The organism is Herpetosiphonaceae bacterium, from assembly GCA_036374795.1.
Taxonomy (GTDB): Bacteria; Chloroflexota; Chloroflexia; order Chloroflexales; family Kallotenuaceae; genus LB3-1.
Window position 1 is genome coordinate 1 of sequence record DASUTC010000358.1, and the last position, 45,874, is coordinate 45,874.

Sequence of the window (45,874 nt, forward strand, 5' to 3'; positions counted from 1 at the left end):
GATTCCCGAATCGTCGGCGGGTGGGCTGAGAAAGGTCTTGAGGCCAAGGTAGCAGAGGTAAAGGCCACCGATCAGACGCAGCCAGAGGTAGTGGCTGAGCAGCAGGCTGGAGATAAAGGTCAGGCCAAATCCGGCGATACAGCCATAGACCGCGTCGGCGGTGGCCGCGCCCAGGCCGGAGACAAAGGCGCTGCGGCGTCCGTCGGTCAGCGCGCGACGAATACAAAGCACCCCGATTGGTCCTACCGGGGCCGCGATCGAAAAGCCGAGGAGACATCCCCGCAAGAGTACTTCCATGTCCATCGTTTGCTCCTGGTGTATGAGTTTCAAGTTCAAAGTTTCAAGTTTCAAGTTTCAAGTTCAAAGTTTCGAGTTTTGAGTTCAAGGTTTTCCTTGTTCCTTTGTGCGCCCAGAGGGCACCCGGTTCCTTTGTTCTCTTGTTCCTTTGTTCTCGCGTGATTCCGACCATAAAAAAAACCCCGCCTGACCGATCGTGGTCTGGCGGGTGCTCGACACGAAACGCGACGGGCGCAGCTATCCAGACCTCCGATCGGAGACGAATCCGAGGTTTTGCTGCTGCTGTGGGCTGCTGATCACTATGTCGTCACGTTTATGCATCACACGTCTACGCTTCATCTTGTGCGGCAGCCTAGCAAGCCGCAGGCGTCGCTGTCAATAGACCATTGGACCAATCGGCCGGGCAGAGGTTGATCGTCAGGCATCGGGCGCAGGCTCGTCGGAGTCTACGCCAAACTCTTTGAGCCAGCGATCGACCTCGGCTTTGGAGAGCTTGGGCTCTGGACGTGGGCGCTGCGGCCTACGGCTGCGGGCGGGTGATGTCGGCTGCTCAAGCTGGGCGGCGAAACGCTCCGCGCGGATGACCTCGATCTGCCTGGCATGCGCCACGGTCGCAACCGAGCGATCGGAGGTGACGACGCGGTACTGCCGGGGCTCTGTCACCCGGTCGATCAGCCGGATCAGGCGCTCGTCGGCGTCCTGGGGCGAGCGTGCAAAGACCGCGCGGATGCCGGGCGGCTCAAGCGCCTGCGGATGTCCGTACACGCCGCCATCGAAGACGACGGTGATCCGGTGGCGGTGATGGCGCAGCACCCAGCGGTGCAAATAGTCCACCAGCCGGGCCTCGTCGTCGGGATCGGTGAGGCGGATGGTGCGGCACTGCCCGATTAAGTTGTGTCCATCGATGATGTAATGCATCGCCCGACAACCTGATACGCGGTCAAAAACGCGGCTATTGTCCCAGAGCGATCTGTCATCGATCTGTCATATGATCGCCCGTACACTACTACCATCTTCGGCCTTGATCAGACACAATAGCTAATGAACACGTTGTGCAAGAGGCCACTGTGACATCACCCAATTACATCCTGATCGCAGATGATGACCATAAAATCCGTGCACTGTTAGTACGAGTTGTGCAAAATGTCGCGCCGAACGCCGTGATTGTTCAGGCCACAAGCGGCACCGAGGCATTGTCTGCGCTCCAACAACATAGCTTTACGCTCGTGATCACAGATTACCACATGCCGGGCGCGTCTGCGCTTGATATTCTCGCCGCGACACACGCTCGGGATGCCGATGTGCCTGTGATTGTCGTCTCGGCTCGCTCCCAGGTCGAACCAAAGGTCCGCGCGGCAGGAGCAGCCGCGTTTTTCTCCAAGCCCTTCGAGATCGAGGCGCTCACCGCGATTGTCCGGCGCGCGCTGCACTCGTCGTAGTCCCACTCCACAATCCGGGTAACACTAAGCAGCGCATCTGCGGCGCTGCTTATTTTGTTGATCCGTTTACGGTCGGATCGCCCCGATGTGTCATCGCAGGAGCCTCGTGCTATACTACAAGCGTAGCTGAACGTAATAATCGGACATTGTACACACGTCCGTAGAATATGCATCTATGGCAACACTCACTATTCTAGGGCTGGGGCCGGGCAGCGCCGAGCTGCTCACGGCTGAGGCGGTCGCTCATCTTCAGCAGATCGAAGAGCTGACTCTGCGCACACAGGTTCATCCGACGGTTGGGCAGCTTCCGGCCCATCTGCGTATCCGCTCGTTCGATGCGCTGTACGAGACGGCGACGGATTTCGCCGCGATCTACCGCCGGATCGCCGAGGAGCTAGTCGCGCGGGCTGCGCGCGGCGAGGCGGTGACGTACGCCGTGCCCGGCCATCCGCTGGTCGCCGAAGCGACGACGCGCCAGATCCGCGCGCTTGCCCGTGAGCGCGGCATCGATCTGCGGATCATCGCCGGTCTTTCGTTTCTGGAGCCGGTCTGCGAGGCGCTGGATCTCGATCCCTTCGAGCGCGGCCTGCAACTGGTCGACGCGCTGGAGTTTGGCGGCGCGGCCTCGTTTCCAACGGCTACCACGCCGGAAACGCGCGCCTGGGCTGAGCTGCAAGGGCACGGGCCGTACGAGCCGCCGCTGCTGCCGTTTCCGGTGCTGACCACGCAGCCGGTGCTGATCGCGCAGCTTTACAACCGGCGCGTCGCCTCGATGGTCAAGCTCGCGCTGCTGGCGCGCTATCTCGCCGAGCATCCGGTGACGATCGTGCGGGCGGCAGGCGTCAACGGCCAGACGCAGGTCGGCACGGTGGCGCTGCATGAGCTGGATCACGATCCGGCGCTCGATCATCTGACCGTAGCCTATCTGCCGCCGCTGCCGGTGCATGAGGATGTGCGCGGGATCGATGGCATCCACTGGGTGATCGCGCGGCTGCTGGGGCCTGCGGGCTGTCCCTGGGATCGCGAGCAGACCCATCACTCGCTGCGGCCATTCCTGCTGGAAGAGGCGCACGAGGTGCTGGAAGCGCTTGACGCCAACGATCCCGAAGCGCTCAGCGAGGAGCTTGGCGATCTGCTGCTTCAGATCATGCTGCACAGCGAGATGGCGCGGCAGGCCGGAGACTTCGATTTTGGCGATGTCACGGCGCATATTGCGACGAAGCTGATCCGGCGGCATCCGCATGTGTTCGGCGATATTGCGGTCGGCGGCACCGCCGATGTGCTGCGCAACTGGGAGGCGATCAAGGCGCAGGAGCACGCCCAGAAGGGCAAGACTCGCGCCAGCCTGCTCGACGGCATTCCGGTCAGCCTGCCAGCGCTGGCGGCGGCGCAGAAGCTTGGCGAGAAAGCGGCCAACGTCGGCTTCGACTGGCCCGATGTGGCGGGTGTCTGGGCCAAGGTGCATGAGGAGATCGAGGAGATTCACTCGGCTGCGCCTGAGCAGCGCAGCGAGGAGTTTGGCGATCTGCTGTTCGTTGTATCGCGGCTGGCCTCGTGGCTGGATGTCGATGCCGAGACGGCGCTGCGCGAGGCTAACGCTAAGTTCCGCCGACGCTTCGCCGCCTGTGAGGGTCTGGCCGAAGGCCGCGATCTGAAACAGATGAGTCCGCAAGAGCTGGATGTGCTGTGGGAGCAGGCGAAACGCATGGAAGTCTGAGGCTCTCGAACGCTGTGCCTGATTGGATGAGCTATGCCAGGACCGATACCGCTCCAGGTTGGTGATACTGTACAGATGCGCAAGCAGCATCCATGTGGTGGCGATACGTGGCGGATCGTGCGGATCGGCGCGGATATTGGGATTCGCTGCCTGACCTGTGATCGCAAGGTGCTGCTGCCGCGCTCGGAGTGCGAGCGCCGCATCAAGCGCATGCTCGCGCGCGCAGCCGACACGACCACAGGCGATCCGCCGACCGATCAGGTCGTTCCATCCGAACGCGACGCGCGATAACGTGGAACTGCACGCCCGCTCGAACGTACACATAACTGCATGAATTGTTTTTCAAAATCCTGCTTCGCCGTCTGGCTGATGGTCTACTTGTTCCTGGTAGCCTTGCTGCCGTCGGGGATCGGCGCGCAGAGCCAGGGCCAGGTATACTACGTGGCGGCGGAGCAGGGCCTGACTACTCCGGCGATCAGCCTGGTGCGCCGCGCGCTGCGTGAGGCGGAGGCCGCCAACGCAAAGGCGCTGGTGATCGAAGTGCGCGGCGGCGGCTCGCTCGACGGCACCTGGCAGCTAGCGCGCGATCTGGCCGCAGCGCGCGTTCCGGTCGTGGCCTATATCGCGCCGCGCGGCGGGCGCAGCGGCCCTGTCGGTACGCTGCTGGTGACGGCGGCGCATGTCGCGGCGATGGCTCCCGGCGCGACGATTGGCTTTGCCGAGCCGCTGGTCGATATTCCCTCCAACTTTTCCCCCACGACGCAGCGGTTGGTCGTCGAGGATGCCGTCAAGCAGCTTACCGCGTGGGCACAAGCGCGGCAGCACAACGCCGACTGGATCGAGCAGGCCGTGCGCAGCGGCGCGATCGTCACTGCCGAGCAGGCGCATGCGTTAGATCCGCCGGTGATCGACGTGGTGGCGACCGAGGATGAGCTGCTGGCAAGTCTGCAAGGGCGGCGGGTGACGCTGGCTCATGGCGAGACGCGCACGCTCGAAACGCTGGGGGCGCAGGTGCAGCGCGTCGAGCCGATGGTCTGGGAGTCGCTCGGCCAACTGCTCGCGCTTCCATCGATCGCGTTCGTGCTGTTTGTGCTGGGCGGTATCGCGCTCTATCTTGAGCTGGCGAATCCTGGCGTGGGTATTCCGGGCATCGCGGGTGCAATCCTGGTAGTTGCGGCGCTGGTTGGCTTTGTGCTCGGCGAAGTTCGGCCTCTGGCGGTGCTGCTGCTGGCCGCCGGGCTAGTCGTCGTTGGTCTTGAGCATGTGGTCATGTCGCATGGCGGCCTGACCGTCGCCGGGCTGATTCTGCTGGTGCTCGGCGCGCTGTACCTCGTCGATCCGGCGCGCACGCCCGGCCTGGGCGTGTCGTCGCTGGTGATCGCGGGCGTGGCGCTGGTGCTGGCTGGCGCTGCAAGCGGTCTGGTCGCGCTGGCGGTGCGGGTGCGCGCCCGCAGGCCGGTGACGGGACGCGACGCACTAATCGGGCAGGTTGCGGAGGTGCGCCAGACGGTCGCGCCCGAAGGGCAGGTCTTTGTCAACGGCGCGCTCTGGTCGGCCTGGACCGATGATGGGCCGTTCGCCGTGGGCGACTTTGTAGAAGTTGTCGGCGTCGAGGGGCTGCGGCTGTATGTACGGAGAGTAGGCCAGGAGGCGGAGTAGCGAGAGCGAAGAACAAAGAACAAAGAACAAAGAACAAAGAACAAAGGGAATCACTTGAAACTTGAAACTTGAAACTTGAAACAAGATCACGAAAGGATACGACGATGGCCGAGTTAGGCGGTTTGGGCATCCTGCTCTGTTTGGGCGGCCTCTTCTTTATTGGACTCATGTACCTGTTCGCCGCAATTCGGGTGATACCTGAGTACGAGCGCGGCGTGATCTTTCGGCTGGGCCGTTTGGTCGGTGCGCGCGGGCCGGGCCTCTTCTTTGTCTGGCCGCCGATCGAGCGCATGATCCGCGTGGATACGCGCGTGCTGACGATGGACGTTCCCGCGCAGGAGGTGATCACCCTCGACAACGTGACGATCAAGGTCAACGCGGTGCTGTACTTCATGGTGATCGATCCGAACAAGGCCGTCGTCAACGTGATGGACTACATCCGCGCCACGATGCAGATCGCGCAGACCACGGTGCGCAGCGTGATGGGCAAGGTGGAGCTGGATACGATCCTGGCCGATCGGGCGCGGCTCAACAGCGAGATCCAGCAGATCATCGACGAGCAAACCGAGCCGTGGGGCGTGAAAGTGACGATCGTCGAGGTCAAAGACGTAGAGCTGCCGCAGCAGATGCAGCGCGCGATGGCGCGTCAGGCCGAGGCCGAGCGCGAGAAGCGCGCCAAGATTATCCACGCAGAGGGCGAGTTCCAGGCATCCAAGCAGCTTGCGGCGGCGGCGGATATTATCGCCCACGAGCCGGTGACGCTTCAGCTACGCTACCTGCAAACGCTGACTGAGGTCGCGACGGAGAAGAACTCGACGATTCTCTTTCCCTTCCCGCTCGATATTGTTCGTCCGTTCCTGGGCATGATGGGCACGTCGGAGGAGGTAGAGCTGAAAAGAGCCGCGATGCAGCAGGCGAATGCCGCCAGAGCATCACAGCGGCCAGCGGTGCAGGCAGGACCGGCTGCGCCAGCCACGCAGCAGCTCCGCCCTGAGCCGAATCGCGCTCCGCCCACGGAGTAACCTTACACCTATACCATCATGGGGATTCGGATCGTAGGGGCACGGCACGCCGTGCCCCACATGATGATTTGGGCATCATTTACTCGTCGTTTTTTTTGGCAACGACGGCACGACCGTGTAGCGTCCGCGCAGATCGTTCCAGCGCACGCGGACAACATCCGAGAAGTTCCGCCACGAGTCGCGGATCGGATCGACTTTTGTTTCGACACCATAGCGCCAGGTGACGGGCACTTCTTTGATGCGGTAGCCAAACTTGCGCGCCAGGAAGAGCACTTCGACATCGAAGGCCGTCACCGCCGCGCCCTGCACAAGCTTTGCGTCCGCGCCATAGAGCTGCACGCTGCTGAAGATCCGGTGCGCTACCTCGCGTCGAAAGGCTTTGAAGCCACACTGGGTATCTTGGATGCCGCCCAGCGCGATCAGCCGAACGACCGCGTTGAAGATCCGCCCCATGAAGTGACGGTAGCGGGGCTCGCCCAGGCGTCGCGCGCCCAGCCCCTCCCGCGAGCCGATCGCAATGTCATAGCCCGACTCAAAGGCGGGCAGCAGCTTGCTCCACTCGTCCATTGGCACCGCGAGGTCGGCATCGGTGAAGAGAATGTAGCGGCCCTGAGCCAGCAGCATCCCTGTGCGCACGGTGTAGCCCTTACCACGATGGTCGTTGCGGATCACGCGAAGCCTGGGCTGCGTCGCCTGGATGCGCTCGGCGATCTGAACGGTCGCGTCGGTACTGCCGTCGTCGACCACAATTACCTCGGCGTCGAAGGGCTGGTCGGCGGCGAAGGCGAGGATTGCTTCGAGGGTTGCCTGCAAACGTCGCTCTTCGTTGTAGGCGGGAACTACCACGGAAAGAAGTGTCGTCACGGCTCCCTCTACTTGTGCAGCGCTGCGATAAACTGAGCATCGGCAAGGCGCTGGCGCTCACGGATCGCGCGGCGCTTGGCGATGAAGCGCGGCAGATCGCGCAGGCCCGCGATCTGGCCGCGTAGCCGCGCGCGCGCAGCGGCTCCTCGGATGTGGCGCAGGGCATCTAGCGTGATCAGCAGTTGTCGTTTGAGAAACGCAAAAAAATATTTAGAGACGGCTGTGGTCGGCATGTTTTTGCTCCAGACCAGGATAAAATTTCGCCCACAATAATAGCTGGCAAGTGGCCCGCCGCCGGTCGCGCTCAGCTTATGATACACGATCGCCGTTGGCACAAACAGCGTGCGATAGCCAGCCAGCCGGGCACGAATGTTAAGGTCGACATCTTCGCAGTACATAAACAGATCTTCATCAAAGACTCGGCCATCGACGGCTACGGCTTCCAGCGCCGCACGACGATAGGCCGCCGCGCCCGCGCACGGACCGAATACGTCGACCGAGGCATCGTACTGGCCGCGATCGACCTCCCAGACGCCACGGTTGAAGGGCAGCCCATCGATGCGGTAGCCATCGCCCGCCGAGTGAATCACGTCGCGCCGATCGTACAGGCGGAGCTTGCTGGCCGCAAACGCATACTCCGGGCGCTGCTCAAGCGCCCCGACCAGCTCTGCCAGCCAGCGCTCGTCGACCTCGGTATCGTTGTTGAGCAGCACGACGTACGCACCCTGCGTGACGGCAATCGCCTGGTTGATCGCCCTGGCAAGACCGCTATTCTTCGCCAGCTCGACCACCTGCACCTCAGGGTAGCGCTCGCGCAGCAGCGCAACCGAGCCGTCGCTGGAGCCATCGTCGACGACGGTGATCTTGAAGTCCCGGCGCGTCTGGCGACGCAGCGCATCCAGGCACACCGGCAGGAGCGCCACTCCGTTATAGTTTGGGATAATAATATCAATCATTGGCTATGGTTGTCCGCAAGGCTGGAGAGAAATGTAGCGAGCGCTGCCTGCCATGGACGAAGCTGGATCTGAAGATCAGTCGCACCTACAAAATTACGGAGCGCACCAAAAGCTGGGGGCGTGCTCTCACGTTTATATTCAGCCAGTTTAATCGGCTTTAGTATACCATCTGTGTGCCCGCTCTGCCGTAGGATCTCGCGGGCAAACTCGAATCGCGAGCAGTAGCCCTCGTTGACGAAGTGGTAGGTGCCGTAGGCCGGATGCTCGATCAGGCGGGCGATAGCATCGGCGATGTCGGGCGCGTAGGTTGGATTGCCAATCTCATCATCCACCACCGCGAGCTCGGGCCGCTCCTGGGCTAGGCGCAGGATCGTACGGACAAAATTACGCTCGCCGCCGAAGACCCAGGCCACGCGCACGATATAGAAACGTTTGAGCACCTGCTGGACGACGTGTTCGCCGACCCATTTGGAGTAGCCATAGGGGTTGATCGGCTCAGGCCGATCGAACTCAAGATAGGGCTGCGCTGCCCGTCCGCTGAAGACTTCGTTGGTGCTGATATAGACGAGCGGAATATCGAGCTGCTGGCAGGCGAGCGCGACGTGCTTGGTACCCAGGCCGTTCACGAGCAGCGCCCGATCGGGATCGCGCGCGCAGCCGTCGACGTTGGTGTAGGCCGCCGGGTGAATCACTAGATCGGGCTGCTGCTCGACAATCGCGGCGGTCGCGGCGGCTGCGCTGATGTCGAGGGTGGCATGGCTGCCAGGAATGAGTGAATGGTGCTCTTGGAGCCGAGCTACGAGCGCCTGTCCTACCTGGCCCTGCGCTCCGGTTATCAGAATACGCACGCTGTTATCCTATTGCCTCATCTAAGAACAGGGATTCTGTGGGCAAGCCCACCGCCGGGTGCCATGCCGGGCGCCCGGCATGGCAACAGCCCCGGCCTGGCGGGGCATGATCGGCGGGCATGGTAGGGGATAGCGGCGTGGTTGTCAACCATCGAAGAACCTGGGTGAGGGCCTCTTGTACGCTCAGCGCTCACGGCACGGCACGCAAGCTGGCCTGCTGGATCAGAAACAGCTCACGAATCCCCTGAGTGCCAAGGTCCAGCATCGCGTCGAGCTGCCGCCGGTCGAAGGGCTGCCCCTCTGCCGTGCCCTGTACCTCGACGAACGCGCCGCTGCCCGTCTGGACAATGTTACAATCGACGGCGGCGGTGCTGTCCTCCTCGTAGCTCAGATCGAGCAGCGCCTGCCCGCCGACGATGCCGACGCTGATCGCAGCGATCTGAGTGATCAGCGGCGAGACGGTGAGCGTGCCGTCTTTGAGCAGCGTCTCGACGGCGTAGGCGACGGCGACATAGGCTCCGGTGATCGCGGCTGTGCGTGTGCCGCCGTCTGCCTGAAGCACATCACAATCCAGGGTGATCGTACGCTCGCCGAGGAGCTGGAGATCGATTGCGGCGCGGAGCGAGCGCCCGATCAGCCGCTGGATCTCCTGGGTACGTCCGCTTGCTCCGTTGCGCTCGCGGCGCGTGCGGGTATGCGTGGCGCGCGGCAGAAGCGAGTATTCGGCGGTGATCCAGCCCTGGCCGCGTCCTTTGAGCCAGGGCGGAACGCCCGCCTCGACGCTGGCGCTGCACAGGACGTGCGTGTTGCCACACTTGATCAAGACCGATCCCTCGGCATATTTTTGCACATGGGCGACGATCTCAACTGGACGAAGCTGATCGGGTCTGCGGCCATCTGAGCGCTGCATGGAGCCTCCTTCTATCATCGTTGGCGAGTATTGTAGCAAGCATTATCTAGTCCAGAATCAAGGCGAGTTCAGCGTTCAACGTTCCAGGTTCAAGGTTGCTTCCTTGTTCTTTTGTGCTTTTCCCGCCGAACCCGCGACCGCAATCGGCCTGTTAAGTGAGCGGCTTGTGGATGTGCGCGGGAGTCGGTATCATTGATCGTAAAGCAAATGAGTGCTATACTTCTTTGGTACAAGTGTTCGTGTCGCTGCCCATCTTATACCTCGCCACTGTCGGATGAGCCGCGACTTTTTTTTGCCTGCTGTAGCACGCGGGCCATAGACCGATTGCCCATACCCGGCTCGGATCTCCGTGGCAATGGGTGGAGAAGCGCTGCATGGCTAAGGATAGAATCGTCATCAAAGGTGCTCGCGAGCACAACCTCAAGAATATCGATCTCGACATACCCCGCGATAAGCTCGTCGTCCTGACAGGAGTTTCAGGCTCCGGCAAGTCATCGCTCGCGTTCGATACGCTGTACGCCGAAGGCCAGCGCCGCTATGTCGAATCGCTCTCGTCGTATGCCCGGCAGTTCTTAGGCCAGATGGAGAAGCCCAAGGTCGATTATATCGGCGGCCTCTCACCGGCAATCGCGATCGAGCAAAAATCTGCCTCGAAAAATCCGCGCTCAACGGTCGGCACCGTCACCGAGATCTACGACTATCTGCGCGTGCTCTTCGCGCGGATCGGCGTGCCGCACTGTCATCAGTGCGGGCGCGAGATCGGCTCGCAGACGGCAGAGCAGATGGTCGATCGGGTGTTGCAGCTCGATCCGGGCACGCGCTTCATGGTCCTGGCTCCGGTCGTCTCGACGCGCAAGGGCGAGTACAAAGAGATCTTTGTCGAGGCGCGGGCAGAGGGCTTTAGCCGCGTGCGCGTCGACGGCGAGGTGCGCGATCTGCACGAGGAGATCAAGCTCAACAAAAAGGTCAAGCACTCGATCGAGATCGTGGTCGATCGTCTGGCGATACCAGCGCCCGAAGCACAGGCGCGGCAGCCCGGCGACGAGATGCCGGAGCTGGTGGGTCTGGCCGAGACACCGACGGCCTACGATCCGAGCACGCCCTGGCAGCAGCGCGAGGAGCCGAACGCTGATTTCGTGACGCGCCTGACGGACTCGATCGAGACGGCGCTGCGGCTGGGCGAGGGCAAGGTGATCATCAGCATCCAGCGCCAGCGCCGCGAGGAGGCGCAGGAGCAGCAGCCACAGACGGCGCTGACCCTGCGCAACCAGGATAATCCCGACGAGTGGGTCATGAGTGAGAACTATGCCTGCGCGCAGTGCGGCATCTCGTTCATGGAGCTGACGCCGCAGATGTTCTCGTTCAACGCGCCGCAGGGAGCGTGCCCAACCTGCGCCGGTCTGGGGACGCGCCTTGAAGTCGATCCCGACCTGATCGTGCCCAATCCGCTGCTCTCGCTGCATGAGGGCGCGGTGATCTACTGGGGCGAGCTGCGCAAAAAGAAAGACTCGTGGGGCTACCGCGCGCTGGTGCATATCGCGCGACACTACGGCTTTAGCCTGGACGCGCCGTGGAAGGATCTGTCCGATCACATCAAGCAGGCCTTGATCTTCGGATCTGGCAAGGAGCGGATTCGCTTCTCGTGGGACAGCGCCGGATCGCGGGGCGAGTATCTGCGGCCCTGGGAAGGTCTGTCGAGCGAGATCACGCGGCGGTTTCACCAGACTGGCTCGGATGGGATGCAGGAGTACTACCGGGCGTATATGAGCGAACAGCCGTGTCCGGCGTGTCACGGCGCGAAGCTGCGGCCAGAAAGCCTGGCGGTGACGATCGGCGGCCTGTCGATCAAAGATATGACCGCGCTGACGATCGATCAGGCGTATGGCTGGGCCTGCAAGCTCTCCGGCGAGACAGACCGCTGGTACGGGCAGCTCGACGCGGAGAGCATCGGCCCGACGATCGCCAGCACCGAGCGGCTGGGCGACTACGAGCTGGCGGTCGCGGGGGAGATCCTCAAGGAGATCCGCGAGCGGCTGGGCTTCTTGCTCAACGTGGGCCTGCACTATCTGACGCTGGATCGATCCGCTCCATCGCTCTCCGGCGGCGAGACGCAGCGCATCCGGCTGGCCTCGCAGATCGGGTCGGGGCTGGTGGGCGTGATGTATATTCTGGACGAGCCGAGCATTGGCCTGCACCAGCGCGACAACCGCAAGCTGATCGATACGCTGACCAAGCTGCGCGACCTAGGCAACACGGTGCTGGTGGTCGAGCACGACGAAGAGACGATGCACACCGCCGACTGGATCATCGACTTCGGGCCGCGCGCTGGCATCAACGGCGGCGAGGTGGTCGCGCAGGGCACGCCCGCCGAGGTCGCCGCGAGCGATACGCTGACGGGGGCGTACCTGTCGGGCAGCATAGAGATCGCGGTGCCGACCGAGCGCCGCCAGCCGATTGGGTGGCTCGATCTGCGCGGGGCGCAGCAGAATAACCTGCGCGACATCGACATCCAGGTGCCGCTGGGCGTGCTGACGGCGGTCACGGGCGTGTCGGGGTCGGGCAAGTCGTCGCTGATCACCGAGACGCTCTATCCCGCGCTGGCGGCGCGACTCAACCGGGCGCAGCTCCGCGCGGGCAGGCATCGCGCGCTGGACGGCCTTGAGCAGCTCGACAAGGTGATCGACATCGATCAGCAGCCGATCGGACGCACGCCGCGCTCGAATCCGGCGACCTACGTCAAGCTCTTCGATCTGATCCGCGAGGTCTTTGCTCAGTCGCCGGAGGCCAAGCTGCGCGGCTATCAGCCTGGCCGCTTCTCGTTCAACGTCAAGGGCGGGCGCTGCGAGGCGTGCGAGGGCAACGGCGAGAAAAAGATCGAGATGCACTTCCTGGCGGACGTGTGGGTGACGTGCGATGTCTGCAAGGGCAAGCGCTACAACCGCGAGACGCTTCAGGTCAAGTACAAGGGCAAGACGATCGCCGATGTGCTGGATATGGACGTGCAGACCGCGCTTCAGTTCTTCGAGAACGTGCCGCGCATCCGGCGCATTCTGCAAACGCTGCACGACGTGGGCCTGGACTACATCAAGCTTGGACAGTCGGCGACGACGCTCTCCGGCGGCGAGGCGCAGCGCGTCAAGCTGGCAAAAGAGCTGTGCCGGGTCGCGACGGGCCGCACGATCTATATTCTGGACGAGCCGACGACGGGGCTGCACTTTGCGGACGTGCAGCATCTACTGCAAGTGCTGCATCGGCTGGTGAATGCCGGAAACACGGTGCTGGTGATCGAGCATAACCTGGACGTGATCAAAACCGCCGACTGGGTGATCGATATGGGGCCGGAGGGCGGCGCTGGCGGCGGCCTGATCATCGCCCAGGGCACGCCGGAGCAGATCGCGCAGGTGGCGGAGTCGCATACCGGCCAGTTCGTCAAGGATATGCTGGCGAAAGCGTCGGCGACGATCCATCTCGACGTGCTGCACGGCGATGTGCCGTCGATCGAGGGCGCGTGGTGCGCGCCCGACCTGGCGCAGCCCGACGACGGAGCCGCGCACACCAATGGCAAGGCGAATGGCGCGACGAACGGCAAGGCCAATGGCGTCGCACCAGCGAAGCGCAAAGGTCGTCCGCGCAAGGTCGATGTCGCAGCGTGAGCCAGCGCAAATCCAGATCCAAGCGGAGCAGGATAGCCAGATGGCTATCCTGTTCGATTCTATCAATTCCAATGAGCACGAATAAAATGCTAGCTTTTTGATAGACGAGTATGGTATAGTGGAGCAACATCCTCACGTACGATGCACCAGCTACTCTTAGAGATGTTTGTACAACCGTAGAGCATAGAGATATAGAGCGCGGCATTCAACTCCCACATCCCCTCAAACGTCCTATTAACGCACACACGAGCGTGCTCTTGCTATCCCGATGCTGATACCACCTCGCGTGTCCCGTTTGTGACACGCCTGAGTTTTATGAAGCCGCTCCAGATCTGCCTATAGCAGTTCCATTCTGATCGCTTGTATTAGAGCCTGTCGTTCTGTGTAGTGCGAAGTTTCCCTAAGCCAGTGCTCACCGATGGGCCAAGCACCGGTCATGTTCCCCACGTTCGCTATCCCACGCACTCAAACGATTGAGTATCCTCACGAGATCTCGGTAGCGGAATTTGTTGAGCAGGCGGTCATTTCACGCTAGCGCCCTGAAGGAGGGTCTTGTTATGGAAGGCTACATCGCCGAAATCCGGTTGTTTGCTGGCAATTTTGCGCCACGGGGTTGGGCTTTTTGCAACGGCCAAATCCTCTCGATCGCGCAGAACACGGCGCTCTTCGCCCTGTTAGGCACCACCTATGGCGGCAACGGACAAACAACCTTCGCCCTCCCGGATCTGCGCGGACGTGTGGCGGTTAGTCCGGGTCAGGGTCCTGGATTGCCAGCCGTGAATCTTGGTCAGATGTCGGGCGAACCGACGCACACGCTGATCATCACCGAGATGCCAGCCCATAACCATACCACCCAGGTCACGAATCATGCGTTTGACGAGGGCTTTGGAGGCGGCGGTAACAGCTCTGTGCCAACCAACAACTACTGGAGTTCGGTTGCCAGCGGCGCACCCTACAACACCACTACCAACACCGCGATGAATCCCGGTGCCGTACAAGTCGTGGTCGGCGTTGCGGGTGGTAGCCAGCCCCATAACAATATGCAGCCCTACCTTGGCGTTAACTATATTATTTGTATGGAAGGTATCTTCCCATCACGTAACTAGGCGTATCCTCCTGGCGATGGAGGCGCTGCTTTTGCCTCAAACTCCGCGTCTTCAGCGATTCTGACTTTGACTACGTTGTGCCGGGTGTGTCCGCGTGGTACCTCGCGAGCGAAAAGGAGTACTCACTCATGCGTAAACAGGCCCCGTGGATGGTCGGCGTGATCGTGCTGATGGCCCTGCTGCTCTTCCCAGCGGCAACACCTGTCTCAGCCGCCACCATCGTTGTCAATCCGGGTGGTGGTGGCAACTATACGACGATCCAGGCGGCCATCAACAACGCCAGCCCTGATGACACCATCGCCATCAAAACTGGCACCTACAACGAAAATCTTAACCTCAGTCTCATGGGCAGCGCCATCGGTGGCGCAACCGGCAACCTCCAGCTCGTCGCTGTCGATGGTCCCGGCACTGTAAACCTCACTGGTACGGGCACCAAGATCACCCAGAGTGGTGCTTTCAACGGTAGCCTGATCATCAACGGCCTGCGCTTCTCCACCAGCAATGAGGACGGCATTCGGTTGAGCAGCTTCAACAGCCTGCTGATCGTCAACAGCACCTTCGGTCCGATCGGCTCCGACACCAGTCTGCACAACGGCCTGGAGCTAACGATCGGCAGCGGCGCTCCCAACGTCGTACTGTACAACAACACCTTCCGCAACATCTCGAACGACGCGATTTTAGCGGTCGCTCAGGGTAGCGCGCAGCCAACCTTTACGATTGTCTCGAATACGATCTCCGACGACGGCACCCACGGCAACACCACGGATCAGGCGATCTCGATTGAGATGCGCGGGACCGTCAACGGGCGGGCCACGATTGTCGGCAATACGCTGACACAGCTTGAGAGCCGGGCTGTCGTCGTCGCGGCGAACGAGGCCGCGCAAGTGCGGGCACAGATCGTCGGCAACACGATCGACACCATCACCACGGTTGACCAGGCGATCGTGGCGGAAACGCTCAACGGCTCCACGACCGCGCTGCTCGACGTTGCGATCAACAACAACACGATCAGCAATGTCAGCAGCGGTAACGGTATTTCGGTGTTCATGGGCGGTATCGTGGCAACACCCAGCACGCCGCGTATCGTCGCCAGGATCATGGGTAATACCCTGACCAACATCGGCAACAACGACTTCGATCGCGGCATCGCGATCATCCCAGGCATCAACAACAATACCAACCTGAATGGTACGATGAACGTGCTGGTCGAGGGCAACCAGTTGACCAACATCGCGGCATCCGGCCTGTACATCCTCGCAGATGACAGCATCGATATTGATGCGACGGTGCGCAACAATACCTTCACCAACACGGTGACGTTCACCAGCGCCAACGAAGCGGGCTTCCTGTTCCGCACCAACAATGCAAGCGCGCTCCTGCGGCTGGCGCTCACCAACAACACAGCGACGACGGCCACGCCCGCTACCAACCGCGAGATTCGGCTGCTGCATCAGTTGGGAACCTTCCAGCTCGAAGGCAATCCGGCCCTGACGGTCGAGCAAAACGTGGCGGCGGATAATCCAAGCGCGGCGGGATCGATTCTGGTCAACGGCACGATCAGCATTATTCCACGTGGCACAGTTGCAGCACCGGCTGCCATGGACCCGCCAGTCGCCCAGGACGACACGGCAAGCGCCATGAGCGGCACGCCCACGACGATCAATGTGCTGGCGAACGATCTCGATCCGAACGGGACGCCGGTCGGACTCCAATACTTCACCTTCACCTCGTTCCGAGGCGGCACTGTTACCCGCAACGACAATGGCACGCCCGCCAATCTGACCGACGATCGGCTGGTGTACACGTCGCCAGCGGGCTATGCCGGCACCGATACGCTCTACTACACGGCAACTGACGGCACAGGCACCGACGTGGCGCTGGTAACAATCACGGTCATTCCGCAGCCGACGGCAACGCCGACGAATACGCCGACGGATACGGCCACGCCGACGCCGACCAACACGCCGACCAACACGCCAACCGATACGGCCACACCGACGCCGACCAACACGCCGACGAATACGCCAACCGATACCGCGACGCCGACGCCGACGAATACGCCGACGGATACCGCGACGCCGACGCCGACCAACACGCCGACGAATACGCCGACGGATACTGCGACGCCGACGCCGACCAACACGCCGACGGATACCGCGACGCCGACGCCGACCAATACACCAACCAACACGCCGACGAATACTGCGACGCCGACGCCAACCAGCACCGTGGTCTACAACTTCACCGGCTTCTTCCCGCCAGTCGATAACCCGCCGGTGTTGAACTCCGTGAAGGCGGGCCGTTCGATCCCGATCAAGTTTAGCCTCGACGGCTACCAGGGCCTCGACATCTTCTGGAGCGGCTATCCTGTGTCGCGGAAGATCACCTGCGACTCCAGCGATCCGATCGATACCATCGAGGAGATCTCGGCACCAGGATCGAGCGGCCTTTCCTACGATGCAACGACCGATCAGTACACCTACATCTGGAAGACGGAAAAATCCTGGGCCAACACCTGCCGCCAGTTGATCGTCAAGCTGGCTGACGGCAGTGAGTATGTCGCGGAGTTCAGGTTTACCAAGTAAGCGCCTTCGGGCGAGGGAGCGCTGTTCTCGCCAGCGCTTCCTCCGCTCGAAATCGGTCGCATCGGCGGCGCTGCAACGCGGCACCACAGCCGATCAGAGCTTCTTCAACATGAATCGCATGAGCCGGATCTCCCAAGATCCGGCTCGTCGCGTGCTCCGAATTTTGACATTCGCACGATCCAGCGGCTATAGTGTGCGCTATGCTAACTTCCGTTTCAACAAGGACTCAATCATGGGGCGCGGCGCTTTCGAGCATAACTATCAGTCGTTCGATCTGCCTGAACTGCGAACACAACACCGTGATGTCGAGCCGACGCCGCTGCCGCTGGTGTGGCAGGCGTCGCCCGGCGCGGTCCACGCCGATCTCTTCTGCGGCGATAATCTGGCGCTTGGTAACTGGCTGCTGGCGCGCGGCGCGGCGTTTCGGCTGATCTATCTCGATCCGCCCTTTGCCAGCGGCAAGCGCTACGCGGCGCGCGTCAACGGCGCGAAAGGCGTCCAGTCACAGGCGATCCATGCCTATGACGACGACGACGATCTGGAGGCGTATCTGCGCTGGCTTGAGCTGCGTCTGGTCGTAGCCCGCGATCTACTGGCGCACGACGGCACGCTCTACGTGCATCTCGACTGGCACGCGGTTCACTACGTCAAGGTGCTGCTCGATCGGCTGTTTGGTCGGTCGCGCTTTCTCAACGAGATCATCTGGTGCTACCACGGCCCGTCGCCGATCACCTCGGCCTTCAAGCGCAAGCACGACACGATCCTGGTCTATACCAAGAGCCGGGCCTACTATTTCAACGCCGATGCCGTGCGCACGCCCTACGACGAGTCGACGGTGCGGACGTTTCGCAGCAGCCGCAAGGCGGGCTTTGGCAAGGTGCCCGATCTGGAGCGCGGCAAGGTTCCCGAAGACTGGTGGTATTTTCCGGTGGTCGCGCGGCTGCATGGTGAGCGGGTCGGCTACGAGACGCAGAAGCCGGAGGCGCTGCTCCGGCGGGTGATCCTTGCGTCGAGCGCGCCCGGCGATGCGATCCTTGATCTCTTCGGCGGCTCAGGCACGACCGGCGTCGTCGGCGCGCAGCTTGGGCGGCATACCACGCTCTGCGACAGCAATCCGGTCGCGATCGAGAAGACGCTGCTGCGGCTGCGTGGCCTCGATCCGTGTCCCGATGTGCGCGTCTGGCGCTACTCCACGGTCGCGACGCCGCCGTCCCAGCTTACCGGAGACGAGTGATCATGCTGCAAGGGTTGAAGGCGGTCGCGAAGTGGGCGATCGTGCGGGCGCTAACGGCCTACGTCGTCGCCAAGTACCGGCTGCTGCGCGGCGATCGGGTGCAGTTCGGCCCCGGCTTTCAGGCGAATCGCAAGCTGGTGATCAAAGGGCCGGGCCGCGTGATCTTCGGCGCGCATGTCAACGCCTGGGCGCACGAGGAGCGCAATGTGATCATCACGTACGGCCCCGACGTGACGATCGCGATCGGCTCGCATGTGCGGCTCAACGGCGTAGGGCTGATGGCGAAGCGCGGCATCACCATCGGCGATCACTGCATCCTGGGCTCGACGCTGCTGGTCGATACCGATTTTCACAGCGTCCGCCGCGACCGCACGACCAATCCATACGCGCCTGTCCACAGCGCGCCGATTACGGTCTGCGATAATGTGTGGCTGGCCGGGCAGACGGTAGTGCTCAAGGGCGTGACGATCGGCGCGAACTCGGTGGTCGGCTTCCGCGCCGTGGTGACGCGCGACGTGCCGCCCGATGTGATCGTGGCGGGCAATCCGGCGCGCGTGGTGCGGGGGGTGGATGAAGGGTAGAACAAAGGAATGTTGAACTCATCCGCCGAATAGCTGCACGATGCCGCGCACAGTGAAGATCAGGCCGAGCACAAAGGTGGTGCCGAGGTAGCCCATGATCAGCCGTGGATCGCGCAGGAAGCATTTGCTCTGGCGCAATCCCTGTCGCCAGGCGTTGGCGTAGGCCCACAGTCCGAGGCCGCTCATCAGCGCTACGGCGAAGGGCGGCCCGAAGGCCCAGGCGATCAGCGCGACGGTCGTAAAGACGCAAAATCGTATCGGGTCGAAGACTGTTGATTCGGAACGCTGCACGGTACCTCTCCTCGCTTACGGAGCCATGTCGACCAAGGGAATAGCTGGTGCCTGCTGGCGCAGCGCGCGCTCGGCGAGCTTCATCCGGCCAAGCTGCGGCCACGCCTGGATCGCGCAGAAGGGCACGCACTGATGCTGCGCCTCGCTCTGCGCGCCGACATGCACGCAGCATTGCAGCAGCCGCTCCTCAAGCATCGTGTGCATGTCCATGAACGGCTTGACCGTAATGCGCTTGATACGCCGTCCAAGCAGCTCGCGCAGCCGGTCTTGCCGTCCCAGCAGCGCGCTACCGGCCATCCGCAGCATCGTGCTCAGGCCGAGATCGCAGTTGTCGCAGATGTTACGAAAGAGATCGGTGATCGTCGGGTGCGTCAGCGAGCTTTGTTCGCTCAGCAGGCCGAGCAGCGATTGCTTGACCAGCTCGCGCATCTGCGCGGGAATCTCGCGGTCGGCGATGCGATTGCTGACGAGATCGAGATGCTGCTTGAGCTGATCGTGGCCGATGATCCCGACCAGCGACCTCCACTCGCCCTGGTCGGTCTGGAGCATGTAGCCGACGCTGCAACAGTGCGGGTGCGAGCACGGCAGCGCGGTCAGATCGCGCCAGGTGACAAGGTCGCCGGTCTGCGGGCCAAGCCGGGCCAGCACGCCGGTATGGGTCAGGCGATGGCGCGGATCGAGCGGCTGGGCGCGGCCTGAGCCGAACTGCGGCTGGATCGACACGCCGCCGACAAAGGGCGTGTCCAGCGCGTAGCGCACCACCGCGCCGATCTCGTCGTCGTTGACGCCCAGCGCGGCGGTCATGGTCAGCGTCGTAAAGATGCCGCTCGCCGTAAGCCGCTCGATCGCCCGCTGCTTGATCCGCCGCAGGTCGGCGCTGCGGTGGTAGCGATGCGTTTCGAGCCGGAAGCCGTCGAACTGAAGATAGACCTCGATCCGCTGGTTGTGCCTGGCGAGAAACGCCAGCAGCGCATCGTTCTGCGCGATCTCGATGCCGTTCGAGTTGATCAGGATGCGGATGATGTTGCGCCGCATCACCTGCTCCAGCAGCTCCGGCAACTGCGGGTGCAGCGTAGGCTCGCCGCCGCTGAGCATCAGCACGTCGAGCTGGCCGTTTTCTCGCTCTAGCCGCTGATCGATATTGGCGAGAATCTCCGCCACCGGCACCACGCCCGCCAGCTCAGGCGACGACGCGGCGAAGCAGTTGGGACAGCACAGGTTGCAGTGCTGGGTAATATCCTCAAGCAAAATGCAGGTATGCTGCGTCTGCATCTCGCCCAGGCCGCGCAGATACGTGCCCGGCACAGCGTCCCAGTTATTGGGCGTATCCGGCGTGTGGGCTTTCGTCGGCGCGGTCCACTCTTCCAGGTAGCGCAGAATCTCCGGCGATTCGTCGTAGAGCGTGGCGATCTTGCCGTGCCGGGGACAGCCCCGCACCAGCCAGACCCGTCCTTCGTCTTCGGCGAGATAGCCGCCGAGCCGCTGCACCTCTGCCAGCGGTCGATCGGGCTGCTCGGCATGGCAGGCGGGGCAGAATGCGTTGACGTAGCGTAAAATGCGATCGGTGCGGAGCGGCATGCCGGGCATACGAGATCCTTTGCTGTCGCATCAATAGCTGCTGTAGATGATCGCGAGACAGATGCCGAAGAACAGCGCCAGCGCGACCACCGGCAGCATCGAGATCGCAATGCCCCAGGCCAGGCCCCGCGCTACCGCCCGGCTGCGTGTCCGTGCTGCGACGGCTGCGGCGATCTCAAGCACGACCAGCGTGGGGATCAGCCACAGGATTTCAATCGGCGCGACGTTGAAGCTTATCAGGCCCAGCGCCATCCAGACGACATAGTTCAGCACAAAAAGGCCGAGCGCGGTCAGGACGACCGTCCTTCTGTCGGAAACCTCCGGCTTGCCTGAGGGCCGCACCGCGAAGCCGTAGACCTGCGCGGCTGCCAGATCGACCGCCTGGGGCTCGTGGCCGTCGGCCAGCAGCTTCTGGCGAAGCGCCTCCTGGGTGTAGGTCTGGCGGTGCTGCTCCAGATACGCCGTGATCCGCTCCACCGAGTCAGGCTGATCAGCCGCCTGGCTATCGGGCGCTATCGGCTGCGCCGCCGGCTCCGCGCCGTAGACCTGGGCGAGGGCCTGCTCGACCAGTTGCGGATCTGCGCCGTCCTGAAGGAGTCGCTGCCGGATCGCCGCGCGATCGGCGCTTTGACGATGCTGCTGAATGTAGCCAATCAGGGCGTCGAGTTGCGGCTGGTTTGTCATGCGGCCTCACAAGCGCTAAGCGGCGATCGGAATGTGGGCCATTATACGCAGCCTGTCAATATGGCGCGGATCAGCGATTGTGGAGCCGCATCAAGAACTGTCGCGCGCGATGATATTTTTTGAGCCGCTCAAGGTCTTTGTCGGTGACTGTATCGATGCGTCGCAGGTCCATATTATCTTCGAGATCGGCCAGTTTCACGCTGCGAGCGATGGGATTGGTGCTCGCGCGCTCGATAAATGCCTCATACGTCTCGTGCGCTTGCCGCGTGAGGCAATGCAGCGCCTCGATCACCTCTTCGGCAAAGCCCTCCTCGCGAAGCTGCTCGAAGGTCCAGTCAGTATCTTCGACCAGATCGTGAAGCACGGCGACGATCATCTCAGTCTCGGTGCTCATCCGCATCAGCATGCGCATCGGGTGGAGCATGTAGGGCGCGCCCGCCTTGTCGATCTGATCCTGGTGCGCCTGCGCGGCGATGGCAATCGCCCGTCCCAAGGTAGCCATGCTGGTCCTTTCTGCATCTATGAAGCTGAGAATACGCTACGCCTCGCCGGTCGGGATCGGCTCCAGCGCCGGAATCTGGTACACGCCGCGCCGCCACTGCCGCCAGAAGTAGGCCAGCAGCAGCAGCGTCGTGGGGATCAGGAATAGCTGCGAGCGCGATAGTCCCTGCCAGACCGCCTGGTTGCCGCGCACGAACTCGACCGCAAAGCGAAAGAGCGCGTAGCTCAGCAGGTAGATCTTGAACAGCTCGCCCTTGACGTAGACTCGCGGACGCAGCCACCACAGCCAGCCAAACATGACGGCGTGAAAGACGATCTCGTAGAGGAACGAGGGATGCATCTTGACGCCGCTGGCGCAGTAGGGACAGTTCGGGATATGCGCGGCAACTCGCAGGCTGACGGAGAGGCCCCACGGCAGCGTGGTCGGCGTGCCGATCTGCTCGGTCAGGAAGCAGCCCCAGCGCCCGATCGCCATGCCCAGCGCCACGGCAGGCGCGAAAAGATCGCCGGTCGGCTCGCGGTAGCCGACGATACGCTTGGTCAGGATCGCGCCAAAGTACGCGCCCGCCAGCCCGCCGAGGATGCTCTTGCCGCCGCGCTCCAGCAGGCCCCACAGCGACGGCTCAGGCGCGAGCGTGATGTACTGCCACCCGGTGCTTAGCTTCGCCAGCAGCGCCCCGCCGATCAGCGCGCCGACGGCGATCCAGAGCATCTGCTCGCTCAGCATCGTGCGCCGCCGCGCCTCGTAGAAGAAGACGATCGTCGCGGCGGTGACGCCGAGCAGCACAAACACGTCGTGGGTGCCGACCGCGTACGGGCCGATGTGAAACAGGGTCGGGAGCATAGATCTCCTGCGCTCTCTTGGCCTGATTCCTTGCCGCTGTAACTACGCAATTTATAGTTGGAGTAGCCATGATGAGAGGTGATGCTTAATTCGCTTAAGCCGCTCCGGTGCAATCTGTCCAATTGCTCCAAGCAATATCTGCCCTTCAGCTACGGCAAGCCGCCCCACCCGGATCACACTTGCTTTTTTCAGCCCACTCTCGGCAAAGTCCACATCCTCTTCACGGATAAGCTCATCAAACTGGTCGATGTAGTGCCGCGTTTGGCTGGAAATCATGCAAATAAGCCAATCATCATAATTGCCAGGCAGCTTCCCAGGAGTAATGCAGGCCGTAGCTTTCCTTCATCAAGGTCAGTCTGAGGAAAGCGAAAGAGGACAACTTGGCCCGCTTGTTTCATCAGAAGACTACCTTTAAATCGGCTAGCGTGTACAAAGAAGTTTCATCGTCTTCTATATCTCGCATAGCCGCTGTGAGCGAAAACCCTGACCATACCAATTCTTCTTGCCGCAGAGCTTCACGTTCCGCTTTGACCAACAGGTATTCGACAAAATCCAGTACTTCGGCCTGAAGTGTGGTCGGTAGCCGCTGAACCGACTCTTGAATCTTTTGCACTACTGCCATCGCTGCATCTCCTGGCATCTGTTGTGTTACCTGGTATCGGATTGTACTCTAATCACCTGTGCTTGCGCAATTGGGGTATTCAACACCACCCGCGATCAACGCATGGGGCGCGATCCATACGCCGGATCGCGCCCCATGCATCGCGGCCCCGACAGGAGCTAGCCCTCGCCCGGCAGCGCGTCCGTGCCTTCCCAGGTGCGCGGGTGATCCGAAACCGGCTGGAGGATCACGTAGCTGATCACCATCAGCGTCAGCAGCACCAGCACGCCGATGCCCTGCCCCACGCGCGGCGCGAGATCGAAGACCTGGATCGTCAGGTAGGTGACGAGCGCCCACACTGCCGGGCCGGTGATCGCCGAGAAGCGCCCGACCATGCCGTACAGCCCGTAGAACTCGCCGATACGCGCCGGAGGTGTTAGCCGCAGCATGTAGGGCCGATCCGCCGACCACACGCCGCCCAGCGCGAAACCGGCGGCGGCGGCGACGACATACAGCGTCCACAGCGGCAGCCCGACGATGCCGATCGCCGCAGCGCCGACGAAGATCGCGAACCAGGCTTGCAGCACCAGATTAAGCGTGCGCTTTGGGCCGAGCTTATCGGTCAGCCAACCCCAGAAGAAGCCGCCGATCACGGCAAAGGTGATCGCCGACATCAGGATCAGATTGGCCTGATTCTGGCCCTGCTCCTCGCTCAGGCCGGTGCTGACCGCGATGTTGACGGTGTAGAGCGCCATGATCGCGATCACCGTGTTGATCGAGTCGGTATAAAAGATGCGGCCAACCAGAAACCGCAGCAGGCCGGGATAGCGATTGCCCTCCCGCAGCGTGCGGATCGTCTCGGCGGTCGACTCGCGCACGGTGGTAAGCGTGATCCGACGGGGATTCGGGTTGCCGCGCTCTTTGACGAAAAGGAAGCACGGGATCGCAAAGAGCAGGAACAGCAGCGCGATCATCAAAAACAAAAAGGGCTTGTCGCCGACGCCGAAGATCAATCCCAGGCCGACCGCGATGTACGAGCCGAGATAGCCGATGCCCACGCCGATCCCGCCGATCTTGCCGCGTGTCTCCTCGGTGCTGACCTCAGGCAGCAGCGCGTCGTAGAACTGAAGCCCGGCCTGATACGCGATATTGGCGATGATAAAGCAGATGATCGTGGAGTAGTAGCCCACCCGCGCCAGCAGCGCCGTGAAGGCCACGCAGATCAGCGTGCTGACGATCAGGAACGGCATTCGACGCGGCGTGCGATCGGTCATCGCGCCCAGCAGCGGCGAGACGACAAAGATGATCGCCATCGAGATCGCGGTGATGATGCCGTACGCCGAATCCGCTCGCTGCGGCCCAACCTGATCGCGGACCCAGAGCGAGAAGAAGAGCGAAACCACGCCCATCGAGAAGATCGTATTGGCGAGGTCGTAGAGCACCCAGCTTGCAACTGCGCGCCTGGTGATCACGTGTGGCCGCGCGGCTGCCGCAGTGGTGCCGGTGCGCGCCATTTGGGACTCGATCATGCCCAGTTTCCTTTGCTAGTGCGCCGAGAGGTAGGAGGCTAGGAGAACAAGGGAACAAGCGAACAAAAGAACAAAACGCACACCTTGCTTGTTCCTTTGTTTCTTTGTTTCTTTGTTTTCATCGTAGTGTAGCATACGGGCCGCAGGCTGAACAGCGGGCGATCTCCTGTGCCGGTGCGATCCAGATGGGCGATGCCGCCGCATGCCCCTGGTAGCGCCGCGCTTGCCTACTGCGCCACAAGACTGGCCGCGATGCGCAGCGCGCGCTCGAAGTGCCGGTCATGCTCCAGCATGTTCAGCTCGTCGCCGATCACCTGCTCAAGCGGCTGCGATGCAAGGCTCGCCATGCGCTCGATCGGCGTGCTGCCGGGCAGCGCGATCTCCGTTCTGAGGCAGCCAGTCTCCGGCCTGTGCTCGATGGCAAACTCAGCGTCGGCGCTGCGCAGCGTGACCCTGTGGATGCCCGCGCTGCCCTCGCGCTTCCGCAGCTCGATTGTCACCGCTGTCTGCCCGCTCCGCAGCGCGATCTGCTGATCGCCGGTCCAGGCAACTGCTCCATCCAGGCCGCTGGCGAGCCAGCCGACGAAGAGCAGCGCTGTGACATAATCGTGATCGTCGGGGGCGTGCTCGATCGTCACCTGCCGCAGACGGTACAGCTCAGGCGTGGCGCCGGGCATGTCGAAGCACTGGGCGGTCATTCGCCGCCAGGGTGTCAGCCGCGTCCAGTGCAGATCGGTGTAGGCGATGTGCGGCGCGTGCTGCGCGGCGTTGCGCGCCAGCGCTCGCAGCGTCGCGAACGGATTCTGCCAGGTCTGCGAGTCGACGATCACCCGATCGGCGATCTCGACGAAGCTATCGAAGATCGGCGCGGCAAAGGGTGGATCGCCGTGCCACCACAGGAAGACCGGCAATCCCGCGACGATCAGCGAGGCGGCCAGGCTCGGCAGTGGCGCGCCGCCACTGCCGCTGGTGATCGTGATCTGCTCGCCGCAGAGCTGCTTGCCGCTGTTGCCCAGGCGGCAGGCGATCGCGACGTTGGCGACTGGCGCTTGCTCGTCGTCGGTGACGATCATCGTGATCGTGCGGCCCGGATGCTGCACGGCGGCGATGTCGATCGCCCGGAGCGTATCGGCGTCGGCGTGGGCCGCAGGGACGAAGACCAGCAGGTTGAGCGTGCGCACCTGCATCACCGATGTTTCCGCGCCCTCGCCGTTGGCCTCGTTCCACAGCCGTTGCAGCACGCTTTCGATCTCGGACGGCCTGACAATATACGTCTCGTCCTGCGCAAAGCTCAGATCTGATCCGCTCATGGTCGTCTCCAGCGCCGTCCATCGGCTTCGAGCAGCCGGTCGGCAGCCTCCGGCCCCCAGGTTCCGGCCTCGTAGTTCGGGAAGTCTTCGGGCGGCACGCTCGCCCAGGTGCTCAAGATCGGCTCCACGATCGTCCAGGCGGCCTCGACCTCGTCGCGCCGCGCAAAGAGCGTGCTATCACCGAGCATCACGTCGAGCAGCAGCCGCTGATATGCCTCGGCGGGCGCGGTCGCAAACGCAGCGCCGTAGCGAAAATCCATGCCCACCGGACGATGCCGCGAGGTCTGGCCCGGCGCTTTGACCTCGAACTGGAGCGAGATGCCCTCGTCGGGCTGAATCCGCAGCGCCAGCACATTGGGCGTAGTCGGGCCGAAGAGCAGATGCGGCACCGGCTTGAACTGGATCGCGATCTCGCTGACGCGCTTGGGCAGGCGCTTGCCGGAGCGCAGATAGAAGGGCACGCTCTGCCAGCGCCAGGTATCGATGAAGAACTTGGCCGCGACATACGTCGCCGTGTGCGATTCGGGCGCGACCTTCGTCTCGTGGCGGTAGGCGGGCACGCGGCTGCCGTCGATCCAGCCCTGGCCGTACTGCCCGCGCACCGTATCGCGCAGCACCCGCTCCTGGTCGAAGGGCCGCACGCCGCGCAGGACTTTGACCTTCTCGTCGCGCACGGCGTCAGCGTCGAACGAGATCGGCGGCTCCATCGTGGTCAGCGTGAGCAACTGCATGATATGATTTTGCAGCATGTCGCGCACGACGCCCGCCTCTTCGTAGTACCCGCCGCGCGTTTCGACGCCCAGGCTTTCGGCGACGGTGATCTGGACATGATCGACATAGCGACGATTCCAGATCGGCTCCCAGATCGCGTTGGCGAAGCGGAAGTGCAGAATATTCTGGACCGTCTCTTTGCCAAGGTAGTGATCGATGCGATAGACCTGCGCCTCGTCGAAGACGTTATGCACCACGCGATTCAGATCGCGCGCGGTGTGCAGGTCGTGACCGAAGGGCTTTTCGATCACCACCCGCGTCCAGCCAGTCTCGTTCGCTTCGGGGCTGACCAGACCGGCCTTGTCGAGATGCTGGATGATCACCGGGAAGAACGAGGGCGGCGTTGCCAGGTAGTAGATGTAGCTGCCCGCCGTGCTGCGCTCCCGATCGATCTGAACCAGCGTTTCTTTGAGCCGATAAAAGAGTGCCGGATCGTCAAAGGTGCCGTGTACGTAGTACAAGCCCTGAAGAAACGAATCCAGCATGGCCTTGTTGATCGTGGTGTCTTCGGCGATCGACTCGCGTAGCTGCTGACGAAACTCCTCGTGACTCATCTCGTTCCGCGCGATGCCGACGATCGAGAAGCCGGGCGGAAGCTGCTGGGCCTCGTTGAGCGCCCACAGCGCCGGAAGCAGCTTGCGCTTCGCCAGATCGCCCGACGCGCCGAAGATCACCATCACGCACGGCGACGGCGTGCGCTCCAGGCGTAGCCCGGCGCGCAGCGGATTGCTGGCTTCGGTCGGCGCTGCTGTTGGTGTAGCCGTATCTATCATCGCGACGCTTCCTTTGTTAGCTCACGTGTGTAGGATACACCATCTTTCAAGTCAGGCTTAGCCGGGCGTCCAGTTGGGGTTGGTCAGGCTGGTCAGAATGTGGTCCTGCCACGAACCATCGATCAGCAGATAGTCGCGGGCATAGCCCTCGACGACAAAGCCCAGCTTGCGCAGCAGCCTGCCGCTGCGCTGGTTGTGCGGCAGGTAGTTTGCCATGATCCGGTGCATGTGCAGCTCGTCGAAGACGTAGCGGATCGCCGTCTCCAGCGCCTCGGTCATGTAGCCCCGGCCCTGGTACGCCGCCGCGATGCTGTAGCCCAGGTAGCAGAACTGGCCTACGCCGCGCATAAAGCCGTTGAAATTCGCGTCGCCGATCATCGTCTGCGGCGCGGCGCGATCGAAGATGCACAGGCGCAGCGAGCGATCGTTGTGGAAGTCGTCGTGATTTTGCGCGATCTGCTCCTGCCAGAATGCCTCGGTGAAGAAGCTGGCGGGGCGGATCGGGGAAAAGGGCGCGAGGCGCTGCTGGTTGGCGGTGAAGTAGGCCAGGATCGCGGGGATGTCGGCGCTAGTCGCCAGCCGCAGCACCATTCGCCTGGTTGTCAGAGCAGGCAGCTCTCTCGGCATCCGCTCGTCCTTGTGCTCGATATGCGTGGCGATAGAAGTCGAATCAGCGCTTTCAGAACGTTCTCATTTGGTCATCATAAGGTTTTCATGTTATTGTATTACGCGAATGTGCTATAGTCCCAAATGCCACCATCATTAAACCAATTTATACCATAGAACGTACTTACTATGTCGAATTTTCGACGTTTGGGCGCTATCATTCATGTTAGCGTTATTTTTTTGTATCATTTATTGCTGCTGGATCCTTTGCCGGAACAATATCCCTGCGCTGGTGTTTTTCAAGAAGGTCAACGTCGCGACAATATAGCACAAACGTTATTCTTGATCTTAGGTTCTTCAAGAAACTCCACCGCGAATCACGGATCTACTCGATTGACGTCATGCGGCATGCATTGGCAGAACAATTCCGAAAGAAACATCGGATGTACCTCCCGACGGATAGTTATCATTAGCATGTTGTTTCGGATACTCTCAAAGTGCTCAGTTTCTCAAACTCAATATTTCTCCTTGGAGGTAAGTATGTCTCGAAGTATATCACGGCACTTGAACGCGATAGTTGCAACGTGGTGTTGGGCAGCAACGATACAACTCGTTGCGCGCTATTATGGGCAGGCCCTCGATCACTCCCAATGCACAATTGTAGATAATGCATTTTGGGGATGGGGGTGCCCGAATGACCCCAATACAATTACTGAGATCCAACGGCAACTCCGCAACTACTATGGAGTTACAAGCACGTACGTCGCAAGTACTGTGGCATTCGGCACTCTTAAACAAGGCATTGATTATAACCGGCTCGCTGTTCTTCGGTGGGGTTGGGATAGTGGTGGTGGACATTTTGTGACCGTGCGCGGTTACTGGCAGGATACCAGCACTGCTGAACAGTATGTTTCCTACGTCGACCCATGGGATGGGAGTTATCGCTCAGGAAGCTATGAGTGGATGAAGCGAGGAAATAGCTGGGGATGGCACACCTGGACTCATACTCTGTACTATGTTTACAGATAAGTAGGCTCCAACGATACAACAGAATGAGAAATCCTACCAACCACATCAGAAAGGAATACGCGGTATGTCGAAGCGTACGATACTGCTCGTTGCAACACTTAGCGCACTGATCGCGCTCGGCACTTTGATCAGCTTGTATCCATCTCACTCGTTGGCTGCCTTAACAGTTGAGGAAGTGGCCCGCCAAGAATTACCCAGGATGCTCGACCGTATTCGCTCTGACTATCAAGGCTATGGGTTTAGGGATGAGCAGGAACTAAACATTGCGACCCTTGGCCGTCCATATCAAGTGTACGGGCTTTCGCCCAACGCTGTACAGGCGTATCGCCCAGATCAGCCCGTGTCTGCTATTCTTTTCGAGGAACAGTGGTGGGAGTTTCCTGTTCTAATAGATGGTGAAGCAAGAGGCTTGCTCACGCTTGCCCAAATGAACGGGCAGTGGAAAGCTGTGGAGTTTGGTAGTCTACCTTTAAGTGTACGAATCACGCAGTTGCAGCAGAAGTTGGCACATACTGATGTAAGGGTCAAGCTGGTCAAAGTTCCACACATTTACGGAACATTTGCATTGCTGGAACAGGGGCAGAACGAGCAGTTAGTTCATCTCGGAAGCTATCCGGGAGTATTCAAAACTATTGACCGAGAAGAGTTGACTGCCTATGCGGCATCGAAGTTGATGCCTGAGATTCGAGAGGCTATTGCTCAGGTCAAGGCAGCGGAGAAGTCGAAACCGTAAGGATCGGTTCGCTTATCAATGTCAAAGAAATCCGCGCCATATCCACGGCGCGGGTTTCTTTTGCTAAACTCACGAAAAAGGGATACGATCGTAAGGAATCGCCACACTTAGCAATGGTTGAACGGCCATCGTCCACAATGGTGAGTCAGGGCGCTGTTGATTGCTGGTAGCAACTGCTCTGGAACCATCGGCTGATACGCCTGGGCATCAAGGTCTGCAAAGTATCCTTGTGGGCTAAGATATGCTAGAAATTCCTCATTGCCTCGTTCAAATACTACAAAGTCAGTAAATAGTTGTGGAATCGTCAGGACCTTAACCGTCGTGGTTGGATCATCCCAATATGGGAGTAGTACGTTTGGATCATTTCGGAGTGGCAATGCACGATACCCAACAAGTGATGTCCCTGATACAAACGCCAGCCCTCGCAATTGTTTGCCGGCAAGGACGGGAACTACCCAATGCTCCTCCTGTCCGAGGAGATCCGCAAAGCGCTGACCACGGCGGTAGCTGCGGAGTACTTCCACTGATGACTCATATCCTGGGGCTGGTCGCCCAAGCACCATAGAAGCTAATTCCCCTCTATCTTTGAAGCCATTTTGGGCAATGTTATTGAGAGTTTCGTCTTCTCGGAATAATTTCTCGCGCAGTGCTGGGAGAATATGGTGCGCCAACGTATTGGCATCTGGCGGTATCGGCGTAGGAGCGATAGTTATAGGAGCGTTTGATTTTCTGGGTGCCACCGATTGACCACAGGCCGTTAGAACGAGCACGAATGCAATTGCGTGTATCAGGAGGTGCTTCAAAACGTTGCTCCCTTAATAACCCCCATGAGAAGATCTTCATGCGCCGACCTTGCAGCGGCCTCATTCAACGAAGATTAAGGTGCTGACACCCACACCAGCCGCCTACGGGCCGGTATAGGTGTCTTTGTAGATCACGAAGGTGCCGTTGCTGTACAGCACGTAAATGCGCTTGCCGTGACCGTTGACCGCCGGGCTGTAGAGCATGAAGCCGTTATCGAAGCGCTGGATCACGCCCGTAAACCCCACCTCCGGCGTTGTCGCCCAGCCGAGCGCCTGACGGATCGCCGGATCTTTCTGCCACAGCCTGCCGAAGCCGCTCGACGGCGTGAGCAGCCCGTCGGGCGCGGGATCGGTCGGCTCCGGGTCGCTGGGATACACATCCAGCCGCCTGCGCCAGGTGCCGCTCACGCCGCCGTCGAAGATCCAGAACTGATCGCCCGCCTCGCGGTAATACATCTGGCCGCCCTGGAAGATCTGCTCGACGGAGTAGCCCGGCAGCTCCTCCTCAATCGGACAGCCGATCGCAGCGCGGACCTCGGCGTTGGTGCGCCACAGGTTGCCGAAACCACCCGTGAGCACGGCCTGACAGCGCGGCAGCGCAGGCGTTGCCGTGGGCTGTGGCGCTGGCGGCGGGGTTGGCTGTGGCGTTGGCCTGGCGGTCGGTCGTGACGCTGGCCTGGCGGTTGGTCGTGACGCTGGCCTGGCGGTCGGTCGTGACGCTGGCCTGGCGGTCGGTCGTGGCGTTGCCTGCGCCACGACGATCGGCGCGGTTGTTGTCTCCGTCGGCGCGGTGGTGCTCGTAGCGGTCGGCTGCGTGGTCGCGCTCGGCTGCGTGGTCGCGGTCGGCTTCGCCGTCGCGGTACGTGTCGGCGCTGCGGTGCGCGTCGGCGTCGCGGTTGGGGGAGCACTGGCCGCCTGAGCCGTCTGCGTGGTCGCGAGCAGCGCAACGCCTGCTGCGTCCGCCGACTGATTCATGAAGCGCGCGAGCACGCCGCCCGTGCCCACCACCAGCAGCAGCCCGATCGCCATGATCATCAGCATCCGTCTGGAGCGCCATCGGGATCGAGCGGACGGTGATTCGGAGAGTTGCTCGGCTGCTGGCGGTGTGGTTGGTCTGGTCGCGGACGCAGGCGCAGGTACGATCGACGCCTTGAGCGCCTGCGTGGTCTGCCGGGTATGCGCGTCGCGCCGGATCGATGCCGGTGGGAAGACCACGCCCACCTCGGTCTGATCGCTGAAGCTCTCGCTGAGCGCCTGGACGAACTCACTCGCCGTGTCGTAGCGCTCCTCCGGTCGCTTCGCCATCACTTTGGCGATAACCGCGTCAACGCCCGCCGAGAGCTGCGGCACGACTTCCGAGGGCGGTATCGGCTGATCTTGCAGATGCGCCAGCAGCACGGTCTGCGCCGAGCCGTCGAAGGGTCGGCGGCCCGTCAACATGCGGTAGACCAGCGCGCCCAGCGAGTACAGATCGGCGCGGTGATCGAGCTTGCCGTTCGGCGCGAGACGCGGGTTGATCTGCTCCGGCGCGATGTAGTCGGGCGTGCCCACGATCACGCTCGACTCGGTCAGCGAGGGCGCGTCCAGCGACTTGGCGATGCCGAAGTCGGTCAGGATCGCGTTGCCACGACTGTCGAAGAGCACGTTGCCGGGCTTGATGTCGCGGTGGATAATGCCATGCTGGTGGGCCTCGTCCAACGCCAGGGCAATTTGCTGTGCCAGCGTCACCACCCGCTCGGCAGGCAGCCGCGGCTCGCGCTGGAGCACATCGGCCAGAGACGGCCCCGGCAAGAGCTTCATCGCCAGGTAGACGATGCCGTCGTCCTCGCCCACGTCGAAGATCGGCGCGATATGCGGATGATCGAGCTGCGCAGCGGTGATCGCCTCACGTCGGAAGCGTTCGACAATATCGGTGTCGGCCAGATACTGCGGGTACAGCATTTTGAGCGCGACATGCCGCTGCAAACGGGTATCGAGCGCGCGATACACCGCCGCCATGCCGCCGCGCCCAATCAAGGCTTCGATGCGGTAAGGTCCAAGTTGACGATCTATGAGGTCGTTGAGCCGCATACCTGTCCAATCAGGGATCGAAGGCGCTGACGCACAACCGCCAGCACCTGCTCCACGCTAATCCGTTGTAAACATGTTCGATCGGGACAGCCGTTGGGCGTGCCCAGGTGATGGTCGCGATAGATGCACGGGCTGCACGCAATCGCCGCTTTGAGCGCGCGATGCTCTCCCGCTTGTAGGATCTCGACGCCGTTGGCGAAGCTGCTCTGCGGCTGCCAGGACTTGCCGCCGTACGGCCCCCAGGCGCGCGGATCGGTCGGCCCGAAGATCGCGACCACCGACGTGCCCACGCTGCCCGCAAGATGAGTCAGGCCGCTGTCGTTGCCGACGAAGAGCGTGCAGCGCTTGAGCACCGCCGCCAGATCCTCCAGCCCTGTACGTCCGCCGAGATCGAGCACCGCTGGCGCGTGACGCATGCCGTTCAACATCCGCCGCCGCACGTCGGCCTCTTCCGCGCCGCCGACCAGCACGATGCTCGCGCCATCCTCGATCAGCGCGTCGGCTAGCTCTGCGAAGCGCTGCGGAGGCCAGCGCCGCGCCGGTGCGAACGCGCCCGACCCCGGATGCAGCGCGATCAATGGCTGCTCGGCTGTAGCCTCGCCAAGCAGCGCCGCAGCGCGGTCGGCGGCAGCCTGCGAAACGGCCAGCCGTGGCTGGGGCCGGTGCGCCGCGCCAAGCAGCCCAACCACCGATAGCCAGTACTCGGCCTGGTGCTGCGCCCCGAACCCCACATCAGCCACTCGATCGGTCAGAAAGAAGCCGCGCCCGTTATCCAGACCGTAGCGCCGTGGAGCGCCGGAGGCGGCAGCCAGCGCCGCGTATTTCAACGTGCCGAACCACGTCGTCAGGTGGTGTAAGAGCACACAGGCATCGAATCGTCCGCCGCGCAGCCGCCGCCAGAGTCGTACGGCATAGCCTAGATTGGCAGGCCGGAGCAAGGCGCGGGGTGTGTTAAAGCGCTGCTTTTCAAACACGATCAGCGCGTCGTGGGGTTGACCGCGGAGGATAGCCGCGCCGAGCGGCGTTGTCAGGACGCTGATACGAGCTGCGGGAAATGCCTGCCGTAGCGCATGCAGCGCGGGTATGATCAGTAACGCATCGCCAAGATCGGCTAATGTGACGAGCAGGATACGATTTGGTGTTGCGTTGGATGTAGAAAGGCGATTCATGCGTAGCATAAGTATATCATGTCGCTGCGATTCATGGCTGTGTCCGGGCTGATGCATGCATGATTGCGGTTTGAAGAGCCAGAGTGTAGGTCGTAAACATATCATTGTTTAATATATTCTAAACTATTTCTAAACTCCTCATGATGAGATTGCAGGAGAAGATGGGCTACGCGCTGTGCCCGGCATCCTCCAGCACCGCCAGCGTTTGCCGCGCGGTTCGCTCCCAGGTCCAATCCACGGCATGGTGCAGCCCGCGCTCCCGCAGCTCGGCGCGGAGGTTGGCATCCTGCACCAGCCGCACGATCGCATCCCGCATCGATACCACATCGTAGGGATCGACCAGCAGCCCGGCATCACCGACGACCTCCGGCAGCGATGAGACATTGGAGGCGATCACCGGCGTGCCGCACGCCTGCGCCTCAAGCACGGTCATGCCAAAGCCTTCGTAGAGCGAAACCATCAGATAGGCCAGCGCGCCGCTCAGCAGCGCAGGGAGATCGGCGTCGTGGACGTAGCCGACAAAGCGGACCTGATCGGCGACGCCAAGATCATCGGCCCGTCGCTCGATCTGCTCGGTCATCCAGCCGCGCTTGCCCGCCAGCACCAGCAGCGGCATCTGCGCCGCGCCGAGCAGCGCGCGCGCCTGGGCGAACGCTTCGATCAGGCGGCTCACGTTTTTGCGCGGCTGGATCGTGCTCACGAAGAGCAGATACGGCTGCGCGATGCCATAGCGCTGCTGTACCTGATCGAGCAGCGCGCGGTCGGCGATGGGCTTGAAGCGGGCGTGAACGCCATGATAGATCACCGCGATCTTTTCGGCTGGCGTGCCGTAGAAGCGCTGAAGATCGCGCTTGGTCGCCTCCGAGATCGCGATAATCCGTGTGGCGCGGCGTGCGCTCAGGCGCGTGAATAGCCGATAGTAGATCCGCTGGACGCGGGTATGCGCTTCGGGATGATGGAGAAATCCAAGATCATGGATCGTGACGACCGAGCGCCTGGGCGGCACGATCGGCAGCGCGTGGGCCGGCACAAACAGCAGGTCGGGCGCATGCAGCAGCATCTCAAGCGATAAACGTCCGTGCGACCAGGCGCGGGGCAGCGGGATGGAACGGAGCACAAACGAGGGCGGCAGCGGCGGCACCACCTGCGGCAGGCCGTTGCAGTAGAGCAGGTAGCGGTTGTGCCGATCGACCTCGCCGAGCGCCTGCAACAATTCCCAGGTGTAATGCTCGGTGCCGGTCCGCGCGGACACGCCCAGGCGCGAGGCATCAACTCCAATCAACATGATCCAGTCCTTGTGATACGCCGATCGTTAAAAAAGGGTAATTAACCCTCTTTACAACTATTAACTTTGCTGTTAGTATAGAGACACTCCCAGTGGGATGAACTTGGGCAAACCAGGCCCAGGCACAGATGTCCGTCACCCGAATGGAAGGAGGTGGGTTTTTCTTACGCCTCTCTGTACTGCTGATGTACCGCTTCGTGTAACGTCTGCTTATCGTGCCAGAATCTTGTGACATTCATCCGTCTGCGGTCAACGTAGCGGGACAAGATTCACCGCCGTCTAACGGCTCTACACACTCCCGGCACGAATCCTTGGATCGGTTGTTCGCGCTCCTCAGCGGGATCGCGATTAGCTTACCACACCTTTACTGAGAGGCGAGTCATCTCGGCCAAACCGAGCGTCCGCTGCATGTGTCGCAACGATCTGCGACATCTACTCCTACACTTAGGCTAAGGAGACAAGACTTTGAAACGGTTCGCATTGACAGTGCTGGCAATTTGCGCCGTCCTAGCTCTGTTCGTTCCAACATCCTCAGCTTCCGTTCAGTCTGCCGCCACGTCTTCAACGCGCGGCAACACGCAGGCTCCTGCCGTCTTCGGCGAGTACCTGATCAAGTTCAAGCCGGGCACGTCCAAGCAGATGCGCGAGTCTGCGATCAAAGCGCAGGGTGGCCGCATCTTCGATCGTGTCGCCGCTCTTGACGTCGAGGTTGCCGAGTTCCCGGCGCTCAAGTCCAACAAGAACGCGCGCGCGGCTGAGGTCATCGTCAACGCATTCAAGCGCAATCCCAACGTCGCCTATATCGAACCGAACTATATCTACAGCGCGGACTTCACGCCGAACGATCCGGGCGTGAGCAGCCAGTATGCCTGGGGCCGGATTCAGGCCTATACCGCCTGGGATGTCACCCAGGGTAGCTCCACCGTTGTCGTCGGTATCGTCGATACCGGCATTCAGCGCAACCACCCGGATCTCGACTCCAAGATCGTCGCGGGCTACGACTTCGTCGACAACGACAGCGCAGCCGATGACGGCAACGGCCACGGCACGCACGTCGCGGGCACCTCGGCTGCCGAAACCAATAACGGCACCGCTGGCGCAGGCACCTGCCCCAACTGTAAGCTGATGCCTGTTCGTGTGCTGAACAACAGCGGCAGCGGCACGCTGGCTGGCGTGGCGAACGGTATCAACTGGGCCGCCGACAACGGTGCCAAGTCGATCAACCTGAGCCTCGGCGGCACCGGTGGCGCAACCACGCTGGAGAGCGCGGTCAACTATGCCTGGAACAAGGGCGTCTTCCTGGCCTGCGCCGCTGGCAACAGCAACACCACCGCTCCGAGCTATCCGGCCTACTACACCAACTGCTACGCGGTTGCCTCGACCGACAGCAACGACGCGCGCTCGTCGTTCTCGAACTATGGCAACTGGGTTGAGGTCGCAGCGCCCGGCTCGAACATCTACTCGACCTGGATCAACAGCGGCACCAACACCATCAGCGGCACCTCGATGGCAACGCCGCACGTCGCCGGTCTGGCCGGCCTGCTGGCCTCGCAGGGCCTGACCAACGCGCAGATCCGCGACCGCATCTGCAGCACCTCTGACGCGATCAGCGGCACCGGCAGCCTGTGGACCTGTGGCCGCATCAACGCCTACCGCGCCGTGACGGGCGGCGGCGGCACGCCGACGCCGACCCCGACGCCGACCCCGACGCCTCCTCCAGGCGGCACCGAGAAGATCGTCAACGGCGGCTTCGAGAACGGCACCAGCCCGTGGGTCCAGTCGTCGAGCGGCGGCTACCAGCTGATCGACACCACCCGCCCGCGCACCGGCTTCTACAGCGCGTACCTGGCCGACTACAACAACGGCGTCGACTCGATCTACCAGACCGTGACGATCCCGACCAACGGCACGCTGACCTACTGGTGGTACATGACCACCCAGGAAACCACGCACTCGTGGGATTACCTGTACGTGCGCCTGTACAACACCAGCGGCGGCCTCGTCGCAACGCTGCGCACCTGGAGCGACGGCAGCGGCGCTGGCGTCTGGCGGCAGGACACCATCAGCCTGGCGAGCTACGCGGGCCAGACCCTGCGCCTCCAGTTCACCGGCACCAACGACGTCACGCTGCCGACCGCCTTCTTCGTCGATGACGTAAGCGTGAAGTAAGCGGCTCGTAGGGGTGACGCGAACCAAGTTACGCGGTTCGCGTCACCACACACCGAATTCCATTCGCTGACGGACAACTTGTGCCTGGTAACAGCTCTGCGGCATGCAGGCTGATCCGATGCTCCGCTTCACTCGACTCACTGGGGGTGTGCCGAACGAAGCGGAGCATCGGAATTTTTGGCCCCGGAGTGCGTTGGTCCGTGATACCACTCGCCAGGTTTGTTCAGCGCGTCAGTAGACGCAGGAGCGACCATCGCCGCTCCTGCGTCTGTTTAATGAAGGCGAGCTACTCGGCGACGGTGGCGATAAACCAGACCGCCAGCAGCAGCACGATCTGCACAACAACGCTGCCCAGGAGCAGCAGCTCAGCTACCAGCCGCGAGCGGCGGTGTTCCAGCAGCCCCAGGACGAGATTGACGAGCCACACGCCTGTGGCGATCACCGGGAGAAGCAGCGTCGATGTTTTGGCGCGCGTTCCTGCCGTGCCGCCCAGCGGATCGAAGCGGACCGGCACGGTGGTCGGCAGCGTGGGGAAGCGCCAGGTGAGGAAGGCCCACAGCGCGAGATTGAGCAGCACGCCCACGATCAGCAGCCGCCGGGTAGCTGCGGCTGCGAAAAACTGGTGGAGTGCTGGCCGCGTCCAGGTCTGTCCTTCGGGTAGGATCTGGACAACGCCAAGCTGGCGGCGCTCCTGTAGCTCACGTCCAAAGTGATTGCGCTCGGCTAGCGCCAGCCTGTACATATACTGCTCGGTTTCGACGAGAAGCTGCTGCCTTGGCTGCCCGCGCCCGAACACGATCGTTTGTTTGGTGGTCTGCTGCGGCTGCTCGCCCGGCGCGATTGCCACGACCTGATCGAGCGGGATGGTATAGCGGCTCCCAGGCTGTGCAATATAGATGGCGTTGCGATCGAGCGCGTACACGAGCGCCATGTACTGAACGGCAAGCCACACTAGTACACCCGCGCCGATCACGCTGACGATGGCTGCCAGCGCCCAGCCGAAGGTACGGATCGTCACCGCCCACTCTTCGATCGGACCCTGAAGGTCGGCGGCCACCCGCGTGGCGGCAGCCAGCGCAAGACCAAGACCAACGATCGCGCCAATCAAGCAGACGAATACGATGAGATCGCGGGGCGCACGCCAGCGTTTCACATTTTGCCTCCACAGATAACACACAGAGGAGCGGGCACTGCCCCGCTCCTCTGCGCGATACGGGTTTCTGGTTACGGTGTGGTCGTCGCCTCAGGCTGCGTCGTGCCTTCGGCTGGCTGCGTGGTTTCGGCGGGCGGGACCGTCGGCGTCGCGGTCGGCGGCGGCTCGATTGTCGCCTTCGCGCGCTGCTCTTCCAGCCACTTGTCGAGCGCCTCTTTGCGGAGCCGATCGAGCTTTTCCTTCGGATCTTCCGGTACGCGTTGGATGATGTGCCAGCCAAAATCGGTGCGCACGGGCTGGCTGATCTCGCTCGGCTTCAACTGCCACGCGGCATCGACGAACGGCTTGACCAGCGTCTGGCCCTGGCTGCCGACGACGTTGCCCTCACGATCGAAGGGATCGAGCCTGCCGCCATTCGCCGCCGAGCTGGGATCTTCCGATTTTTCCTGCGCCACCTGCGCGAAGGAGTCCGGATTATCCACAAGCTGCTTGTAGAGCGCGTCGGCCTCGGCTTTGCGCTTGGTAAAGAGCTGCTCCAGCTCCTCCGGTGAAGGTGTGGGTACGGGCGTTGGGATCGGCGTTTCCGTGGCCTCCGGCTCCGCAGTTTCCGTCGCGCTCGTCGCCTCGTCGGGTGTGGGCGTTGGTGTTTCCTGCGGCACGCGCAGCAGGATATGCCGCGTCTGGATCGAGGTCGGCTCGGTCTGGTCGTCGGCTGGCACTTCCTTGACGAGCGCCTCGCCGACGCGATCACGGATCACCTGCTCGCGCGCGGCATCGCGCATCACGCGCAGCATCTCTTCTTTGTCGACCTGCGGCGTGCGCTGCCGCTCGGTCGCGCCTTCGGGCAACGCTTCGAGGATGTTGGTGTACTCGGTGTAGAGCACATCGACGATCTCGCTGACTTGCTGAGTCGCCTCGTCGGGCAGCGGCGTGGCGGTCGGCAGCGCGGTGGCGGTCGGCGTTCCGGCAGCGGCGCTCGTGGCCGCGCTCGTGGCAGCCGCGCTGGTTGCAGCGGCGGTTTCGACGGTATCGGTCGCTGTGGTGGTCGCGGTGCCGGTGACAGGCTCGGCAGCGTCGAGCAGCGCGCCGAACTGAGCGACCAGCGCTTGATCGATCTCGCCCTGCTGCGGATCGATGCTCAGCTCTTGCTTGGCTCCCTGCTCTAAAATCTGCCGATCGACCCACTGCTGGACGGTGGCGTCGTCGCGCGGCTGCTGGCGGTCCCGCGAGGTGCCGATCTCGGTCAGGCGCACGTTGGCCTGAATGATTTGCTCGTCGAAGCGTCCGCTCTGTCCCAGGCTCTGGTTCGAGCCGAAGAGCTTGCTGAATTGTAGGCCCTGAACGATCTGCTGGATCGTGTTGGCGCGCACCAGCTCTTCGTACTTGCCCTGCGTGAGCGTCTCGTTGTTGACGGTCTTGACCGTGGCGCTCGGCTGGATCAGAGCGGCGTAGACGAAGCCGCCGATAATCAATAGGAGCGCCAATCCGACAGCTCCTCCGATCGCAAGCAGCGCACGGCGTTGAACGTTAGCCTCGCGCTGTTGGGCCGCGAGCTGGCGGCGGGTTGGGCGGCGCTCAGGAGATTGAGAAGGACGTGGTCGGTTGCTCATAGTTCCTTTTCCAAAGCAACGGACACGGGGCATATCTGCTCCCGTGCCCGGTCAAATCGGTCAGCTCAACATAGGTTGAACCTGCGTGCGCGGTGGGGGTTAGCCGCGCGTCGGCGCTGCCACGAAGGGCAACAGCGCAATGTGGCGGGCACGTTTGATCGCCGTCGCCAGGCCGCGCTGATGCTTGGCACAGGTGCCGGTCCGGCGTCGCGGCAGGATCTTGCCACGGTCCGAGATATAGCGCTGGAGGCGCTTGATGTCTTTGTAGTCCGGCGTGTGGATCTTGTCAGCGCAGAACTGGCAGACCTTACGCCGGGGCGTGTAGCGGCGGCGGGTTGCGCCGCCCGAAACGGTTGTCGCGGCAGGAGTGATGCGCCGACGGCCCTGGATTGGCTGGGGCTCCTCCTGCTCTTCTGGTAGATTTGTATCTTCAGCCATGCTCTCACCAATTATCAATTATCAGTTATCAATGAACACCCGTGTGATTCACGCTCGATACTTGATAATTGTTTTTACTCTCAACTAGAACGGAATATCTTCGTCGCTAAATCCGCCATGATCTTCATACGTGCTACGGCTGCCGCCGCGTGGACCACCTGCCGAGCGCGAGCCGCCGAATCCGCGCTCACCGCCCAGGTCATCGCCGGGATCGGCACGACCGCCAGGACGGCTTTCGAGGATGATCATGTCGTTCGCGACGATTTCGGTACGGTAGCGCTTCTCCCCCGATTGAGCATCGTCCCAGGAGCGGTTTTGCAGCCGCCCCTCGATATAGACGCGCGCGCCTTTCTGGAGAAATTCGCTACAGATCTCGGCCAGCCGATTCCAGGAAACGACGGTGAACCACTCGGTTTCGTCGCGCTGGTTGCCCTCGCTATCGCGCCACTGCCGCGAGATCGCCATGCGGAACGTCGTAATTGGCACGCCCTGCTGGGTGTAGCGCAGCTCAGGCTCCGTTCCCAGGCGGCCAATCAACATCACCTTATTCAAGTCCTTCGCCATAACCTCTTACCATGCACATGTACCGATGCACTGGTGTGCTTCGATCGTGTTCGCTCGCGGCTCGCCGCTCATGGGCTTGCTACTCAACAACGGTGAGGAGATAGCGCATGATCTGCTCGGTCAGCTTCAGGTCGCGTTCGATCGTCGGAATCTGCTGCGGCTGTGCCTCGAACCGAGTGAAGACGTAGAAGCCCTCTGTCAGATCCTGGCCGTTGTGGCGGATCGCGTAGGCTAGTTTGCGGCGGCCAGTGGGAGCGATGGCCTCGCCATCCTGTACCGTCGCACCGGCATTGGCGATATAGCCCTGAACCCGCTCGGCGATGGCGGTATAGTCTTCATCGCCTCCAACCGTGGGGTCGATGATGTACATCAACTCGTAGTTACGTGCGCGCATGTTGCACCTCCTTTCTATGGAATTAGCCCTGCGAACAAGCAACCGACGGCGCGCTGTGGTCGCCGTCGCAGAGCAGAAAGGTGTTAATTTCCTCGGCGATTATACCAGAGGTGCCCGATGGTAGCAAATGGGGGGACGAGTGTAGCGAGGCCGAGGGTGTGAGGGCCTACCAGAGAACAGAACAACAAAGGAGCAAAGGAACAAAAGCGTCAGGCCGCGTCTCTTGTTCCCTTGGTCGCTGGTTCCCCTGGTCTATCGCTGATTCCGCCCTTACTCGTGCCTGAGCGCCATCAGCGGATCGAGACGCGCGGCGCGGTTCGCGGGGTAGAGCCCGGCGATCACGCCGATCAGCGTGGCGAACAGCAGCGCCACCAGCGCCAGCGTCGGCGTTACTACGAAGAAATCGCCGCGAACCGGCAGTTGCTCGCGCTCGATGTACCACAGGATCACGCGGTTCAGCAGCAGGCCCAGCGCCCAGCCAGAGATGATGCCGATCACGCCGCCGATCACGCCGATCATGCCGGCCTCGATCATGAACATCAGCCGAATGTCGCCCCGCGACGCGCCGATCGCTTTGAGCGTGCCGATCTCGCGGGTGCGCTCATAGATTGACATAATCATCGTGTTGACGATGCCCAGCGACGCGACGAGCAGCGCCAGGCCGCCGACGGACGAGAGCATGACGTTGATCACGGTAAAGACCTGATTTGCCAGTTCGAGGATCAGCTCAAGCGACTGAACGCGAAAGCCCTCGCCGCGCAACTGCTGCACCAGCGTACTGGCCTCAGCGATGCTGGTCGCGCGCATCGTCACCGAGTCGTAGCCTTCGGTTTCGAGCAACTGCGGTGCGTTGAACCACCAGCTTTTCATCGCGGCACGGTCGGCGAGCGGGATGCGCACCACCTGCCTTTCCTCAGACGACACGCCTACAACCTCGAAGGGAAAGGTCTGAGTCTCGCCGCGCGGCGCTTGCAGCACGATCTCCACCTGCTGCCCGATCAGCTCACCGAAGCGGCTGCGCGGAATATCCAGCTCATCCAGCGCGTCCACCGTCAGCACGATCTTGCCCGGCTCCTCCGGCACCTCGATCGCGCCTGCCAGCGCGGTCGGCGGCGTCTCGAATGGGTCCTGATCCAGCGGATTAATCGCGCCGGCCACGCCTATCTGCTGCGCTCGCTCGCCGATCTTCAGCGCGCTCGCCACGCCCAGCGGCAGATCGACATTGGGGATGACCTCGATCACGTTGGGCTGCTGCCGCCAGCGCTCGACATCGGCCTGCAAGATCGGCCTGGTGCGCTCCGGGCGGGCAAACTGCGTGAAAAAGTTCTGCTCGTCCTCCTGAGGCCGCACAAAGACACGCTCCAGCCCGATCGCCTGAAACTGCTTGTTGATCTCCATGCGCACGCCAATGCCCAGCGAAACCATCGTCACGATCGTTAGAATGCCCACGATCACGCCGATCGAGGTCAGCACGGTGCGGACCTTGCGCCGACCGAGATTGGAGAGCGCGGTGCGGACCATATCGCCCATCATCATCGTGTCACCTCCACCGCCTCGGTCGCCGCGAGATGCCCGTCGCGCTCAGCAGCCGTCTCGATGCGCTGAATCCGGCCATCCAGCAGATGCACGATCCGGTCGGCGTAGCCCGCGACGTTCATATCGTGTGTTACCAGCACCAGCGTCAAGCCCTGCGTCTGAAGCAGATCGCGCAGCATGTTCAGAATATCCTTGCCGGTCTTCGAGTCGAGGTTGCCGGTCGGCTCGTCGGCCAGCAGCAGGATCGGGCTGTTGGCGAGCGCGCGGGCAATGGCGACGCGCTGCATCTCGCCGCCGGATAGCTCGTTCGGCTTGTGGCGGGCACGCTTGCCCAGGCCAACCTGCTCCAGCAGGTGCAGCGCCCGCTCGCGGCGGGCTTTGCGGCCCTGTCCGGCCAGCATCAGCGGCACCTCGACGTTTTCGACGGCGCTGCGCGTGGGCAGCAGGTTGAAGCTCTGAAAAATAAAGCCGATGCGATCACGGCGATAACGTACCAGACGTTTATCGCTGGCCTTGCCCAGCTCCAGATCCTCGACCCAGATCTCGCCCTCAGTCGGTCGATCCAGGCCGCCGATCAGATTCAGCAGCGTTGATTTGCCCGATCCCGACGGCCCGACCAGCGCGACGAACTCTCCGCGCCGAATGTCGACGTCGACACCGTTGAGCGCCATGACCGCTTCCTTGCCCATCGTGTAGCGGCGGGCCAGGCTGCGCGCGCGGATCAGGTTGCTGTCCTGTTGCATGTGCTGTCCCCGTACTCTTCAGACTGTCTCGAAGGCGACACCTTCAATTTTAGCACTATAACGACCAGGGCACGGCTTAACCCGTGCCCTGCGATCGTCTGCGACCATCTTGGCCGTGCTACTTGAGCGACTCGGCGATCCGGCTCGCTTCGTCGGGCGTCAGCGTTCCGGCGATCACGATCGTCACGCCCTGCTCCTGCCAGCGCAGGAGCGTGCCCTGCTGCGCGCCGCCGCCGGTGATCAGCGTGGCGCTCTGCCCGCGCACCGTAACCTGTTGCGTCTGCGCTCCGTCTGGCATGCTGCCCTCGCCTGGGAAGCGGCCCTTGCCCTGCACCAGGCTAAAGTTGATCGTGCCTGAGTAGTTCTGGATCACGGTTTCGCCGCGCATATTGAGGAGCTGAACCTCGTCGAGCTGCACGCCGTCGGGCAGCGTCGCCGGTGCCAGCACCGGGAAGGACGCCTGCGTACGCGCCTCGTCCAGCGTCGTCGCCTGCGGTCGCGCCTTTTTGGCGATCTCGGCGGCGTTGATCACATCTGCTCCGGCGGGCGGCGTAAAGCTGAAGTGGTCGCCGTCGATCGGCTGATTGAGATCGAGCGTCGTCGCCGTGGCTTCGAGCCTGCCAAGATCTTTAGCGTCGATCAGCGCTTTGACCGGCAGGTCGCTCTGCTTATCGACCCACAGCGTGGTGTCGATGACGTTGCCGAGCTGCAACTGCTGCTGCGTCTCCGGCTTGGGCGTCAGGCGAATCTTCCAGGTGTCGCGGCCAGCCACCTGCTCGCTGCGATTCTCGATCGTGACGTTCGAGCCGTCGATCAGTTGTTGCAGCATCTCCTGCATTCTGAGCATCTGCGCGGCGGGATCGGCTGCGCCCGCCTGGCCCTGCTTCAGGTCGCTGCGCTTGCCGGTAATCACCTTGTTGGCCTTGGGATGGTACAGCCAGAACGTATCGCCGTCGCTGACGAACTCGCTGCCGACGACATCCTGCTCGCTGGCGTTGAGCACTTTGGCGTGCAGCTTGCCGATCGGCTTGCCTGCGGCGTCGGTCTGATCGGTCTTTTCGGCCCAGGCCTCCACGGTGAACGAGCCGTTACGCTCCGGCGTCGTGAGCGAGACATCGGCGATCACATGCGCGGTTTTCAGATTATTGCGCGCGGCCTCCATCCGGCGCATGATCTCGTCGGCTGTCACCTCCTGCGGCGCACACGCGGCCAGCAGCAGCCCAAGCAGGCCAACCAGCGAGCCGATACGAAGAATCCGCATAGCTTATTCCTTTCGATACATCGTCTTTCTACGATCTATGATACGTCGGTTGCGGCTGCGTGTGTATGACCGTGCCATGAACAGCCTGTTAACAATTGTTACCGCCTTCGTGTGGCGCTGCGGTCCTGAGTAGCGATAAGGACTTGACGGAGCGACGATCGATGAAGTAAATTTCTAGTAAAATTTCTGGTGTGAACCCCCCAGATTCCTCTCACGCCAATCTCAAAAGCTCTCCCATAGCTGGCCGTGGCTTGCGGCATGCGCGGCTGTCGCGGCGCGTGCTCCAATCATTCAACAACCCTGCTCCGCGCGGATCGTTTTTGCGCAAGACAAAGGAGGTGCGGCGGAACAAACGATTGATCGATCGCCGATAGACTCGTGACAGCGTAGGCCGTTGCCAGGCGTATGTCGTCTTAACCAAGTAACCAGAAAGGTGTACGATGAGCCAGCACGTATCTACTTCTCTTCGACGCGGAACACCACGCTGGATTTCGATCGCGTGGCTGCTCGTCTTTGCCGCGATGTTTTCATGGAAAGCCGTGCCGGTTACGGAGGCGT

At 62.0% G+C, this 45,874-nt stretch carries 41 protein-coding genes; 12 read left to right on the plus strand and 29 right to left on the minus strand.

The window, feature by feature from the left end:
- The coding region (locus tag VFZ66_28625) for a LysE family transporter (protein HEX6293181.1) at positions 1-303 on the minus strand (303 nt) is incomplete at its 3' end.
- A gap of 411 nt (positions 304-714) precedes the next feature.
- Positions 715-1,215, minus strand: coding sequence for an NYN domain-containing protein (locus VFZ66_28630; protein HEX6293182.1), 501 nt, complete (start codon positions 1,213-1,215; stop codon positions 715-717).
- A 149-nt stretch (positions 1,216-1,364) separates the two neighbouring features.
- Between VFZ66_28630 and VFZ66_28635 the strand changes: the two genes are divergently transcribed.
- From VFZ66_28635 to VFZ66_28655, 5 genes are all read left to right on the plus strand, one after another.
- Positions 1,365-1,736: a response regulator gene (locus tag VFZ66_28635; protein HEX6293183.1), complete on the plus strand. Its 372-nt coding sequence runs from the start codon at positions 1,365-1,367 to the stop codon at positions 1,734-1,736.
- 175 nt (positions 1,737-1,911) lie between these two features.
- Positions 1,912-3,453 carry a nucleoside triphosphate pyrophosphohydrolase gene (mazG, locus tag VFZ66_28640; GenBank protein HEX6293184.1) on the plus strand — a complete coding sequence of 514 codons (1,542 nt, stop codon included), beginning with the start codon at positions 1,912-1,914 and terminating at the stop codon, positions 3,451-3,453.
- Between the two features lie 33 nt (positions 3,454-3,486).
- Positions 3,487-3,744 (plus strand): DUF951 domain-containing protein, encoded by a 258-nt coding sequence (locus tag VFZ66_28645; GenBank protein ID HEX6293185.1) that lies wholly within the window; start codon positions 3,487-3,489, stop codon positions 3,742-3,744.
- Positions 3,745-3,783: 39 nt separating this feature from the next.
- On the plus strand, positions 3,784-5,112 hold the full coding sequence (locus VFZ66_28650) for an NfeD family protein (GenBank protein ID HEX6293186.1): 1,329 nt from the start codon (positions 3,784-3,786) through the stop codon (positions 5,110-5,112).
- Positions 5,113-5,216: 104 nt separating this feature from the next.
- Positions 5,217-6,134: a slipin family protein gene (locus VFZ66_28655; GenBank protein HEX6293187.1), complete on the plus strand. Its 918-nt coding sequence runs from the start codon at positions 5,217-5,219 to the stop codon at positions 6,132-6,134.
- Between the two features lie 75 nt (positions 6,135-6,209).
- Here the strand turns inward: VFZ66_28655 and VFZ66_28660 are convergent, their stop codons facing one another.
- The 4 genes from VFZ66_28660 to rph all read right to left on the minus strand — a co-directional run bounded on the left by VFZ66_28660 (position 6,210) and on the right by rph (position 9,712).
- Positions 6,210-6,998, minus strand: coding sequence for a dolichyl-phosphate beta-glucosyltransferase (locus tag VFZ66_28660; GenBank protein HEX6293188.1), 789 nt, complete (start codon positions 6,996-6,998; stop codon positions 6,210-6,212).
- Positions 6,999-7,006: 8 nt separating this feature from the next.
- Positions 7,007-7,954 (minus strand): glycosyltransferase family 2 protein, encoded by a 948-nt coding sequence (locus tag VFZ66_28665; GenBank protein ID HEX6293189.1) that lies wholly within the window; start codon positions 7,952-7,954, stop codon positions 7,007-7,009.
- Complete coding sequence (gene rfbD / locus VFZ66_28670; GenBank protein ID HEX6293190.1) at positions 7,951-8,802, minus strand: dTDP-4-dehydrorhamnose reductase; 852 nt, start codon at positions 8,800-8,802, stop codon at positions 7,951-7,953. Before rfbD ends, VFZ66_28665 begins: the two co-directional genes overlap by 4 nt.
- Before the next feature lie 190 nt (positions 8,803-8,992).
- Positions 8,993-9,712, minus strand: coding sequence for a ribonuclease PH (gene rph, locus VFZ66_28675; protein ID HEX6293191.1), 720 nt, complete (start codon positions 9,710-9,712; stop codon positions 8,993-8,995).
- Between the two features lie 374 nt (positions 9,713-10,086).
- On the opposite strand from rph, the gene uvrA reads away from it, so the two are divergent.
- The 5 genes from uvrA to VFZ66_28700 all read left to right on the plus strand — a co-directional run bounded on the left by uvrA (position 10,087) and on the right by VFZ66_28700 (position 18,871).
- A complete protein-coding gene (gene uvrA, locus VFZ66_28680) occupies positions 10,087-13,365 on the plus strand; it encodes an excinuclease ABC subunit UvrA (protein ID HEX6293192.1) in 3,279 nt (1,092 codons plus the stop codon).
- 557 nt (positions 13,366-13,922) lie between these two features.
- Positions 13,923-14,471 carry a tail fiber protein gene (locus VFZ66_28685; protein ID HEX6293193.1) on the plus strand — a complete coding sequence of 183 codons (549 nt, stop codon included), beginning with the start codon at positions 13,923-13,925 and terminating at the stop codon, positions 14,469-14,471.
- A gap of 128 nt (positions 14,472-14,599) precedes the next feature.
- On the plus strand, positions 14,600-17,056 hold the full coding sequence (locus VFZ66_28690) for a PxKF domain-containing protein (protein HEX6293194.1): 2,457 nt from the start codon (positions 14,600-14,602) through the stop codon (positions 17,054-17,056).
- Positions 17,057-17,288: 232 nt separating this feature from the next.
- Positions 17,289-18,290, plus strand: coding sequence for a site-specific DNA-methyltransferase (locus VFZ66_28695; GenBank protein ID HEX6293195.1), 1,002 nt, complete (start codon positions 17,289-17,291; stop codon positions 18,288-18,290).
- A 2-nt stretch (positions 18,291-18,292) separates the two neighbouring features.
- Positions 18,293-18,871, plus strand: a complete 579-nt coding sequence (locus VFZ66_28700; GenBank protein HEX6293196.1) for an acyltransferase — start codon at positions 18,293-18,295, stop codon at positions 18,869-18,871.
- Positions 18,872-18,889: 18 nt separating this feature from the next.
- On the opposite strand, the gene VFZ66_28705 is transcribed toward VFZ66_28700, so the two are convergent.
- From VFZ66_28705 to rimJ, 11 genes are all read right to left on the minus strand, one after another.
- A complete protein-coding gene (locus VFZ66_28705; protein HEX6293197.1) occupies positions 18,890-19,162 on the minus strand; it encodes a hypothetical protein in 273 nt (90 codons plus the stop codon).
- A 15-nt stretch (positions 19,163-19,177) separates the two neighbouring features.
- Entirely contained in the window at positions 19,178-20,749 is a 1,572-nt protein-coding gene (locus VFZ66_28710) for a radical SAM protein (protein HEX6293198.1), read from the minus strand.
- 21 nt (positions 20,750-20,770) lie between these two features.
- On the minus strand, positions 20,771-21,424 hold the full coding sequence (locus VFZ66_28715) for a hypothetical protein (protein HEX6293199.1): 654 nt from the start codon (positions 21,422-21,424) through the stop codon (positions 20,771-20,773).
- A 70-nt stretch (positions 21,425-21,494) separates the two neighbouring features.
- Complete coding sequence (locus tag VFZ66_28720; protein ID HEX6293200.1) at positions 21,495-21,926, minus strand: hypothetical protein; 432 nt, start codon at positions 21,924-21,926, stop codon at positions 21,495-21,497.
- Positions 21,927-21,962: 36 nt separating this feature from the next.
- Positions 21,963-22,769: a prolipoprotein diacylglyceryl transferase family protein gene (locus tag VFZ66_28725; GenBank protein ID HEX6293201.1), complete on the minus strand. Its 807-nt coding sequence runs from the start codon at positions 22,767-22,769 to the stop codon at positions 21,963-21,965.
- Between the two features lie 51 nt (positions 22,770-22,820).
- Positions 22,821-23,045 carry a hypothetical protein gene (locus tag VFZ66_28730; protein HEX6293202.1) on the minus strand — a complete coding sequence of 75 codons (225 nt, stop codon included), beginning with the start codon at positions 23,043-23,045 and terminating at the stop codon, positions 22,821-22,823.
- A gap of 121 nt (positions 23,046-23,166) precedes the next feature.
- Entirely contained in the window at positions 23,167-23,391 is a 225-nt protein-coding gene (locus tag VFZ66_28735) for a DUF2281 domain-containing protein (GenBank protein ID HEX6293203.1), read from the minus strand.
- A gap of 158 nt (positions 23,392-23,549) precedes the next feature.
- On the minus strand, positions 23,550-24,899 hold the full coding sequence (locus VFZ66_28740; GenBank protein HEX6293204.1) for an MFS transporter: 1,350 nt from the start codon (positions 24,897-24,899) through the stop codon (positions 23,550-23,552).
- A gap of 227 nt (positions 24,900-25,126) precedes the next feature.
- Positions 25,127-26,209 carry a glucose-6-phosphate dehydrogenase assembly protein OpcA gene (locus VFZ66_28745; protein ID HEX6293205.1) on the minus strand — a complete coding sequence of 361 codons (1,083 nt, stop codon included), beginning with the start codon at positions 26,207-26,209 and terminating at the stop codon, positions 25,127-25,129.
- The gene (gene zwf / locus VFZ66_28750; GenBank protein ID HEX6293206.1) at positions 26,206-27,753 is read right to left on the minus strand and encodes a glucose-6-phosphate dehydrogenase; all 1,548 of its coding nucleotides are present in this window, start codon (positions 27,751-27,753) and stop codon (positions 26,206-26,208) included. Before zwf ends, VFZ66_28745 begins: the two co-directional genes overlap by 4 nt.
- 57 nt (positions 27,754-27,810) lie before the next feature.
- Positions 27,811-28,380, minus strand: a complete 570-nt coding sequence (rimJ, locus tag VFZ66_28755; protein ID HEX6293207.1) for a ribosomal protein S5-alanine N-acetyltransferase — start codon at positions 28,378-28,380, stop codon at positions 27,811-27,813.
- Between the two features lie 1,072 nt (positions 28,381-29,452).
- On the opposite strand from rimJ, the gene VFZ66_28760 reads away from it, so the two are divergent.
- Complete coding sequence (locus VFZ66_28760) at positions 29,453-30,121, plus strand: hypothetical protein (GenBank protein ID HEX6293208.1); 669 nt, start codon at positions 29,453-29,455, stop codon at positions 30,119-30,121.
- Between the two features lie 107 nt (positions 30,122-30,228).
- Here VFZ66_28760 and VFZ66_28765 read toward each other — a convergent pair whose 3' ends face one another.
- The 4 genes from VFZ66_28765 to VFZ66_28780 all read right to left on the minus strand — a co-directional run bounded on the left by VFZ66_28765 (position 30,229) and on the right by VFZ66_28780 (position 35,448).
- Positions 30,229-30,924 (minus strand): hypothetical protein, encoded by a 696-nt coding sequence (locus VFZ66_28765; protein ID HEX6293209.1) that lies wholly within the window; start codon positions 30,922-30,924, stop codon positions 30,229-30,231.
- A 102-nt stretch (positions 30,925-31,026) separates the two neighbouring features.
- Entirely contained in the window at positions 31,027-32,994 is a 1,968-nt protein-coding gene (locus tag VFZ66_28770; GenBank protein ID HEX6293210.1) for a serine/threonine-protein kinase, read from the minus strand.
- Positions 32,973-34,172: a glycosyltransferase family 9 protein gene (locus VFZ66_28775; GenBank protein ID HEX6293211.1), complete on the minus strand. Its 1,200-nt coding sequence runs from the start codon at positions 34,170-34,172 to the stop codon at positions 32,973-32,975. The genes VFZ66_28770 and VFZ66_28775 overlap by 22 nt, the downstream gene beginning before the upstream one ends.
- A gap of 157 nt (positions 34,173-34,329) precedes the next feature.
- Positions 34,330-35,448, minus strand: coding sequence for a glycosyltransferase family 1 protein (locus VFZ66_28780; GenBank protein ID HEX6293212.1), 1,119 nt, complete (start codon positions 35,446-35,448; stop codon positions 34,330-34,332).
- Positions 35,449-35,913: 465 nt separating this feature from the next.
- On the opposite strand from VFZ66_28780, the gene VFZ66_28785 reads away from it, so the two are divergent.
- Complete coding sequence (locus tag VFZ66_28785) at positions 35,914-37,617, plus strand: S8 family serine peptidase (protein ID HEX6293213.1); 1,704 nt, start codon at positions 35,914-35,916, stop codon at positions 37,615-37,617.
- Positions 37,618-37,903: 286 nt separating this feature from the next.
- Here the strand turns inward: VFZ66_28785 and VFZ66_28790 are convergent, their stop codons facing one another.
- From VFZ66_28790 to VFZ66_28825, 8 genes are all read right to left on the minus strand, one after another.
- Positions 37,904-38,770: a hypothetical protein gene (locus VFZ66_28790; GenBank protein ID HEX6293214.1), complete on the minus strand. Its 867-nt coding sequence runs from the start codon at positions 38,768-38,770 to the stop codon at positions 37,904-37,906.
- A gap of 71 nt (positions 38,771-38,841) precedes the next feature.
- Positions 38,842-40,380 carry a peptidylprolyl isomerase gene (locus VFZ66_28795; protein HEX6293215.1) on the minus strand — a complete coding sequence of 513 codons (1,539 nt, stop codon included), beginning with the start codon at positions 40,378-40,380 and terminating at the stop codon, positions 38,842-38,844.
- A gap of 99 nt (positions 40,381-40,479) precedes the next feature.
- Complete coding sequence (rpsR, locus tag VFZ66_28800; protein ID HEX6293216.1) at positions 40,480-40,752, minus strand: 30S ribosomal protein S18; 273 nt, start codon at positions 40,750-40,752, stop codon at positions 40,480-40,482.
- 150 nt (positions 40,753-40,902) lie between these two features.
- The gene (gene ssb, locus VFZ66_28805; protein ID HEX6293217.1) at positions 40,903-41,382 is read right to left on the minus strand and encodes a single-stranded DNA-binding protein; all 480 of its coding nucleotides are present in this window, start codon (positions 41,380-41,382) and stop codon (positions 40,903-40,905) included.
- A 79-nt stretch (positions 41,383-41,461) separates the two neighbouring features.
- Entirely contained in the window at positions 41,462-41,776 is a 315-nt protein-coding gene (gene rpsF, locus VFZ66_28810) for a 30S ribosomal protein S6 (protein HEX6293218.1), read from the minus strand.
- A gap of 270 nt (positions 41,777-42,046) precedes the next feature.
- The gene (locus VFZ66_28815) at positions 42,047-43,312 is read right to left on the minus strand and encodes an ABC transporter permease (GenBank protein HEX6293219.1); all 1,266 of its coding nucleotides are present in this window, start codon (positions 43,310-43,312) and stop codon (positions 42,047-42,049) included.
- Positions 43,309-44,055 (minus strand): ABC transporter ATP-binding protein, encoded by a 747-nt coding sequence (locus VFZ66_28820; GenBank protein HEX6293220.1) that lies wholly within the window; start codon positions 44,053-44,055, stop codon positions 43,309-43,311. The genes VFZ66_28815 and VFZ66_28820 overlap by 4 nt, the downstream gene beginning before the upstream one ends.
- Before the next feature lie 118 nt (positions 44,056-44,173).
- Positions 44,174-45,316, minus strand: a complete 1,143-nt coding sequence (locus VFZ66_28825; GenBank protein HEX6293221.1) for a DUF2092 domain-containing protein — start codon at positions 45,314-45,316, stop codon at positions 44,174-44,176.
- Between the last annotated feature and the right edge of the window lie 558 nt (positions 45,317-45,874).

Excerpts from the sequence above, each read along its gene's own strand:
- VFZ66_28630 (HEX6293182.1), bottom strand. The coding sequence starts at position 1,215 with ATGCATTACATCATCGATGGACACAACTTAATCGGGCAGTGCCGCACC.
- mazG (HEX6293184.1), top strand. The coding sequence starts at position 1,912 with ATGGCAACACTCACTATTCTAGGGCTGGGGCCGGGCAGCGCCGAGCTG.
- VFZ66_28645 (HEX6293185.1), top strand. The coding sequence starts at position 3,487 with ATGCCAGGACCGATACCGCTCCAGGTTGGTGATACTGTACAGATGCGC.
- VFZ66_28650 (HEX6293186.1), top strand. The coding sequence starts at position 3,784 with ATGAATTGTTTTTCAAAATCCTGCTTCGCCGTCTGGCTGATGGTCTAC.
- VFZ66_28655 (HEX6293187.1), top strand. The coding sequence starts at position 5,217 with ATGGCCGAGTTAGGCGGTTTGGGCATCCTGCTCTGTTTGGGCGGCCTC.
- VFZ66_28665 (HEX6293189.1), bottom strand. The coding sequence starts at position 7,954 with ATGATTGATATTATTATCCCAAACTATAACGGAGTGGCGCTCCTGCCG.
- rph (HEX6293191.1), bottom strand. The coding sequence starts at position 9,712 with ATGCAGCGCTCAGATGGCCGCAGACCCGATCAGCTTCGTCCAGTTGAG.
- uvrA (HEX6293192.1), top strand. The coding sequence starts at position 10,087 with ATGGCTAAGGATAGAATCGTCATCAAAGGTGCTCGCGAGCACAACCTC.
- VFZ66_28685 (HEX6293193.1), top strand. The coding sequence starts at position 13,923 with ATGGAAGGCTACATCGCCGAAATCCGGTTGTTTGCTGGCAATTTTGCG.
- VFZ66_28690 (HEX6293194.1), top strand. The coding sequence starts at position 14,600 with ATGCGTAAACAGGCCCCGTGGATGGTCGGCGTGATCGTGCTGATGGCC.
- VFZ66_28695 (HEX6293195.1), top strand. The coding sequence starts at position 17,289 with ATGGGGCGCGGCGCTTTCGAGCATAACTATCAGTCGTTCGATCTGCCT.
- VFZ66_28700 (HEX6293196.1), top strand. The coding sequence starts at position 18,293 with ATGCTGCAAGGGTTGAAGGCGGTCGCGAAGTGGGCGATCGTGCGGGCG.
- VFZ66_28710 (HEX6293198.1), bottom strand. The coding sequence starts at position 20,749 with ATGCCCGGCATGCCGCTCCGCACCGATCGCATTTTACGCTACGTCAAC.
- VFZ66_28715 (HEX6293199.1), bottom strand. The coding sequence starts at position 21,424 with ATGACAAACCAGCCGCAACTCGACGCCCTGATTGGCTACATTCAGCAG.
- VFZ66_28720 (HEX6293200.1), bottom strand. The coding sequence starts at position 21,926 with ATGGCTACCTTGGGACGGGCGATTGCCATCGCCGCGCAGGCGCACCAG.
- VFZ66_28725 (HEX6293201.1), bottom strand. The coding sequence starts at position 22,769 with ATGCTCCCGACCCTGTTTCACATCGGCCCGTACGCGGTCGGCACCCAC.
- VFZ66_28730 (HEX6293202.1), bottom strand. The coding sequence starts at position 23,045 with ATGATTTCCAGCCAAACGCGGCACTACATCGACCAGTTTGATGAGCTT.
- VFZ66_28735 (HEX6293203.1), bottom strand. The coding sequence starts at position 23,391 with ATGGCAGTAGTGCAAAAGATTCAAGAGTCGGTTCAGCGGCTACCGACC.
- VFZ66_28740 (HEX6293204.1), bottom strand. The coding sequence starts at position 24,899 with ATGATCGAGTCCCAAATGGCGCGCACCGGCACCACTGCGGCAGCCGCG.
- VFZ66_28745 (HEX6293205.1), bottom strand. The coding sequence starts at position 26,209 with ATGAGCGGATCAGATCTGAGCTTTGCGCAGGACGAGACGTATATTGTC.
- zwf (HEX6293206.1), bottom strand. The coding sequence starts at position 27,753 with ATGATAGATACGGCTACACCAACAGCAGCGCCGACCGAAGCCAGCAAT.
- rimJ (HEX6293207.1), bottom strand. The coding sequence starts at position 28,380 with ATGCCGAGAGAGCTGCCTGCTCTGACAACCAGGCGAATGGTGCTGCGG.
- VFZ66_28760 (HEX6293208.1), top strand. The coding sequence starts at position 29,453 with ATGTCGAAGCGTACGATACTGCTCGTTGCAACACTTAGCGCACTGATC.
- VFZ66_28770 (HEX6293210.1), bottom strand. The coding sequence starts at position 32,994 with ATGCGGCTCAACGACCTCATAGATCGTCAACTTGGACCTTACCGCATC.
- VFZ66_28775 (HEX6293211.1), bottom strand. The coding sequence starts at position 34,172 with ATGCTACGCATGAATCGCCTTTCTACATCCAACGCAACACCAAATCGT.
- VFZ66_28780 (HEX6293212.1), bottom strand. The coding sequence starts at position 35,448 with ATGTTGATTGGAGTTGATGCCTCGCGCCTGGGCGTGTCCGCGCGGACC.
- VFZ66_28795 (HEX6293215.1), bottom strand. The coding sequence starts at position 40,380 with ATGAGCAACCGACCACGTCCTTCTCAATCTCCTGAGCGCCGCCCAACC.
- ssb (HEX6293217.1), bottom strand. The coding sequence starts at position 41,382 with ATGGCGAAGGACTTGAATAAGGTGATGTTGATTGGCCGCCTGGGAACG.
- rpsF (HEX6293218.1), bottom strand. The coding sequence starts at position 41,776 with ATGCGCGCACGTAACTACGAGTTGATGTACATCATCGACCCCACGGTT.
- VFZ66_28815 (HEX6293219.1), bottom strand. The coding sequence starts at position 43,312 with ATGATGATGGGCGATATGGTCCGCACCGCGCTCTCCAATCTCGGTCGG.
- VFZ66_28820 (HEX6293220.1), bottom strand. The coding sequence starts at position 44,055 with ATGCAACAGGACAGCAACCTGATCCGCGCGCGCAGCCTGGCCCGCCGC.
- VFZ66_28825 (HEX6293221.1), bottom strand. The coding sequence starts at position 45,316 with ATGCGGATTCTTCGTATCGGCTCGCTGGTTGGCCTGCTTGGGCTGCTG.